General features: G+C 66.9%; 52 protein-coding genes and 2 pseudogenes (2 of these 54 cut by a window edge). 41 read left to right on the top strand and 13 right to left on the bottom strand.

Annotation, left to right across the window (positions count from 1 at the left end; all coding sequences use genetic code 11):
* The 18 genes from yidC to F466_RS0102060 form a co-directional block, all read left to right on the top strand.
* On the top strand, positions 1 to 1484 hold the 3' portion of the coding sequence (gene yidC, locus F466_RS0102145; RefSeq protein ID WP_038049808.1) for a membrane protein insertase YidC. The gene continues 223 nt to the left of window position 1, outside the view; 1484 of the gene's 1707 nt are visible here — the last part of the coding sequence; the start codon falls outside the window, past its left edge; it ends in the stop codon at positions 1482 to 1484.
* A 7-nt stretch (positions 1485 to 1491) separates the two neighbouring features.
* Positions 1492 to 2805, top strand: coding sequence for a tRNA uridine-5-carboxymethylaminomethyl(34) synthesis GTPase MnmE (gene mnmE, locus F466_RS0102140; RefSeq protein ID WP_018139743.1), 1314 nt, complete (start codon positions 1492 to 1494; stop codon positions 2803 to 2805).
* 111 nt (positions 2806 to 2916) lie between these two features.
* The gene (gene mnmG, locus F466_RS0102135) at positions 2917 to 4791 is read left to right on the top strand and encodes a tRNA uridine-5-carboxymethylaminomethyl(34) synthesis enzyme MnmG (protein ID WP_012983959.1); all 1875 of its coding nucleotides are present in this window, start codon (positions 2917 to 2919) and stop codon (positions 4789 to 4791) included.
* Positions 4781 to 5410, top strand: coding sequence for a 16S rRNA (guanine(527)-N(7))-methyltransferase RsmG (gene rsmG, locus F466_RS0102130; RefSeq protein ID WP_018993358.1), 630 nt, complete (start codon positions 4781 to 4783; stop codon positions 5408 to 5410). The genes mnmG and rsmG overlap by 11 nt, the downstream gene beginning before the upstream one ends.
* Positions 5407 to 6162: a ParA family protein gene (locus tag F466_RS0102125; RefSeq protein WP_018139740.1), complete on the top strand. Its 756-nt coding sequence runs from the start codon at positions 5407 to 5409 to the stop codon at positions 6160 to 6162. The genes rsmG and F466_RS0102125 overlap by 4 nt, the downstream gene beginning before the upstream one ends.
* 28 nt (positions 6163 to 6190) lie before the next feature.
* Positions 6191 to 7033, top strand: a complete 843-nt coding sequence (locus F466_RS0102120; protein ID WP_018139739.1) for a ParB/RepB/Spo0J family partition protein — start codon at positions 6191 to 6193, stop codon at positions 7031 to 7033.
* Between the two features lie 132 nt (positions 7034 to 7165).
* Positions 7166 to 7552 carry an ATP synthase subunit I gene (locus F466_RS0102115; RefSeq protein WP_018993357.1) on the top strand — a complete coding sequence of 129 codons (387 nt, stop codon included), beginning with the start codon at positions 7166 to 7168 and terminating at the stop codon, positions 7550 to 7552.
* A 31-nt stretch (positions 7553 to 7583) separates the two neighbouring features.
* Entirely contained in the window at positions 7584 to 8426 is an 843-nt protein-coding gene (gene atpB / locus F466_RS0102110) for a F0F1 ATP synthase subunit A (RefSeq protein WP_018139738.1), read from the top strand.
* Between the two features lie 51 nt (positions 8427 to 8477).
* Positions 8478 to 8714: a F0F1 ATP synthase subunit C gene (atpE, locus tag F466_RS0102105; RefSeq protein ID WP_012983953.1), complete on the top strand. Its 237-nt coding sequence runs from the start codon at positions 8478 to 8480 to the stop codon at positions 8712 to 8714.
* A gap of 53 nt (positions 8715 to 8767) precedes the next feature.
* Complete coding sequence (locus F466_RS0102100; protein WP_012983952.1) at positions 8768 to 9238, top strand: F0F1 ATP synthase subunit B; 471 nt, start codon at positions 8768 to 8770, stop codon at positions 9236 to 9238.
* 9 nt (positions 9239 to 9247) lie between these two features.
* Complete coding sequence (locus F466_RS0102095; RefSeq protein ID WP_012983951.1) at positions 9248 to 9784, top strand: F0F1 ATP synthase subunit delta; 537 nt, start codon at positions 9248 to 9250, stop codon at positions 9782 to 9784.
* Between the two features lie 13 nt (positions 9785 to 9797).
* The gene (gene atpA, locus F466_RS0102090) at positions 9798 to 11339 is read left to right on the top strand and encodes a F0F1 ATP synthase subunit alpha (protein ID WP_018139737.1); all 1542 of its coding nucleotides are present in this window, start codon (positions 9798 to 9800) and stop codon (positions 11337 to 11339) included.
* 12 nt (positions 11340 to 11351) lie between these two features.
* Positions 11352 to 12212, top strand: a complete 861-nt coding sequence (gene atpG / locus F466_RS0102085) for a F0F1 ATP synthase subunit gamma (protein WP_018139736.1) — start codon at positions 11352 to 11354, stop codon at positions 12210 to 12212.
* Positions 12213 to 12270: 58 nt separating this feature from the next.
* On the top strand, positions 12271 to 13647 hold the full coding sequence (gene atpD, locus F466_RS0102080; protein ID WP_012983948.1) for a F0F1 ATP synthase subunit beta: 1377 nt from the start codon (positions 12271 to 12273) through the stop codon (positions 13645 to 13647).
* 12 nt (positions 13648 to 13659) lie between these two features.
* Entirely contained in the window at positions 13660 to 14079 is a 420-nt protein-coding gene (locus tag F466_RS0102075) for a F0F1 ATP synthase subunit epsilon (protein WP_018139735.1), read from the top strand.
* Between the two features lie 70 nt (positions 14080 to 14149).
* The gene (glmU, locus tag F466_RS0102070) at positions 14150 to 15529 is read left to right on the top strand and encodes a bifunctional UDP-N-acetylglucosamine diphosphorylase/glucosamine-1-phosphate N-acetyltransferase GlmU (protein WP_083918076.1); all 1380 of its coding nucleotides are present in this window, start codon (positions 14150 to 14152) and stop codon (positions 15527 to 15529) included.
* 33 nt (positions 15530 to 15562) lie between these two features.
* Entirely contained in the window at positions 15563 to 17413 is a 1851-nt protein-coding gene (glmS, locus tag F466_RS0102065) for a glutamine--fructose-6-phosphate transaminase (isomerizing) (protein ID WP_018993355.1), read from the top strand.
* A 109-nt stretch (positions 17414 to 17522) separates the two neighbouring features.
* A complete protein-coding gene (locus F466_RS0102060) occupies positions 17523 to 17819 on the top strand; it encodes a hypothetical protein (RefSeq protein ID WP_018139732.1) in 297 nt (98 codons plus the stop codon).
* Positions 17820 to 17896: 77 nt separating this feature from the next.
* Here F466_RS0102060 and dtd read toward each other — a convergent pair whose 3' ends face one another.
* From dtd to F466_RS0102045, 3 genes are all read right to left on the bottom strand, one after another.
* Positions 17897 to 18340: a D-aminoacyl-tRNA deacylase gene (gene dtd / locus F466_RS0102055; protein WP_018993354.1), complete on the bottom strand. Its 444-nt coding sequence runs from the start codon at positions 18338 to 18340 to the stop codon at positions 17897 to 17899.
* Positions 18337 to 19323 carry a prolyl aminopeptidase gene (gene pip / locus F466_RS0102050; protein ID WP_018139730.1) on the bottom strand — a complete coding sequence of 329 codons (987 nt, stop codon included), beginning with the start codon at positions 19321 to 19323 and terminating at the stop codon, positions 18337 to 18339. Before pip ends, dtd begins: the two co-directional genes overlap by 4 nt.
* A gap of 72 nt (positions 19324 to 19395) precedes the next feature.
* Positions 19396 to 19686: a hypothetical protein gene (locus F466_RS0102045; RefSeq protein WP_018139729.1), complete on the bottom strand. Its 291-nt coding sequence runs from the start codon at positions 19684 to 19686 to the stop codon at positions 19396 to 19398.
* Between the two features lie 210 nt (positions 19687 to 19896).
* Here F466_RS0102045 and F466_RS0102040 point away from each other — a divergent pair, with 210 nt between their 5' ends.
* Together F466_RS0102040 and F466_RS0102035 are read left to right on the top strand one after the other, a co-directional pair.
* The gene (locus F466_RS0102040) at positions 19897 to 20691 is read left to right on the top strand and encodes a tRNA 2-thiocytidine(32) synthetase TtcA (protein WP_020146083.1); all 795 of its coding nucleotides are present in this window, start codon (positions 19897 to 19899) and stop codon (positions 20689 to 20691) included.
* The gene (locus F466_RS0102035) at positions 20666 to 21562 is read left to right on the top strand and encodes a lysophospholipid acyltransferase family protein (RefSeq protein WP_018139727.1); all 897 of its coding nucleotides are present in this window, start codon (positions 20666 to 20668) and stop codon (positions 21560 to 21562) included. The genes F466_RS0102040 and F466_RS0102035 overlap by 26 nt, the downstream gene beginning before the upstream one ends.
* Before the next feature lie 98 nt (positions 21563 to 21660).
* On the opposite strand, the gene glnA is transcribed toward F466_RS0102035, so the two are convergent.
* Positions 21661 to 23070 carry a glutamate--ammonia ligase gene (glnA, locus tag F466_RS0102030; RefSeq protein WP_018139726.1) on the bottom strand — a complete coding sequence of 470 codons (1410 nt, stop codon included), beginning with the start codon at positions 23068 to 23070 and terminating at the stop codon, positions 21661 to 21663.
* 196 nt (positions 23071 to 23266) lie between these two features.
* Positions 23267 to 24541: a cation diffusion facilitator family transporter gene (locus F466_RS0102025; RefSeq protein ID WP_018993353.1), complete on the bottom strand. Its 1275-nt coding sequence runs from the start codon at positions 24539 to 24541 to the stop codon at positions 23267 to 23269.
* An 86-nt stretch (positions 24542 to 24627) separates the two neighbouring features.
* On the opposite strand from F466_RS0102025, the gene glyQ reads away from it, so the two are divergent.
* Genes glyQ through F466_RS0102005 form a run of 4 tightly spaced genes read left to right on the top strand, consistent with a single transcriptional unit; the run spans position 24628 to position 29110 of the window.
* Positions 24628 to 25572 (top strand): glycine--tRNA ligase subunit alpha, encoded by a 945-nt coding sequence (gene glyQ / locus F466_RS0102020; RefSeq protein ID WP_018139724.1) that lies wholly within the window; start codon positions 24628 to 24630, stop codon positions 25570 to 25572.
* A gap of 60 nt (positions 25573 to 25632) precedes the next feature.
* The gene (gene glyS / locus F466_RS0102015; protein ID WP_018993352.1) at positions 25633 to 27714 is read left to right on the top strand and encodes a glycine--tRNA ligase subunit beta; all 2082 of its coding nucleotides are present in this window, start codon (positions 25633 to 25635) and stop codon (positions 27712 to 27714) included.
* 9 nt (positions 27715 to 27723) lie between these two features.
* Positions 27724 to 28479, top strand: a complete 756-nt coding sequence (locus F466_RS0102010) for a 1-acyl-sn-glycerol-3-phosphate acyltransferase (protein ID WP_018993351.1) — start codon at positions 27724 to 27726, stop codon at positions 28477 to 28479.
* Positions 28469 to 29110 (top strand): hypothetical protein, encoded by a 642-nt coding sequence (locus tag F466_RS0102005; RefSeq protein ID WP_018993350.1) that lies wholly within the window; start codon positions 28469 to 28471, stop codon positions 29108 to 29110. The genes F466_RS0102010 and F466_RS0102005 overlap by 11 nt, the downstream gene beginning before the upstream one ends.
* Before the next feature lie 71 nt (positions 29111 to 29181).
* On the opposite strand, the gene F466_RS0102000 is transcribed toward F466_RS0102005, so the two are convergent.
* The 7 genes from F466_RS0102000 to F466_RS0101970 form a co-directional block, all read right to left on the bottom strand.
* Complete coding sequence (locus tag F466_RS0102000) at positions 29182 to 29913, bottom strand: ThiF family adenylyltransferase (protein ID WP_018139720.1); 732 nt, start codon at positions 29911 to 29913, stop codon at positions 29182 to 29184.
* Entirely contained in the window at positions 29910 to 30692 is a 783-nt protein-coding gene (locus F466_RS0101995; RefSeq protein WP_018993349.1) for a TatD family hydrolase, read from the bottom strand. Before F466_RS0101995 ends, F466_RS0102000 begins: the two co-directional genes overlap by 4 nt.
* An 11-nt stretch (positions 30693 to 30703) precedes the next feature.
* Complete coding sequence (locus F466_RS0101990; RefSeq protein WP_018139718.1) at positions 30704 to 31738, bottom strand: NADP(H)-dependent aldo-keto reductase; 1035 nt, start codon at positions 31736 to 31738, stop codon at positions 30704 to 30706.
* 14 nt (positions 31739 to 31752) lie between these two features.
* Positions 31753 to 32880: an FIST C-terminal domain-containing protein gene (locus F466_RS0101985; protein ID WP_018993348.1), complete on the bottom strand. Its 1128-nt coding sequence runs from the start codon at positions 32878 to 32880 to the stop codon at positions 31753 to 31755.
* Positions 32881 to 33164: 284 nt separating this feature from the next.
* Positions 33165 to 33626 (bottom strand): hypothetical protein, encoded by a 462-nt coding sequence (locus F466_RS0101980; RefSeq protein ID WP_018993347.1) that lies wholly within the window; start codon positions 33624 to 33626, stop codon positions 33165 to 33167.
* 109 nt (positions 33627 to 33735) lie between these two features.
* Positions 33736 to 34626, bottom strand: a complete 891-nt coding sequence (locus tag F466_RS0101975) for a phosphoribulokinase (protein WP_018137575.1) — start codon at positions 34624 to 34626, stop codon at positions 33736 to 33738.
* 49 nt (positions 34627 to 34675) lie between these two features.
* Complete coding sequence (locus F466_RS0101970; RefSeq protein WP_018137576.1) at positions 34676 to 36514, bottom strand: SLC13 family permease; 1839 nt, start codon at positions 36512 to 36514, stop codon at positions 34676 to 34678.
* 250 nt (positions 36515 to 36764) lie between these two features.
* Between F466_RS0101970 and F466_RS0101965 the strand changes: the two genes are divergently transcribed.
* The 3 genes from F466_RS0101965 (at position 36765) to F466_RS0101955 (ending at position 41814) form a co-directional block, all read left to right on the top strand.
* On the top strand, positions 36765 to 37613 hold the full coding sequence (locus tag F466_RS0101965; protein WP_018175057.1) for a universal stress protein: 849 nt from the start codon (positions 36765 to 36767) through the stop codon (positions 37611 to 37613).
* A gap of 104 nt (positions 37614 to 37717) precedes the next feature.
* The gene (locus tag F466_RS0101960; RefSeq protein WP_018993346.1) at positions 37718 to 39631 is read left to right on the top strand and encodes an ATP-binding cassette domain-containing protein; all 1914 of its coding nucleotides are present in this window, start codon (positions 37718 to 37720) and stop codon (positions 39629 to 39631) included.
* A 167-nt stretch (positions 39632 to 39798) separates the two neighbouring features.
* The gene (locus F466_RS0101955) at positions 39799 to 41814 is read left to right on the top strand and encodes a methyl-accepting chemotaxis protein (RefSeq protein ID WP_018993345.1); all 2016 of its coding nucleotides are present in this window, start codon (positions 39799 to 39801) and stop codon (positions 41812 to 41814) included.
* 11 nt (positions 41815 to 41825) lie between these two features.
* On the opposite strand, the gene F466_RS0101950 is transcribed toward F466_RS0101955, so the two are convergent.
* Entirely contained in the window at positions 41826 to 43793 is a 1968-nt protein-coding gene (locus tag F466_RS0101950) for a GNAT family N-acetyltransferase (RefSeq protein WP_026296397.1), read from the bottom strand.
* 224 nt (positions 43794 to 44017) lie between these two features.
* Between F466_RS0101950 and F466_RS0101945 the strand changes: the two genes are divergently transcribed.
* The 14 genes and pseudogenes from F466_RS0101945 to F466_RS0101885 all read left to right on the top strand — a co-directional run.
* Positions 44018 to 44317, top strand: a complete 300-nt coding sequence (locus tag F466_RS0101945; protein ID WP_018993343.1) for an STAS domain-containing protein — start codon at positions 44018 to 44020, stop codon at positions 44315 to 44317.
* A gap of 11 nt (positions 44318 to 44328) precedes the next feature.
* Positions 44329 to 44691 carry a response regulator gene (locus F466_RS0101940; protein WP_018139564.1) on the top strand — a complete coding sequence of 121 codons (363 nt, stop codon included), beginning with the start codon at positions 44329 to 44331 and terminating at the stop codon, positions 44689 to 44691.
* 2 nt (positions 44692 to 44693) lie between these two features.
* Positions 44694 to 45411: pseudogene (locus F466_RS13845) on the top strand (Hpt domain-containing protein); the annotation flags it as partial.
* A 92-nt stretch (positions 45412 to 45503) separates the two neighbouring features.
* Positions 45504 to 46715 (top strand): annotated as a pseudogene (locus F466_RS13840) (chemotaxis protein CheA); the annotation flags it as partial.
* A 20-nt stretch (positions 46716 to 46735) separates the two neighbouring features.
* Positions 46736 to 47257: a chemotaxis protein CheW gene (locus tag F466_RS0101930; RefSeq protein ID WP_018139562.1), complete on the top strand. Its 522-nt coding sequence runs from the start codon at positions 46736 to 46738 to the stop codon at positions 47255 to 47257.
* 19 nt (positions 47258 to 47276) lie between these two features.
* The gene (locus F466_RS0101925) at positions 47277 to 48056 is read left to right on the top strand and encodes a ParA family protein (RefSeq protein ID WP_018993341.1); all 780 of its coding nucleotides are present in this window, start codon (positions 47277 to 47279) and stop codon (positions 48054 to 48056) included.
* 26 nt (positions 48057 to 48082) lie between these two features.
* Positions 48083 to 50329, top strand: a complete 2247-nt coding sequence (locus F466_RS0101920) for a methyl-accepting chemotaxis protein (RefSeq protein WP_018993340.1) — start codon at positions 48083 to 48085, stop codon at positions 50327 to 50329.
* Between the two features lie 20 nt (positions 50330 to 50349).
* Positions 50350 to 51171: a protein-glutamate O-methyltransferase CheR gene (locus F466_RS0101915; RefSeq protein WP_018993339.1), complete on the top strand. Its 822-nt coding sequence runs from the start codon at positions 50350 to 50352 to the stop codon at positions 51169 to 51171.
* Positions 51171 to 51794: a chemoreceptor glutamine deamidase CheD gene (gene cheD / locus F466_RS0101910; RefSeq protein ID WP_018993338.1), complete on the top strand. Its 624-nt coding sequence runs from the start codon at positions 51171 to 51173 to the stop codon at positions 51792 to 51794. Before F466_RS0101915 ends, cheD begins: the two co-directional genes overlap by 1 nt.
* A complete protein-coding gene (locus F466_RS0101905; RefSeq protein WP_018139557.1) occupies positions 51795 to 52868 on the top strand; it encodes a chemotaxis response regulator protein-glutamate methylesterase in 1074 nt (357 codons plus the stop codon).
* Positions 52869 to 52881: 13 nt separating this feature from the next.
* Positions 52882 to 54081: a methyl-accepting chemotaxis protein gene (locus F466_RS0101900; RefSeq protein ID WP_018993337.1), complete on the top strand. Its 1200-nt coding sequence runs from the start codon at positions 52882 to 52884 to the stop codon at positions 54079 to 54081.
* 43 nt (positions 54082 to 54124) lie between these two features.
* Positions 54125 to 54430 (top strand): STAS domain-containing protein, encoded by a 306-nt coding sequence (locus F466_RS0101895; RefSeq protein WP_018139555.1) that lies wholly within the window; start codon positions 54125 to 54127, stop codon positions 54428 to 54430.
* A complete protein-coding gene (locus F466_RS0101890) occupies positions 54427 to 56154 on the top strand; it encodes a SpoIIE family protein phosphatase (RefSeq protein WP_018993336.1) in 1728 nt (575 codons plus the stop codon). The genes F466_RS0101895 and F466_RS0101890 overlap by 4 nt, the downstream gene beginning before the upstream one ends.
* A gap of 72 nt (positions 56155 to 56226) precedes the next feature.
* A protein-coding gene (locus F466_RS0101885; RefSeq protein ID WP_018993335.1) for an SDR family NAD(P)-dependent oxidoreductase crosses the window boundary here: on the top strand, positions 56227 to 56762 show its 5' portion. It continues 190 nt past the right edge of the window; only the first 536 of its 726 coding nucleotides appear in the window; it begins with the start codon at positions 56227 to 56229; the stop codon falls past the right edge of the window.

The raw sequence follows: 56762 nt of genomic DNA, 5'->3' as shown, positions 1-56762 counted from the left end.
TCCAGGAGCCGGATCGTCGCCAGTTCACCGTCCGCACCGACAAGCACGAGCTGCTGATCGACACCCGTGGCGGCACCATCCTGCGCGCAGACCTGCTGCAGTATCCGCGCGATCTGCAGGATGACCCGCTGGTTCCGGTTCGCCTGTTTGACCACCGCGTGCGCGGCTACGTGGCTCAGAGTGGCCTGACGCACGACCGCGTCAACGACCGCGCGATGGAGGGGCGGGCCCCCTCGCACCACGCCAATTTCGAGGTTGACGGCGACCACTTCGAGATGGCCGAGGGCGACGATACCCTTCAGGTCCCGATGCGCTGGGTCTCGGACGATGGCGAGATCGAGGTCATCAAGACCTACACCTTTACCCGCGGGACTCATCTGATCGAGGTGGGTTACGAGGTCCGCAACCAGGGCGATTCCACCTGGAGTGGGCGCCAGTATCGACAGTTGCGCCACGGGCCGACCCCGGACCGCGAGTCCTGGTGGTTGTATACGTTCACGGGGGCCGCGTATTTCGACGGCAGTTACCAGCGGGAGCGTTTCGAGTCGCTCGCCGACGACCCCATCCAGCAACGCCTGCATGGCGGCTGGGTCGCGATGATCCAGCACTATTTCGTCTCTGCCTGGGTCCCGGGCGATGACGAGGTGAACGCGCTGTATGCCCGCGCCGTGCCTGGCGAGGTTGGCGAGGAATACCTGATCGGCCTGCACTCGGCCGAGCCCCTGACCGTGCGCCCGGGCGAGAGCGGGCAGCTCCAGACCCGACTGTGGGTTGGGCCGAAGCTCCAGGACGAGCTTTCCCAGATCGCCCAGGGCCTGGAACTGACCGTCGACTACGGGATGTTCACCTTCCTGGCCAAGCCGCTGTTCTGGCTGCTGGATCTGATCCACAGCGTCGTCGGCAACTGGGGCTGGTCGATCGTGCTGCTCACCATCCTGATCAAGCTCGCGTTCTTCAAGCTGTCCGCCACCAGCTATCGCTCGATGGCGCGCATGCGCAAGGTTGCGCCCAAGCTGCAGGCCCTGAAGGAACGCTACAAGGACGACAAGCAGCGCATGAACCAGGCGCTGATGGAGTTGTACAAGAAGGAGAAGATCAACCCGCTGGGTGGCTGTCTCCCGATCCTGGTGCAGATCCCGGTGTTCATCGCCCTGTACTGGGTGCTGCTGGAGAGCGTGGAACTGCGTCAGGCCCCGTGGTGGCTGTGGATCCAGGATCTGTCCTCGCGTGATCCGTACTTCATCCTGCCGATCCTGATGGGCGTGTCCATGTTCGTGCAGTACAAGCTGAACCCGCCGCCGATGGACCCGGTGCAGCAGAAGATCTTCATGGCGCTGCCATTCGTGTTCACGATCTTCTTCGCCTTCTTCCCGGCGGGCCTGGTGCTGTACTGGTTCACCAACAACCTGTTCTCCATCGCCCAGCAGTGGTACATCACGCGCAAGATCGAGGGCGGCGAGGACCCGGACAAGCAGAAGAGCTGACCGGGCCGTGACCGTGGCGGATACCATCGTCGCGGTCGCCACCCCGCCGGGGGTCGGCGGCATTGGCGTGGTCCGTCTGTCGGGCCCCCAGTCGCTGGTGATCGCACGGCGCCTGACCGGGCGCGACCGCCTGCGACCACGCCAAGCTCATTACGGCCGCCTCACTGATCCGGCCAGCGGCGAGACCATCGACGATGGCCTGATCCTCTATTTCCCCGCGCCCCATTCGTATACCGGTGAAGACGTGGTCGAACTGCAAGGCCACGGCAGCCCGGTGCTCCTGGAGGCGCTCGTCGCGGCGGCGGTCGGCCTCGGTGCGCGCCGCGCGCGGCCGGGCGAATTCACCGAACAGGCCTTTCTGAACGGCCGCCTCGACCTCGCGCAGGCCGAGGCCGTCGCCGATCTGATCCATGCCCAGACGGCCCAGGCCGCGCGCCTGGCCCGCTCCAGCCTCGACGGGGCGCTGGCCGCGGAGCTGGAGCCGGTCTCCCGGGCCATCCGCGACATGCGCGTGGTCATCGAGGCCGAGATCGACTTCGGCGAGACTGACCTCGAATCCGAGGCCGCCCCGGACATCGCCCGGCGGGCGGAGGTCCTGCACACGACCATCCTCGCGCTCCTCGAGCGCCTGCGCCCGGCCCGCTATTTCGCCCAGGGCCTGCGTCTGGCCCTGGTCGGTGCCCCCAATGTCGGCAAGTCCAGCCTGATGAATCGACTGGCCGAGAGCGAGGTGGCGATCGTCACCGACCGCCCCGGGACCACCCGGGACGTACTGCGCTCGCCGATCGCCATCCACGGGATCCCGGTGGAACTGATCGACACCGCCGGGCTGCACGCCAGCGACGACCCTGTGGAAAAGATCGGGATGCAGCGCGCCCGCGAGGCTGCGACCGGGGCCGACCTGATCCTGGACCTTCGGGATCTGACCCGGCCGGAGGCCGTCCCCGAGCTGGAGGCCCCGCCCGAGATCCCGCGGCTCACGGTCTGGAACAAGCAGGATTGCGTCGCGGATTCCCGATCTACAGAGGGGATCGTCATCTCGGCGCGCACCGGTGCGGGCATTGATGAACTCAAGCAGGCCATCGTCGAGCGGCTGGGTGCCAGCGAGGGCGGGCAGCAGCGCTTCAGCGTGCGTGCGCGCCACCTCGATGGCCTGCGCCTGGCGGCGCTGCATCTGGGCCGCATCGAGGCCAGCGCCGCGCCCGACCTGATCGCCGAGGAGCTGCGCCTGGCCGAGGCGGCGCTGGACGCCCTGCTGGGTCGCCAGGACCACGAGGCCCTGCTCGGCGAGATCTTCGCCGGTTTCTGCATCGGCAAGTGATGGCGTAGGGAAACATGGATCCCCATGCGGCCGCTTCGACGCCACCGCCACTCCTGCTAAACTGCTGATTTTACTTTTTCGGGCCGCCCAGCGGCCGGGTTTCAAGAGGTCATGGCAGAAGAATTTGATGTCATCGTGATTGGCGGCGGACACGCCGGCACCGAGGCCGCTCTGGCCGCGGCACGCGCGGGTGCGCGCACGCTGCTGCTGACCCATAACATCGAGACCATTGGCCAGATGAGCTGCAATCCGGCGATCGGCGGCATTGGCAAGGGCCACCTGGTCAAGGAGATCGATGCCCTGGGGGGCGTGATGGCGCGCGCGGCGGATGCCGCCGGCATCCATTTCCGCATCCTCAATAGGCGCAAGGGTCCGGCGGTGCGCGCGACCCGCGCCCAGTCCGACCGGCAGCTCTACCGCCAGGCCATCCGCCAGTTCGTGGAGGCCGAACCGAATCTGCAGATCTTCCAGCAGCCGGTGGCCGACATCACCATGGAGGGCGATCGCGTGACCGGTGTGGTCACCGAGGCGGGCCTTGCGTTTACGGCTCGCGCCGTCGTGCTGACGGTGGGGACCTTCCTCAACGGCCAGATGCATACCGGGCTGACCCAGCAGCCGGGCGGGCGGGCGGGCGATCCGCCGAGCGTGCGCCTGGCCGCGCGCCTGCGCGATATGGCCTTTGCGGTCGGGCGCCTGAAGACCGGCACCCCGCCGCGCATCGACGGGCGCAGTGTCGACTTCTCGCGCCTCGAGGTGCAGCCGGGCGATGACCCGCGCCCGGTGTTCTCGTTCACCGGCTCGCCCGGCGACCACCCGGAACAGCGCCCCTGTCATATCGCGCGTACGAGCGAGCGGACCCATGACCTGATCCGCGCCAACCTCGATCAGGCGCCGATGTACTCCGGCCAGATCGACAGCACCGGACCGCGGTACTGCCCCTCGATCGAGGACAAGGTCGTGCGCTTTGCCGACAAGACCAGCCACCAGGTCTTCGTCGAGCCGGAGGGGCTGACCACCCACGAGCTCTACCCAAACGGCATCTCCACCTCCCTGCCCTATGCGATCCAGGTGCCGCTGGTGCAGAGCATCGAGGGCTTCGAGCACGCGCGCATTACCCGTCCGGGCTACGCGATCGAGTACGACTACTTCGACCCGCGCGGCCTGCGCCCATCGCTGGCCACGCGGGAGGTGGCCAATCTGTTCTTCGCCGGGCAGATCAACGGCACCACCGGATACGAAGAGGCCGCCGCCCAGGGCCTGGTCGCCGGACTGAATGCCGCCCGCCTGACCCGGGACGCCGAACCCTGGATCCCGCAGCGTTCCGAGGCCTATATCGGTGTGCTGATCGACGACCTGGTCACCCGCGGCACGCAGGAGCCCTACCGCATGTTCACGTCGCGCGCCGAGTACCGGCTGCTGTTGCGCGAAGACAACGCGGATCTGCGCCTGACCCCGGTCGGGCGCGAACATGGCCTGGTCGACGATGCCCGCTGGGCACGGTTCGAGCGCCGCGCCGCCGCGATCGAGTCGGAAATGAGCAGGCTTGCACAGACGCGACCGGACCGGGATCAGCGCAGCCGCCCGGCCCTGGTCGAGCTCCTCGGCAAGGCCCCGGAGCCGGATGCCACACTGCTCGACCTGCTGCGCCGACCGGAGGCCGACTATGACGCCCTGATGCAGGCACTCCCGGAACTGGATGCGGGCTGCACGCCGGACGTGCGCGAGCAGGCCGAGATTCAGGCCAGATACGCCGGGTACATCGAACGCCAGCAGGCCGAGGTCGCGCGCCAGGCGAAGGCCGATCAGACGGCGCTGCCGGACAACCTCGACTACGCGCGGGTGCATGGTCTGTCCAACGAGATCCGCCAGAAACTCGCCGAATTCCGTCCGCACACGCTGGGTCAGGCCCAGCGCATCCCGGGCGTGACCCCGGCCGCGCTTTCGGCTCTGGCTGTTCACCTGAAGCAGCGCGCCAGTGGCGAGTAACGACTGGCGGGCGGCCCTGGGCGCCGTCGCCGACGAGTGGGCGCTGGACGCAGCCGCCATCGAGGCCCTGGCGATCTATCTCGAGCAGCTCGGGCGCTGGAACCGGGTGCACAACCTGACCGCCGTGCGCGATCCCGCGCAGTGGATCCCCCGTCACATCCTCGACAGCCTGACCCTGCGCCCGTATCTTCACGGGGACCGCATCCTGGATGTCGGGACGGGCGCCGGCCTGCCGGGCTTCGTGCTGGCCGCCTGCGAGCGCGAGCGCGATTTCTGCCTGCTGGACAGCGCGGCCAAGCGCATCCGCTTCCTGCGCAACGTGATCGGGCTGGCCGGGCTGACCCGGGTCGAGGCCGTGCATATGCGGATCGAGGATTTCGGACCCGCCGCGCCCTACACCACGGTCCTGGCGCGGGCATTCAAGGCACCGGCGGACATGGTCGCGCGCGTCGCACCGCAGGTGGCCACGGGCGGGCGGGTGCTGGCCATGCTCGGGCAGCGCTCGGTGGCGGACGCGCCGCTGCCCGCCCCGTGGTCGTACCGGGCTGTGGACCCGGTTACCATTCCCGGCGAGGCCGCCCAGCGGCACATCGCCATTATCGAGAGAGCCGAGACGTGACCGATACGCTGGCCATCACCAATCAGAAGGGCGGGGTGGGCAAGACCACGACCTGCGTGAATCTCGCCGCCTCGCTCGCCCGGCTGGGCAAGCGCGTGCTGGTCGTGGACCTGGACCCACAGGGGAATGCCACCACCGGTTCCGGCGTGGACAAGCACGCCGACGACCCGACCTCCTGCGAGGTGCTGCTGGGCCAGGCCACGGTTCCGGAGGCCGCTCACCGTGTGGAGGGCGGTTTCGATCTGGTGCCGGCGAACGGGGACCTGACCGTGGCCGAGGTGCGCCTGATGGATCAGGAGCGACGCGAATATCGGCTGCGCGACGCCCTGGGCCCGGTGGCCGCCGACTACGACCACATCCTGATCGACTGCCCGCCGTCGCTGAACCTGTTGACGGTCAACGGGCTGGTGGCCGCCGACGGGGTCGTGATCCCGATGCAGTGCGAGTACTACGCGCTCGAGGGCCTGACCGCGCTGATGCGCACGATCGAGAGCATCCAGAAGGGGCCCAACCCGCAGCTGCGCATCGCCGGGTTGCTGCGCACAATGTTTGACCCGCGCAACCGGCTGTCCGGTGACGTCTCCGACCAGCTCACCGGGCACTTCGGCGAACGCGTGTTCCGGACTGTGATCCCGCGCAACATCCGCCTGGCCGAGGCCCCCAGCTTTGGTCAGCCGGCCTTGTTGTATGATGCCTCCTCGCGCGGGGCGGTGGCCTACCTCGCGCTGGCCGGCGAGATGCTGCGCCGCTGATCCCGCATACACGAGCAGGACTGAAACGATGGCAAAACGTGGACTGGGCCGCGGGCTCGATGCCCTCCTGTCGGGGGCACAAAGCGGCGGCAACGAGAGTGACTCCCTGGCGCAGCTGCCGATCGAACAGATCCGCCGCGGTCAGTATCAGCCGCGCGTGCACATGTCCGAGCCCGCGCTCGCGGAGCTGGCCGAGTCGATTCGTGCCCAGGGCATTGTTCAGCCGGTTGTCGTGCGCCGGGTCGAGGGCGGCTTCGAACTGATTGCTGGCGAACGCCGCTGGCGAGCCGCCCAAATTGCGGGGCTGGAGAGCGTGCCGGCGGTGGTGCGCGACATCCCCGATCAGGCCGCGGCCGCGATGTCGCTGATCGAGAACATCCAGCGCGAGGACCTGAACCCGCTGGAAGAGGCGCAGGCCATCCGGCGCCTGATCGACGAATTCGAGATGACCCATCAGGCGGCGGCGGATGCGGTCGGCCGTTCGCGCACCTCCGTCACCAACCTGCTGCGTCTGCTGGAGTTGCACGACGTGGTCAAGGAACATGTGAACGAGGGCCGGCTGGAGATGGGCCATGCCCGCTCTCTGCTGGCCCTGCCGCTGGACGACCAGCCGGGGGTGGCCGCGACGGTCGTCAAGCGTGACATGACCGTCCGCGCCACCGAGCAACTGGTCAAGAAGGTCCTCTCGGCGCAGCCGGAGCCGCGCAAGGAGGCCGGCCCCTCGCCAGAGGTCCGGCAACTCGAAAGCCGCCTGTCTGATCGCCTCGGGGCCCCCGTCCAGGTCCGCTACAACCGCCAGGGCAAGGGCCGACTGGTCATCGAATACAACAGCCTCGACGAGCTCGACGGCATCCTCGAACACATCCAGTAAAAAGCCCGTCTGCCTCGCCCAAAGCCTCTCCCCACGCCCCTTTGGCCACCCCATAACGGTTTGACCTAATAGAAGGGTGCTCTTATAATGCGCGCACTTTTTGGGAGAGGGGTGGGTGTGCCCATCCGCTGAATGACACCGCGACGCTTCAGACACGCCTTACAATCGATCGGTCTGCAGCTCGCCCTAACGCTGATACTGTCGGGCCTACTACTGGCCCTGTTCCCCCCGATCGTGGCGATCTCGGCCATGATCGGCGGCTTGACCGCGACCCTCGGCAATGCCGTGGCCGCGGTCGTTGTGTTTCGAGCCTACCGCTCTGATCAGGTGGGCTCGCTCACGGCGCGAATGATGGGCGCCGAGCTGGGACGACTCGTAATCATCGCGGTGGCATTCGGGGTGGCGTTCGCTTACCTGGACGAGCCGAACTTGCTGGCTTTGTTCGGCATCTTCCTCCTGGTGCATCTGGCCCCGCTCTGGTGGCTGCACCGGGTTTCTGATCAAGCAATGACGAGATAACTGCATGGCTTCAGAAAGCGAACTGCCCACGATGGAAGAGCACATTGCTCACCATCTCACGAACCTCACCTTTGGGCTCCACCCCGAGAACGGGTTGAGCTTCGCCACGACCAGCACCCAGGCCGCCGAAATGGGCTTCTGGGCGATCCATGTCGACTCCATGCTGTGGTCGATTGGTCTTGGCCTCCTGTTTATCCTCACGTTTCGCGCTGCCGCCAAGAAGGTCACCGCTGGCGTCCCGGGTGGCTGGCAGAACTTTGTCGAAATGACGATGGACTTTGTTAACGACAACGTCCGTGGCTCGTTCAAGCACAAGAACGACATGGTCGCGCCACTCGCGCTGACCATCTTTGTCTGGATCTTCCTGCTCAACCTGATGGACCTGGTGCCGGTGGATCTGCTGCCGCACATCGCCTATCTGCTGGGTATCCCCTACTTCAAGATCGTGCCGACCACGGACATCAACGTGACCGCGGGTCTGGCGCTGGGCGTGTTCGTCCTGATCATCTACTACTCGCTGAAGATCAAGGGCCCGGTGGGCTTTATCAAGGAACTGACGGGCATCCCGTTCCAGACCAACATCGTGTTCCTGAAGCCGATCTTCTGGGTGATCAACTTCGCGCTGGAGTTCATCAACCTGCTGGCCAAGCCCGCATCGCTCGCCCTGCGACTGTTCGGCAACCTGTACGCGGCGGAGATGATCTTCATCCTGATCGGCGTTATGTACTCCGCGGGCCTGATCCTGGGTCTGGCCGGTGGTGTGCTGCATGTCGGCTGGGCGATCTTCCACATTCTCGTGGTGCCGCTGCAGGCCTTCATCTTCATGGTGCTGACCGTCGTCTATCTGGACATGGCGTACAGCGAAGACCACTGATTCGATTCACCTTCAAACTGACCGTTTCAACACTCGACTGGAGATACAAAAATGGAAATGGCTAACGCTCTGATCGTCCTGGCTGGCTCTCTGCTTCTGGGTCTGGCCGCTGTCGGCGCCGCCATCGGCGTGGGTACCCTGGGTGGTCGCTTCCTGGAAGGCGCCGCGCGTCAGCCGGAACTGATCCCGATGCTGCGTACTCAGTTCTTTATCGTGATGGGTCTGACCGACGCCGTGCCGATGATCGGCGTGGGTATCGGCCTGTACGTTCTGTTCGCCCTGGGTTAACAAGGCTGAGCGAGTCCCGAGGTCCCCTCCACTCGTCAACCTGAGGTAGCAGGATGAATATCAATCTGACCATCATCGGCCAGCTCCTGGCGTTTGCCGTATTCGTGTGGTTCACGATGCGCTACGTTTGGCCGCCCATGTCCGCCGCCCTGGAAGAGCGCCGCAAGAAGATTGCGGACGGCCTGGCCGCCGCCGAGCGTGGCGAAAAGGAACAGGAGCTCGCCCAGGAGCGCGCGACCGCGGTGATCAAGGAGGCCAAGCAGCAGGCCAACGAGATCATGGCCTCTGCGCAGAAGCGTGCGACAGAGCTGGTCGAGGAAAGCAAGACCACCGCGCGCGAGGAAGGCGAGCGTATCAAGGAACAGGCGCACTCCGAGATTGAGCAGGAGATCAACCGTGCGAAGGAAGAACTGCGCAAGCAGGTCTCCCAGCTGGCGGTTGCCGGTGCCGAGCAGATCCTGGCCAAGGAGATCGATGCCAAGGCCCACGGCGATCTGCTGAAGAAGCTCGCGGCCAAGCTCTAAGGAGACGTTATGTCAGACCTGATTTCGGTCGCCCGACCCTACGCCCGCGCCGCTTTCGAGCGGGCCCAGGAGAAAAACGATCTCGCTGGCTGGGCCGAGCAGCTCGAGTTGCTGGCGGCCATCGCCGCCGACTCGCAGATGCACAGTCTCCTCTCCAACCCGCGGCTCCCGCGTGCCGATCGCGCGCAGCTCGTGCTGGACGTGGCCGGCGACAAGGTCGGCCCCGAGGCCGGCAACCTGGTTCGGCTGCTGGCCGAAAATGGTCGCCTGCCCGCGCTGCCCGCCGTCTACGACGCGTTCTCCGCGATGAAGGCCGAGGCCGAAAAGCGCGTCCACGCCGACGTAATCGCCTTCCGCAAGCTCACGCAGGCGCAGGAGAAAGAGATCCACGATGCCCTGGCCAAAGGCCTGGGCTGCGAAGTCGATCTCGAGTGTTCAGTCGACAGCTCCCTGCTCGGCGGGGCCATCATCCGCGCCGGCGACCTGGTAATCGACGGCTCCGTGCGAGGCCAGCTGAACCGCCTGGCTGCCAATTTGAGTCGCTAAGAGGATATTTAACATGCAACTGAATCCCTCCGAGATCAGTGATCTGATCAAACAGCGCATCGAGAAATTCGATGCCTCCTCCGAGGCCGCCAACGAGGGCTCCGTGGTCAGCCTGACCGACGGTATCGCTCGCGTGCACGGCCTTGGCGATGTCATGCAGGGCGAAATGATCGAGTTCCCCGGCGACACCTTCGGCATGGCGCTCAACCTCGAGCGTGACTCTGTCGGCGTCGTGATCCTGGGTGACTACAAGCACATTAAAGAAGGCGATACCGCCAAGTGCACCGGTCGCATCCTTGAGGTGCCGGTGGGCGAGGGCCTGCTGGGCCGCGTGGTCGACTCCCTCGGCCGCCCGATCGACGGCAAGGGTCCGGTGGAAACCGGAGTCTCCAGCCCGATCGAGAAGATTGCCCCCGGTGTTATCGACCGGCAGTCGGTTGACCAGCCGCTGCAGTCCGGCATCAAGGCGATCGACGCGATGGTCCCCGTGGGCCGTGGCCAGCGCGAGCTGATCATCGGTGACCGCCAGACCGGTAAGACCGCGGTGGCGATCGACGCGATCATCAACCAGAAGGACTCCGGCGTTAAGTGTATCTACGTCGCCGTGGGTCAGAAGGCCTCGTCGGTTGCCTCTGTGGTGGCCAAGCTGGAAGAGGCCGGTGCGATGGATAACACCATCATTGTGGCCGCCAACGCCTCCGAGTCGGCCGCGATGCAGTTCATCGCCCCGTACGCCGGCTGCGCGATGGGCGAGTACTTCCGCGATCGTGGTGAAGACGCCCTGATCGTCTACGACGATCTGACCAAGCAGGCCTGGGCCTACCGTCAGGTGTCGCTGCTACTGCGTCGTCCGCCGGGCCGCGAAGCCTATCCGGGTGACGTCTTCTATCTGCACTCGCGCCTGCTGGAGCGCGCCTCCCGCGTGAACGCCGACTACGTCGAGCAGATGACCAACGGCGAAGTGAAGGGCCAGACCGGCTCGCTGACCGCGCTGCCGATCATCGAGACCCAGGCGGGCGACGTGTCCGCGTTCGTGCCGACCAACGTGATCTCGATCACCGACGGCCAGATCTTCCTCGAGACCGACCTGTTCAACTCGGGCATCCGCCCGGCGATCAACGCTGGTCTGTCGGTCTCCCGAGTCGGTGGGGCCGCGCAGACCAAGATCATCAAGAAGCTTGGTGGTGGTGTGCGTCTGGCGCTGGCGCAGTACCGTGAACTGGCGGCGTTCTCGCAGTTCGCCTCCGATCTCGACGAGCTGACCCGCAAGCAGCTTGACCGCGGCAAGCGCGTCACCGAACTGATGAAGCAAGGCCAGTACCAGCCGATGTCCATCGGCGAGATGGCGTTCTCGCTGTACGCCGCCAACGAGGGCTACCTCGATGACGTCGAGGCGGACAAGGTCGTGAGCTTCGAAAAGGAACTGATGGCCTACGCGCGTTCCTCGCAGAAGGAGCTCCTGGACGAAATCAACAGCTCTGGCGACTACAACGACTCCATCCAGGAAAAGCTGAAGAAGGCCCTGGAAGAGTTCAAGGCCAAGCACAGCTGGTAACGGGAGCACGCAATGGCGGGCACTAAGGAGATCCGGACGCAGATCAAGAGTATCCAGAATACTCAGAAGATCACCAAGGCCATGGAGATGGTCGCAGCGTCCAAGATGCGCAAGGCCCAGGACCGCATGGAAGAGTCCCGGCCTTACGCCCAGAAGATCCACGACGTGATCGGTCACGTCGCGATGGCCAACGCGGAGTACAAGCATCCGTTCATGGTCGAGCGCGAAGTGAAGCGTGTGGCGCTGATCATCGTCTCGACCGATCGTGGCCTATGCGGCGGGTTGAACACCAACCTGTTCAAGAAGGCCGTCGGCGAGATGCGGCGTTACCGCGAAGAGGGCGTTGAGGTGGACCTGTGCGTCGTCGGCAACAAGGCGCTGCAGTTCTTCAAGCGCCTGGGTGGCAACATCGTGGCCGAGGCGCGCGATCTGGGTGATCGCCCGCACATCACGGACCTGATTGGCTCCATCAAGGTGGTGCTGGACAACTTCCGCGATGGCAAGGTCGACCGCGTCGTGCTGCTGGAGAACAAGTTCGTCAACACGATGACCCAGCAGCCGGAGGCGACCCAGCTTCTGCCGACCGCGCCGAGCAAGGACGAGTCTCTGAAGCATCACTGGGACTACATCTACGAGCCCGATACGGTTCCGGTGATGGATACCCTGCTCGAGCGCTATGTCGAGTCGCTGATCTACCAGGCGGTGGTCGAGAACGTGGCCTGCGAAATGGCCGCGCGCATGGTCGCGATGAAGTCGGCCTCCGACAACGCCGGCACGATGATCAAGGACCTGCAGCTCGTCTACAACAAGGCGCGCCAGGCCGCGATCACCCAGGAGATCTCCGAGATCGTCAGCGGCGCGGCTGCGGTCTAGCGCCCGCCGGCACGAATCGATCGGCTCGGCACGAATTACGACTTACGAGGATGAACAAATGAGTTCCGGAAAAATTGTCGAAATCATCGGCGCCGTCGTGGACGTGGAGTTCCCCCACGGCGAAGTGCCCAAGGTCTACGACGCCCTGACCCTGGAAAACGGCCTGACCCTGGAAGTCCAGCAGCAGCTGGGTGACGGCGTCGTGCGCACGATCGCCATGGGGACCACAGAGGGTGTGAAGCGTCAGACCCCGGTCACCGCGACCGGCAAGCCGATCTCCGTGCCGGTCGGCAAGGGGACCCTGGGCCGCGTGATGGACGTGCTCGGCCGCCCGGTGGACAACGCCGGCGACGTGGAGGCCCAGGAAACCTGGTCGATCCACCGTGCCGCCCCGACCTTCGACGAGCAGGCGGGCTCCACCGAGCTGCTGGAAACCGGAATCAAGGTGATCGATCTCCTGTGCCCGTTCGCGAAGGGTGGCAAGGTCGGCCTGTTCGGCGGTGCCGGCGTTGGCAAGACCGTGAACATGATGGAGCTGATCCGCAACATCGCGATCGAGCATTCCGGTTACTCCGTGTTCGCCGGTGTGGGCGAGCGTACCCGTGAAGGGAACGACTTCTACCACGAGATGAAGGACTCCAACGTCCTCGACAAGGTGGCCCTGGTCTACGGCCAGATGAACGAGCCGCCGGGTAACCGCCTGCGTGTCGCGCTGACCGGCCTGACGATGGCCGAGTTCTTCCGTGACGAAGGCCGCGATGTGCTGATGTTCATCGACAACATCTACCGTTACACCCTGGCCGGGACCGAGGTCTCCGCGCTGCTGGGGCGTATGCCGTCCGCGGTGGGCTACCAGCCGACCCTGGCGGAAGAGATGGGTGTGCTGCAGGAGCGCATCACCTCGACCAAGAAGGGCTCGATCACCTCCATCCAGGCGGTCTACGTGCCGGCGGATGACTTGACCGACCCGTCGCCGGCCACGACCTTTGCGCACCTGGATGCGACCGTCGTGCTCTCGCGCCAGATCGCCGAGCTGGGCATCTACCCGGCCGTGGATCCGCTGGACTCGACCTCGCGCCAGCTGGACCCGCAGATCATCGGGCAGGAACACTACGACACCGCCCGTGCGGTGCAGAACACTCTGCAGCGTTACAAGGAGCTGAAGGACATCATCGCGATCCTCGGCATGGACGAGCTGTCGGAAGACGACAAGCTGGTCGTGGCCCGTGCGCGAAAGATCCAGCGCTACCTGTCGCAGCCGTTCTTCGTGGCCGAGGTGTTCACCGGGGCGCCGGGCAAGTACGTGTCCCTGAAGGACACCATCCGCGCGTTCAAGGCCATCGTGGCTGGCGAGTATGACCATCTGCCCGAACAGGCCTTCTACATGGTCGGCACCATCGAGGAAGCCGTCGAGAAGGCCGAGAAGCTCGGCTAAGGAGTGAGCAACATGCCCATGACGATGCACGTGGATGTGGTCAGTGCCGAGGAGTCCATCTACTCCGGGACCGCGCTGATGATCGCGGCCCCGGCCGAGGGTGGCGAGGTCGGTGTCTATGCGGGCCACACCCAGATGCTGGCGCGCCTGAACCCGGGCGAGCTGCGCATCCTGGAAAAGGAAGGCGCCGATCCGCAGCCGGTGTTCGTCTCGGGCGGTATCCTCGAGGTCCAGCCGTATCATGTGACGGTCCTGGCGGATACGGCGGTGCGGGCCAAGGATCTCGACGAGGCCGAGGCGCTGGAGGCGAAGAAACGTGCGGAGGAGGCCCTGGAGAACTCCAAGGCCGATTTCGACTACGCCAAGGCGCAGGCGGAACTCGTGGAGGCCGCCGCCCGCCTGCAGATGATCCAGAAGTTGCGCCGGAAATAATCCGGCAAACTGCGACGAATGACCGACCCCAAGGGCCAACCGATTCGGTTGGCCCTTTATGATTGCACCCATGCCTGAGACGACACCCCTTCATATCGCGGTCCTCGCGGCCGGCAAGGGGACGCGCATGCGGTCGCGCCTCCCCAAGGTCCTGCAATCTCTAGCCGGACGCCCCCTGCTGGACCATGTCCTCCAACGCGTGGCGCCGCTGGAAGCCGACGCGCTCCACGTCGTGGTGAGCCACGAACAGGAACGTGTGCGAGCCGCATTTGCCGAGCATGTCCCCGCACTTGACTGGATCGACCAGGGCGAGCCGCGGGGGACCGGGCATGCGGTTTATCAGGCCCTGCAGCACATCCCAGACCATGCGCGTGTCCTGGTGACCTATGGGGACGTCCCGCGGATCCCGGTCGCGGACCTGGAGGCCTGTGCTCGCGGCACTGGCGTAACCGTCCTGGCCGCTCAGGTTCCCGACCCCACCGGATACGGTCGCCTGATCCTCGATCCCGCGGGCCAGCTGGAGCGGATCGTCGAGCACAAGGAGGCCACCAGCGGGGAACGTGCGGTCGACCTGATCAATACCGGCGTGCTCGCCGCACCGGCCGGGGACTTGCGTGGTTGGCTAGCTTCCTGCGAGCCCGATCCGGCAGGGCCGCGCGAGTGGTATCTGACCGACATTGTGGCCGTGGCACGAGGTCAAGGACGGGTGATCGATGTCGTGCGCAGTTCCGATCCCGTCGCCGTGCTCGGTGTGAACGACCGCGAGCAGCTGGCCGTCCAGGAGCGCCTGCACCAGGCGGAGCAGTGCTCCCGGATGATGCGGGATGGTCTCGCAGTGGCGGACCCCGCGCGCCTGGATGTGCGCGGCGTCCTGAAATTCGGACACGACTGTTCGATCGACGTGAACGTCGTGATCGAGGGCACGGTGACGCTGGCGGACGATGTCTATATTGGCCCCGGCTGCGTGTTGCGCGATTGCGAGATTGGATCCGGCACGCAGGTCGCGGCACACAGTGTCCTGGAAGGTGTAAGGATCGGCGAGGGGGCCAATGTTGGGCCGTTCGCCCGTCTGCGCCCGGGGACCGAGCTCGGCCCCGGTGCCCGCGTCGGCAACTTTGTCGAGATCAAGAACGCCACGCTGGGTCCGGGCGCGAAGGCGAACCACCTGACCTACGTCGGGGATGCCAGCGTCGGGGCCGGCGCCAATCTGGGCGCAGGGACGATTACCTGCAACTATGATGGTGCCAACAAGCATCGCACCGAGATCGGCGAGCGAGCGTTCATCGGCTCCAACACGGCCCTGGTGGCGCCCATCCGCATCGGCGATGACGCGACGGTGGGGGCGGGCTCGACCTTGTCCGACGATGTCGACCCGCGTGCGCTGGCGCTGACCCGTGCACGCCCGCGCGTTATCCAGGACTGGCCGCGCCCCAAGAAGAAGTCCGACTAGACACAAAAGTCCGACTCGACATAAGGAGTTTGCATGTGCGGTCTGCTGGCAGGTATTGGTGAGCGCAACCTGGTCCCGATCTTCGTCGAGGGTCTGCATCGACTGGAATACCGCGGGTACGACTCCGCCGGTGTAGCGGTCATCGAGAACCGCGCGTTACGCGACGTCCGTGCGGTCGGCAAGGTCGCCACCCTGGAGGAACAGATCGACACGATCGGCCTGCAAGGGCCGGTGGGGATTGCCCATACGCGCTGGGCGACCCACGGGCCGCCCACCGAGGTGAATGCCCACCCCCACCGTTCCCGTGACGGCCGGGTCGCGATTGTCCATAACGGCATTATCGAAAACCATGCCCGGCTGCGAGACGAGCTGGCCGCTGCCGGCTGGCACTGCGTGTCGGCAACCGACAGCGAGGTCATTGCCCACCGGATCGAGCAGGCCCTGGTCGACGGGGCCTCGCCCCTCGAGTCCATGCGCCGCGCCTGTGCCGACCTTGAAGGGGCCTATGCCATCGCGGCGGTCTTTGCCGACTATCCCGACGAGCTGATCGTCGCGCGTTTCGGAAGCCCCCTGATCCTCGGGCTCGGAATCGGCGAGTTCTTTGCCGCCTCGGACGTCCAGGCCCTGCTGCCGGTGACCCAGCGATTCGTCGACCTCGAGGACGGGGATATCGCCCGCCTGACGCGCAAGGGCGTGGAGGTCCAGGACCTGCACGGCCAGGCGGTCGAGCGCAGTGTCCGCGAGACCCGCTGCCAGGCAAGCGTTGCCGATCGTGGCGAGTATCGCCACTTCATGCTGAAGGAGATCTACGAGCAACCGCACGCACTGGCGGAGACCCTGTCCGGCCGTCTGGGCGAGGACGCCGTCCTGGAAAACATCCTCGGGCCCGGTACCAGCGAGCGCCTGGCCGAGGTCAGCGCCGTGCAAATCGTGGCCTGCGGCACCAGCTATCACGCCGGAATGGTGGCCGCCCACTGGATCGAGGAGCACCTGGGCCTGCCCGCCCGCGTCGATGTGGCAAGCGAATACCGGTATCGCCGTCACGTGCTGGCCCCGGCCACGCTGCTGGTGGTGATCTCCCAGTCGGGGGAGACCGCCGATACCCTCGCGGTGCTGCGCCAGTCCCAGGACGAGCCGTTCCTGGCCCGTCTGGCCATTTGCAATGTCCCCGAGAGCACCATGGCGCGGGCTGCCGATCTGGTCCTGATGACCCATGCCGGACCCGAGATCGGCGTCGCCTCGACCAAGGCGTTCACGACCCAGCTGGCCGCCCTCGCCACCCTCGTACTCCTGCTGGGCCAGACCGCTACGGCCGCCCGTATGACCGCCGAGGAACGCGTCGCTGCGGTGACGGCCCTGCGCAGCCTCCCCGATCAGGTGGCGCGCATCCTGGCCCTGGACAACCCGATTGCGCGCGTCGCCGAGGATCTGATGGAGCGGCACCACGCCCTGTTCCTCGGGCGCGGGGCGCACTTCCCGATCGCCCTGGAGGGCGCGCTCAAGCTGAAGGAGATCTCCTACATCCATGCCGAGGCGTATCCCTCGGGCGAGCTGAAGCACGGACCGCTCGCGCTCGTGGACACCGAGATGCCGGTAGTCGCCGTGGCCCCCGACGACGCGCAGCTGGAAAAACTCTCCAGCAACCTCCAGGAGGTGCGCGCCCGGGGCGGGCAGCTGATCGTGATTGGCGAGTCCAGTGCGGCGCGTACCCTGGCCCCGGAGGACATCTGGATCGGCCTGCCGCAGAGCGAGCCGCTGAGCCCCTGGCTGGCGCCGATCCTGCTGACCGTGCCGTTGCAGTTGCTGGCCTACCATACGGCGGTGCTCAAGGGCACGGACGTTGATCAGCCGCGCAATCTGGCGAAATCGGTGACCGTGGAATAGCCCCTTGCACGCGGTACTCCCGGAGTTTCTATCAGGAAACGCTTGTATTCGCCGGGCGGGTCGGCTAGATTCGGCCGCGCTCGAATAACCGTACGATCAGGAGTATCCCATGGATCAGCAAGAGCTCAACAACCGCTGCGTCACCCTGTTTCAGTCCCCGCGTATCCAGACCAAGCTCTGGAACCCGCGCATGTTCTGGAACGTCGGCCGCAAGCTGAACGTGACCCCCGAAGAGCTGACCGAGCCCAAGGTCGACCTCTGCGAGCTCGAGGTGATGCTGTCCGCGGCTGCCTACGAGCCGTCCCAGTGCGCCGACAACCTGAATGGTCGCGATGCCGGCCGCGCCGACTTCATCCGTCGTGCCGTGCAGTCCGGCCAGCGTCCGTTCCTGCGTCGCGCCGCCTGATCCGGTCTCCAGACTGGTGATGTCGAGGACCCGGCCTTTGCGCCGGGTCTTTTGTTTGGGCCCTCGGTCAGGCCTCCTCAGCCGCGCGTCTCCAGCCAGAAGGTCACTGGGCCGTCGTTCACCAGGCTGACCTGCATGTCTGCGCCAAAGCACCCGCTAGCGACTTGCGGATGCGATGCCTGCGCCTGCTTCGCCAGATAGTCGAACAGCGCCTGGCCGTGCTCCGGGCTCGCGGCGCTGGTAAAGCTTGGGCGCATCCCCTTGCGCGTATCCGCGGCCAGCGTGAACTGCGGCACTAGCAAGAGCCCCCCGCCGGTATCCTGAAGGCTCAAGTTCATGCGGCCTTCGGCATCCGCGAATACGCGGTAGCCGAGCAGCCGCTCCAGCAGCCGCCTGGCCGCCGCTTCGCTGTCATCGGGCTGCACCGCGACCAGCGCCAGCAGCCCTGGCCCGATCGTACCGGCGCGCTCGCCGCCGATGTTCACCGCGGCCTCGGTCACCCGCTGGATCAGCGCGATCACGTCGAGGCAGCCCCGGTCCCGCCCGAGACCTGCCCCTCGAGATCATCGGCCAGGGTGTCGGTCGCCGCGATCAGCTTGCGCACGATGCCTGGCTCGGCCGCCGAGTGCCCGGCGTCCGCGATGATCGCCATGCGCGCCTGCGGCCAGACCCGATGCAGTTCCACCGCTTGCTCCACCGGACACACCACGTCGTAGCGTCCGTGCACGATCCAGCCCGGTATGTCGCGCAGGCGTGGTGCGTCCCGCAGCAGCTGGTCCGGTTCCAGGAAGGTGTCGTGCATGAAGTAGTGGCACTCCAGCCGCGCCAGGCTTACGGCCACCTCCGGATCGTCGAAATGCGCGATCACGTCATCGTTCGGGATCAGGCAGGAGGTGTGTCCTTCCCAGCCTGACCAGGCGCGAGCCGCGGTGTGCCGGATCTCCGGATCCGGGTCGGTCAGCCGACGGTAGTAGGCCCCGACCAGGTCGTCGCGCTCCTCCGCTGGAATCGGCCGTAGGTAGTGCGCCCAGGCCTCGGGAAACAGGCGGTCGGCCCCCGACTGGTAGAACCACTGGATGTCCCGCGGCCGGCACAGGAATACCCCGCGCAGGATCAGTCCCAGCACGCGATCGGGATGGGTCTGTGCGTAGGCCAGCCCCAGCGTCGAGCCCCAGGAACCACCGAACACCGCCCAGCGCTCGATGCCCAGGTGCTCGCGCAGGCGCTCGATATCGGCCACTGCATGCCAGGTGGTGTTGGCCTCCAGACTCGCGTGAGGCGTCGAGCGCCCGCAGCCGCGCTGGTCGAACAGCACGATGCGGTAGCGCTGCGGGTCGTAGAAGCGCCGATGCCACGGCTCGCAGCCCGAGCCCGGCCCGCCATGCAGAAACACGACCGGAATCCCGTCGGGTGTGCCGCATTCTTCAAAGTAGAGCTCGTGGCCGTCACCGACCGCGAGCCTTCCTGTGCTGTGCGGTTCGATCTCCGGGTAAAGGGTGTCCATTGATCAGTGTTTCCTAGATTGCGGGCCCCGAGTGTCGCCAAAACGTTCGCGCAGGGAAAGTCCGCAGTCCGTCTATTCGTCGATGATCTGCCCCCGATAGACCCGGCGCCGTTGCGGCTCCACGTGGCGTTCCGACGAGTCCGGCCCAGCTTCCGGCGGTGCCAGGTGCCCCGAACGCTGCAATTCGCTGCGCAGCGAGAGCGCGGCGGCCTGGGCGGCGCTCGACTGCGAGCGTGAGGCGTAGTCCAGGATGGCCTCCATGAAGTCGGGGTTGGTGACCGACAGCCGCGCCACCGCCGGGAACTCTGCGCGCAGGTTCCGGCGCAGCTCGGCGGCCAGGCTCAAGCTCTTGCGATCGTGCATACCGGTCCCCCACCGTTGAAGCGCCTGTCCAACCCGTATGCAAGCGCGGTGCCATGCGTGTGGCCCGCGTCCGGCGCTGGGCGCCGGGGCTTCTTGCCTCCACCGGGTGCATAACGGCGCATGGCTGCACCGACAATGGGCGCCATCCGGCAACCGCTGCGGGTATGGCGGCGCTTGCGAAGCGGGCCTCGCCGCCCTATGTTGCGGGCCATGGAAACGCCCGCCGTCCCCACCTCCATCCGCCGCCTGGCCGGCCGCGCCATCGCGGACTTCGACATGATCCGCGAGGGCGACCGGATCCTGGTCGGGCTGTCCGGTGGCAAGGATTCGCTGACGTTGCTGTGGCTGCTGCATGGCCTGGCGCGGCGGGCGCCCGTGCGCTTCGAGGTCGGCGCGGTCACGATCAATCCGGAGATCGAGGGCTTCGAGCCACAGCGGCTGATGGACTATCTCGGTGGTTACGGCATCCCGTATCACTTCGTCTCCGAGCCAATCGCGGAGCTGGCCGGCGAGCACATGGACAACGACTCGTTCTGCTCCTTCTGCTCGCGAATGAAACGCGGCCTGATGTATCGCACCGCGCGCGAACACGGCTACAACGTGCTGGCGCTGGGCCAGCACCTGGATGACCTGGCCGAGAGCTTCATGATGAGTGCCTTCCACGGTGGCCAGCTGCGTACGATGAAGGCCCACTACGCGATCGACGCAGGCGACCTGCGGGTGATCCGCCCGCTGGTCTATGTGCGCGAACGCCAGACCCGCGATTTCGCCGAGGCCGCCGGGCTGCCGGTGATCCTGGACAACTGCCCGGCCTGCTTCGCGATGCCCACCCAGCGCGAACACATGAAGCAGCTGCTCGCGCAGGAGGAGGCCCAGCACCCGCGGTTGTTCCGCAACCTGCGCACAACCCTGAAGCCGCTGATGACCGAGGGCGGCATCCCGCCTCGGACCCCGGCCGATCCACCCGAATCCCGCGATCATGGCCGAACGCCGGCATCTGCGTGACCGGTTGATCGCCGGCGGTCTGCGCCTGCTCGCCCGCCTCCCTCTGCGCGTAAATCATGCGCTGGGCGGGTTGCTCGGCGCGCTGGCCTGGTACTGGCCGACGCGCTCCGCCCGCATCACCCGCCGCAACCTCGAACTCTGTTTCCCGGACAAGGACACCGCCTGGCGCCGCCGGGTCGGGCGTGGATCGCTGATGGCGATGGGCCGGGCACTGACCGAGTCCCCCTGGCTCTGGCAGGCTACGCCGCAAACCCTCGAGCGACTGGCGGTCGAGCCGCCCCGCTACGCCCGCCTGCGCGAACGCGAGGGCGGGCGGGCGCTGTTCCTGTGTGCCCCGCATCTGGGTTCCTGGGAGTTCGCCGGGCTGCAGGCCGCCTGCCACGGGCCGATGGCCACCCTGTACAGCCCGTTCAAGACCCCCGAGATCGACCGCTGGGTGCGCGACGCCCGCGCCTCCACCGGCGCGACCCTGGCCCCGGCCGACCGCTCCGGGCTGCGCGTGCTGCAGCAGTCACGTGATCGCGGCGAGATCATCGGCATCCTGCCGGATCAGAGCCCGAAGGGCGCCTCGGGTACGCATGCGCCGTTCTTCGGCCACCCGGCGCTGACCATGACCCTGCTGCCGCGCCTGCTGCGTGGGCGCGAGGACCATGTCGTGTTCTTGTTCGCCGAGCGCCTGCCGAAGGGGCGCGGGTTTCGCTATCACGAGATCGAGGCCGGGCCGGAGGTTGCCGACCGCGACTTCGCCCGCGCCGCTGCCGCGATCAACGCCCATGTGGAGGCCCTGGTCCGGCGCTGCCCCGAGCAGTACAACTGGGCCTACAAGCGTTTCCACCCGGCCCCCGAGGGCCAGCCCAACCCCTATCGCTGACACCCGGTCGAGCCAGGTTCCGAGCACAAAAAAAGCCGCCGGACCCGAAGGTCGCGGCGGCCGGTGCATCTGGCCCCGAGGGGCCGGATGCGGATGCCTTACAGGCTGTAGTACATGTCGAATTCGACCGGATGGGTGGTCATGCGCATGCGCGTGACTTCTTCCATCTTCAGGTCGATGTAGGCATCGATCATGTCGTCGGTGAACACGCCACCCTGGGTCAGGTATTCGCGGTCCTGGTTCAGGGCTTCCAGCGCCTGGTCCAGCGAATGGCAGACCTGCGGGATGCCCTTTTCCTCTTCCGGCGGCAGGTCGTAGAGGTTCTTGTCCATCGCGTCGCCCGGGTGGATCTTGTTCTGGATGCCGTCCAGGCCGGCCATCAGCATCGCGGCAAACGCCAGGTACGGGTTGGCGGTGGAGTCCGGGAAACGCAGCTCGATGCGGCGGGCCTTCGGGCTCATCACGAACGGGATGCGCAGCGACGCGGAGCGGTTGCGCGCGGAGTAGGCCAGCATCACCGGCGCCTCGAAGCCCGGCACCAGACGCTTGTAGCTGTTGGTGGACGGGTTGGTGAAGGCGTTCAGCGAGCGGGCGTGCTTGATGATGCCGCCGATGTAGTACAGCGCGGTCTCGGACAGGCCGCCGTACAGGTCACCGGAGAACAGGTTCTTGCCGTCCTTGGACAGCGACTGGTGCACGTGCATGCCGGAACCGTTGTCGCCGACGATCGGCTTGGGCATGAAGGTCGCGGTCTTGCCGTGCATGTGGGCCACGTTCTGCACCACGTACTTCAGTACCTGCACCTCGTCGGCCTTCTGCGTCAGCGTTGCGGGGCCGACACCGATCTCGCACTGGCCGGCGGTGGCCACCTCGTGGTGGTGCACCTCGGTAACGAGGCCCATCTCGGTCATCACTTCGCACATGGTCGAGCGGATGTCGTGCAGGCTGTCGACCGGCGGCACCGGGAAGTAGCCACCCTTCACGCCCGGGCGGTGCCCGATGTTGCCGTCTTCGTAGACGCGCTCGGAATTCCAGGAGGCCTCGGAGGAGTCCACGCGGCAGTAGGAGCCGGAGAGGTCCGAGCCCCATTTCACGTCGTCGAACACGAAGAATTCGTTTTCCGGCCCGAACAGCGCGGTGTCGGCGATGCCGGTGCTCTGCAGATAGGCCTCGGCACGACGCGCCAGGGAGCGCGGGCAGCGGTCGTAGCCCTGCATGGTGGCCGGCTCGACCACGTCGCAGCGGATGTTCATCGTCATGTCCTCGAAGAACGGATCGATGACCGCGGACTCCGCATCCGGCATCAGGATCATGTCGGACTCGTTGATGCCCTTCCAGCCGGAGATCGACGACCCGTCGAACATCTTGCCTTCCTCGAACGACTCTTCGTCGAGGTCATGGGCTGGAACGGTTACATGCTGTTCCTTGCCCTTGGAGTCGGTGAAACGGAAGTCGACAAAGCGGACTTCCTTTTCCTGGATCTGCTTCAGCACGTCGGCTGCGGACATGGGAGTCTCCTTAGGTTTGCTCTTGGTCTTTGGGTTCGCCGCGCCGATTCGAGCCCGGCCGGCGTTGAATCGGTTCTATGCAGGCATCATGCCAGTTCGTTCGATTGGCCCTGTGACGGTCGTTCAGGACTCATCAGGCCCGTACCACGCGGCGGGCTGCACAATATCCGTGCGCCATCGGCACCACAGTAGTGCATCAAGTCTTTTGTTGCACGCCAGTGGTGCATGGGCGATAGAGGATCTTCACCTCACCCAGCCGGTCCTTCAGGCGCGGATGGCCCTGCAGCGACTGTGACAGGCCCTCGCCCCGCGCGTTCAGGTCCACGGGCGTGCATGCCCCGTCAAGGCGCAGCGTCAGGGTCAGGTGGATGCGCCCGTTCAGATAGTGCATGGAAAGCTGCTCCAGGCGATCCAGTTCCGGGGTGTCGGCCCAGGCCTCGCGCACCGCTTCGGCGATCTCCGGACGCAGGGGCAGGTTCGAGCTTCGAGCCTGATCTTCGTCGTTTTCCGGATCTACATGGACCGTAAAATCGCGCAGCCGCTCGTGGCGCTGGGTGACGGCCCCGTACACCGCATCGGCAATCCGGTGTCCCTCGGAAACCGAAATCATCGGGGCGACCTGGATATGCACATCGGCGACCACGTCGCTCCCATGCCGCCGCGTGCGCAGCATGTGCGCATCCTTCACCCCGGGCACTTCCATGATCGTGCGGTGGATGCGCGCGACCTCCTCCGGATCCAGTGCCGTGTCAATCAGTTCGGCCGCGCTGCGCACGATCAGGCGCCCGGCGATATGCAGGATGAACAGGGCAACGATCAGCGCCGCCAGGGCATCCGCCCACGGGAAGCCCGCCACCGCGGCCCCGACCCCGACCAGCACGAACAGCGAGGAGATCGCATCCGTGCGGTGATGCCAGGCGTTCGCATCCAGCATCCGCGAGCCGATCCGTTTCGCCACACGGTGGGTGTACTGATAGAGCCCCTCCTTGGCCACCAGCGTCAGCACCGCAAAGGCGAGCGCGGCCGGTGCCGGCCCCGCGGTCGCGGCGTTGGTATCCATCAGCCGCTGTCCGGCGGCCCAGGCGATCCCGAGGCCGGCCAGTGCGAGGAACACACCGACGACCACGGTGGCCAGGGTCTCGATACGCCCGTGTCCGTAGGGGTGGTCATGATCGGGCGAGGCCGCGGCCTTGCCAGCGGCGAACAGCACCACACCATCGGTGATCAGGTCCGACAGGGTGTGCACGCCGTCGGCGATCAGCGCCTGCGAGTTCAGCAGCCATCCGCTCAGCAGCTGTGCCAGGGCAAGAAAGGCATTCACCACCGCGCCCACGACCGTTACCCGGCGCGTGGCACGGTAGCGCCGGCCGTTTTCGGGCGAGATCGTGGCCTCGGAGTTGGCGCGGGGGTCGCTCAGGACATCCCTCCCGAACAGGGGCAGGCCCTCAGTATGGGCGTGCCTCCGCCACATGCAAGACGCTTGCACTGCCTTCAGCGGTGGCCGCAGCCGGAGCCCGGCCGATATACTGTCCGCTTTGCCCTGACCCGGGATCCCGCATGGCGCACGAACGCACCCCGTCCAGCAGCAGCCCCACCTTCCAGGACCTGATCCGCCGGTTGCAGGACTACTGGAACGACCACGGTTGCGTGGTCCTGCAGCCCTACGACATGGAGATGGGGGCCGGTACCTTCCATCCGGCGACCTTCCTGCGTTCGATCGGGCCGGAGCCGTGGCGCGCGGCCTATGTGCAGCCCAGCCGCCGACCCACCGACGGGCGCTATGGCGACAATCCCAACCGCCTGCAGCACTACTACCAGTTCCAGGTGTTGCTGAAGCCGTCGCCGCCGGACATCCAGGACCTCTACCTGGGCTCCCTGGAGGCCCTGGGCTTCGACACGCTCACCCATGATGTGCGCTTCGTCGAGGACAACTGGGAGTCCCCGACCCTCGGCGCCTGGGGCCTGGGCTGGGAGGTCTGGCTGAACGGCATGGAGGTCACCCAGTTCACCTACTTCCAGCAGGTGGGCGGGCTGGACTGCCACCCGGTGTCCGGCGAGATCACCTACGGGCTGGAGCGCCTGGCGATGTACCTGCAGGGGGTGGAGAGCGTGTTCGACCTGGTCTGGACCGTCGGCCCGGACGGCCGCCCGGTGACCTATGGCGACGTCTATCACCAGAACGAGGTGGAGCAGTCCACCTACAACTTCGAGCATGCCGATCGCGATGCCCTGTTCGCCGCCTTCGACCAGCACGCAAACGAGAGCGATCGCATGATCGAGCTGGGCCTGCCGCTGCCGGCCTACGAACAGATGCTGCGCGCGTCACACAGCTTCAACCTGCTGGATGCTCGCGGCGCAATCTCGGTCACCGAGCGCCAGCGCTACATCCTGCGCGTGCGCGAGCTGTCGCGAAACGTCGCCCAGAAGTACTACGAGTCGCGCGAGGCCCTGGGCTTCCCGCTATGCGCCGACGACGACGCGAACAAGCCCGACGCCGCCTGAACCCTTTTCCGGACCGTGCGCCCGACCGCGCGGCCCTGATGGACCCGAACTGGACCCGACATGGCTGAAGCCCGCGAACTCCTGATCGAACTGGGCACCGAGGAGCTGCCCCCCACCGCCCTGCCCCGCCTGCGTGACGCCCTGGCCCAGGGCCTGGCCACCCGCCTGCGCGAGGCCGGGCTGGAACCGGGCGCGCCCGAGGCCTTCGCCACCCCGCGGCGGCTGGCCGTGCTGTTCCCCGATGTGCCCGCGCGCCAGCCCGACCAGCTCCAGGAGCGCCGCGGCCCGGCCGTGGCCGCCGCCTTCGACGCCGCCGGCGAGCCGACCAAGGCGGTGCTGGGCTTTGCCCGCTCCTGCGGAGTGGAGGTCGAGCGCCTGGAACGCGAGACCACCGACAAGGGCGAATACCTGGTCTTCCGCCAGATGCAGCCGGGCCGCGCCCTCGGCGAGCTGCTGCCGGAGATGTTGGAGGCCGCGCTGGAGGCCCTGCCCACGCCCAAGCGCATGCGCTGGGGCAGCAGCCGCACCGAGTTCGTGCGCCCCGCGCACTGGCTGGTCGTCCTGCACGGGACCGAGGTGCTGGAGATGACGGTGCTGGAGCAGACCGCCGGGCGGGCCACGCATGGTCACCGCTTCCACCAGCCCGGTGCGCTGGAGCTGAAGCGCGGCAACGACTACGCCGAGCGGCTGCGCAGCCCTGGCTTTGTCGAGCCGTCGTTCGAGGCGCGGCGCGAGAACATCCTGGCGCAGGTGCACGAGCAGGCCAAGGCCCTGGGCGGGCGCGCACTGGTCGATGCCGACCTGCTGGACGAGGTGACCGCGCTGGTGGAGTGGCCGGTGGCCCTGACCGGCGGTTTCGATCCGCGTTTCCTGGATGTCCCGCAGGAGGCGCTGATCTCTACCATGCAGGACAACCAGAAATACTTCCCGGTGGTCGACGAGGCCGGGCGCATGCAGCCGCACTTCATCGTGATCAGCAACATCGAGTCGCGCGACCCGCACGCGGTGCGCGACGGCAACGAGCGCGTCCTGCGCCCGCGCTTCGCCGATGCCGAGTTCTTCTGGCAGCAGGACCGCAAGAAGCGCCTGGAGGAGCGGCTGGAGGCGCTGGATTCGGTCGTATTCGAGAAGCGCCTGGGCACGCTGCGCGACAAGTCCGCGCGCCTGGAGGCCCTGATGCAGCGCCTGGCCGACCTGATGGGGCTGGATGCCGGGCTGGCCGCGCGCGCCGCGCGCCTGGCCAAGTGCGATCTGGTCACCCAGATGGTGTTCGAGTTCACCGAGCTGCAGGGCACGATGGGCCGCTACTACGCCCTGCACGACCGCGAGGACGAAGCGGTTGCGGCCGCGATCGAACAGCACTACTGGCCACGTCAGTCCGGCTCGGAACTACCGGATGTCCCGCTGGCCCAGGCGCTGGCGCTGGCGGACCGGCTGGATACGCTGGTCGGGATCTTCGCGATCGGCAAGCAGCCCACGGGTACCAAGGACCCGTTCGCCCTGCGCCGTGCCGCGCTGGGACTGGTGCGCATCCTGGTCGAGCGCGAACTGCCGCTGGCCCTGACCCCACTGCTGCAGGCCGCGGCCGAGCCGATCCGCGAACGCGTGCCGGAGGCCGACCAAGCCGTGGAGCCGGTGCGCGAGTACATCCTGGAGCGTCTGCGCGGCTACCTGCTGGAGCAGGGCCAGGCACACGAGACCATCGAGGCGGTGGCCGCGGTCGCGCCCGATACCCCGCTGGACTTCGTCCGCCGCGTGCGCGCGGTCAGCCTGTTCCGCGAGCGTCCGGAGGCCGAGGCCCTGGCCGCGGCGAACAAGCGCATCCACAACCTGCTGCGCAAGGCCGGCGCGGAGGCCGAGGCCGACCTCGATCCCGAGGCCCTGGCGCTGGACGAGGAGCGGAGCCTCTATCAGGGCCTGCAGGCGGTGCGTCCCGGCGTCGAGCAGGCGGTGGCCGACGGCGACTACCTGCACGCCCTGGGCGAGCTGGCGGGCCTGCGTGATCGTGTCGATACCTTCTTCGACCAGGTGATGGTGATGGCCGAGGATGCCGCCGAGCGGCGCAACCGCCTGGCGCTGCTGCGCGAGCTGCGCCGCGCCTTCGAGACCGTGGCCGACATCGGCCGCCTGGCCACGGGATAGCACCGCCGCATGCTCCCCCTGATCCGCGGCCTCCTGTTCCAGCTCGGGTTCATCGGCTCCACGCTGGTGTTTGGCCTGCTGGTGCCGCCGCTGATCTGGCCGCTTTCGCGCCCGGCGCGCTACCGGGCCCTTACCCAGTGGGGGCGTTTCAACGTCTGGTGGCTGCGTATCACCTGCGGCGTGGACTACCGCGTGCACGGCGCCGAGCACATCGACCCCTCGCGGCCGCATGTGGTGCTGTCCAAGCACCAGTCCGCGTGGGAGACGGTCGCCTTTGTGGCGATCTTTCCGATGCAGACCTGGGTGCTCAAGCGCGAGCTGATGCGTATCCCTCTGTTCGGCTGGACGCTGTCGATGCTGGACCCGGTCCCGATCGACCGCGAGGCCGGGCGCCAGGCGCTGGACAACCTGGTCGCGGAGGGCCAGCAGCGCCTGGACCAGGGCCGCTGGGTGATCGTCTTCCCGGAGGGCACGCGCGTGGCCCCGGGCGAGCACGGGCGCTACCGCCAGGGCGGCGCGATACTGGCGGCACGCACCGGCTATCCGGTGCTGCCGGTGGCGCTGAACAGCGGGAGCTTCTGGCCGAAAAAGGGCCTCCGGCGCTACCCCGGCACCATCGAGGTGGTGGTCGGCCCGCCAGTCGAGACCGCCGGGCGCAAGCCCGTCGAGGTACTAAGCGAAGCCGAAGAATGGATCGAGACCACCATGGCCGAGATCGAGCCGCGTCCCGCGAAATCGCCGTCGGAGGAGCCGCATGGGCAGTGAACCGCTGATCAGTGCCCCGTTGGTCGAATTGCGTGACCGCAGCATCTACCGCGTGGGCGCCTCGGACCCGGCCGTCTGGCTGATCGACGACCGCGAGCTGGGGGGCGTGCTGGTCAACGCCCCGGCGTATTCCGAATCCCTGCTGGAGGCGATTCGGGCGATCACAAAGCCCGCCTACCTGTTTTTGCCCAGTCGCCATGGCGCGCAGGACCTGGATGCCTGGCGGGCGGCTGGGCTGGAGACCCTGGCGTTCGAGGCCGAGGCACCGGCAATCCGTGCGGCCGGCGGCGAGATCGACATCGCCTTCAACCGCAAGCAGCGCCTGTCGCGCACCATCGATTTCCTGCCGATGGCCGGGGTGACCGAGGGCACCTGTGCCCTGCGGCTGAAGAACCTGCCGGGCGTCGTGTTCTTCGGGCCCGCGCTGGCGCCGGGGGCGGATGGCTGGCCCACGCTGATCCAGACGCCGGACGATCATTCCTTCGAGGCGCGCCTGTTCGGCGCCCTGGGCGTGAAGGACCTGAAGTTCGCCTACGCCTTCTGCGACCGCTTCGACCCGGCCGGCACGCAGTACGGCCCCGACGCCGACCAGCACATCCAGGCCCGCATCGAGGCCGTGTTCGACGAATAGCAGGACCGCTGGGGGAGCTCCTCGGCGATTGCCGCGGCGCTTTGCGCCTCGCAATGACGGGGCTGGGCGAGTCAGGCGCGGGCGATCAGGGTCTGGATCACGTGGCCGGCGGCGGTCAGTCCGAAGATCGCGGGCAGGTAGGAGATCGTGCCGTTGACCGAGCGTGGCCGGCCGCCCTCGACCGGCCGGTGTTCGGTGCCCTTGCGCGGCTGCTCGATCGAGAACACCACGGGGTAGTCGAGCCGCGCGTCCATGCGGCGCAGGTTCTTGCGCATCTGCCGCGCCAGCGGGCAGACGCGGGTGGACTCCAGCGGGCCGACCCGTACGGCCGTGGGGTCGATGCGCCCGCCGGCCCCCATGCTCGAGATCACCGCCTGGCCGCGGCGCTGGGCCCCGGCGACCAGCGCCGCCTTGCAAGCAATGGAGTCGATTGCGTCGAGCACGAAGTCGGCGTCTTCCGGCACCAGGTCGGCAATGCTGTCCGGACGCAGGAACTCGCGCTGGATGTTCAGTTCGATCTCCGGGTCGATATCGCGGATGCGTGCCTCCATCACCGCGGTCTTGGGCTGGTCCACGGTGGAGCGCAGTGCGACCAGCTGGCGGTTCAGGTTGGAGGCGGCGACCACATCGTGATCCACCAGCGTCATGCGTCCGACCCCGGCGCGTGCGATCGCCTCGGCGGCAAAACTCCCGACCCCGCCCAGCCCGGCGATGAATACATGCCGGTCGCGCAGGCCGGCGGTGACGTCGGGACCCAGCAGGAGGTCGGTGCGTTCGCTGTAGGGATTGTGGGGCGTGCTCATGGATCCGGGTCGTTCGGGAGCCGGAGGACCCGGCGTGCATTTTGTGACGTGATTATAGCCATCTCGGCCGGGTCGATGTCCCGCAGGCGGGCCAGATGGCGGTTCACCTCGGCGGTCATCATCGGTTCGTTGCGCTCGCCCTGGTGCCCGGCCAGTGGCTGGTCCGGGGCATCGGTCTCCACGACCAGCGCCTCCAGCGGGGCCTCGCGCACCACGCGGTGCAGTCGTTTCGCCCGTTCGTAGGTCACCGGCCCGCCGATGCCCAGACAGCAGCCGAGATCCGCCGCTTGTCGGGCCTGCTGCGGCGAGCCGATAAAGGCATGCAGGATCCCGGTCACGCCGGGCTGCTGGCGCAGGCCTTTCAGCACTGCGTCCAGCGCGCGCCGGCTGTGGATGATCACCGGCAGGTCGCGCTCCCGCGCGATGGCCAGCTGCCGCGTGTAGAAGCGCCACTGGCGGTCCCAGTCGAGCCCCTCTTGATAGCCATCGAGCCCGATCTCGCCGACCGCGATGGTCTCCGGGTGCGTATCCAGCCAGGCCTCCAGGGCGTCAAGGTCCGCGTCCGCATGCGCCTGCAGAAAGGTCGGGTGCAGGCCGTAGGCGACATGCAGACCCGCGTGCTGGCGGTACAAGGCGTCGAGGTCCGGCCAGCGTGCGCGGGTGACGCCGGGCAGGACGAGTTCCTGAACCCCGGCGGCGCGGGCGCGGTCCAGCACCGCCGGGCGATCCGGATCGAACGCGTCCAGGTCCAGGTGGACATGCGTATCGATCAGGTGCACCGGCGGTGGTCCTACGGACAGGGGTAGGTATAGCGGGCGTGGATGGCCTCGATGGCCTCCAGCACGGCATCGGACAGGGTGATGTTGACGGTGGCGATGTTCTCGCGCAGCTGCTCCATCGTGGTTGCCCCGATCAGGTTGCTGGTCACGAAGGGCTGCTGGTTGATGAAGGCCAGCGCCAGCTGTGACGGGGTCAGGCCGTGTTCGCGGGCCAGGCGCGCGTACTCCGCGGTCGCGGCCAGGCCGGATTCGTTGCTGTAGCGCTGGAAGCGCTCGAACAGCGTCAGGCGCGCCCCCGCGGGCTTTGCCCCGTCCAGGTACTTGCCGGAGAGCATGCCGAAGGCCAGCGGCGAATAGGCCAGCAGGCCGGCGTCCTCGCGGATGGCCATCTCCGCCAGCCCCGCCTCGAAGCTGCGGTTGAGCAGGTTGTAGGGGTTCTGGATGGAGACGATGCGCTCGGACAGGCCGCGGTCATGGGCGCGTATCCACTCCATGAACCCCCACGGGGTCTCGTTGGAGATGCCGATGGCGCGCACGCGGCCGCTCTCGACCACGGCCTTCAGCGCCGCCGCGGTCTCTTCGATCGAGGTCGCGCTCTCGTCCGGCTTGTGAACGTAGCCGAGCTGGCCAAAGAAGTTGGTGGCGCGCGCCGGCCAGTGGACCTGGTAGAGGTCCAGGTAGTCGGTCTGCAGGCGCCGGAGGCTGTCGTTCAGGGCCTGCTCGATGTGTTCGCGGTTCAGCTGCGGGCCACCGCGGAGGTAGTCGATCATCCCGGGGCCGGCGACCTTGCTGGCCAGCACCACGCGGTCGCGGTTGCCGCGCTTCGCCAGCCAGTTGCCGATGTAGGTCTCGGTCAGCCCCTGAGTCTCCTCGCGCGGCGGGACCGGGTACATCTCGGCCGCATCGATCAGGTTCACGCCCTGGTCGAGCGCGTAGTCCAGCTGCTCGTGTGCCTCGGCCTCGGTGTTCTGCTCGCCCCAGGTCATGGTGCCCAGGCCGATCAGGCTGACCTCGATATCGGTGCGTCCCAGTTTGCGGTATTGCATGCCAGTCCCTTGGTTCAGGTGAATAGGGTAAGGACCCCGGTGTAGCCGTACAGGCGGTTGGCGAAGATCTCGCCATTGGCGAAAAAGCCGATCAGGGGTACATCCCCCAGACCCTGCTGCACGATTGCCAGTTCCGCGCCCTCCTGGCCGAACTGGTGGCGCCCGCGTCCGATGCAGGAGACATAGATCGCCCCGCGGATCCCGTTCGGGGCCTGGGCGCGAATCTGCTCCAGCATGCGCTCGAGGTCGTCGCGAGCGGCCTGGCCGTCGCGGCGTACGAACAGGATCTTCTGCCCGGGCTCCAGCAGTTCGCCGACCGCGAGCACCTGCTGATCGAGGTCCACGCCGATGATATTGCGGACCCGGTAGTCGCCGGTGTCCGAGCCGGCGATCGGGAAGCCGACCAGGATGTAGCCCAGTGCCCGCTCCAGGTCGCGCGACAGGACGTCGCCGATGATGCCCTTGAATGCCGGCAGTGCTCGCTGACCATCCAGCTGCACGATGATGTTGCGCCAGGTCTCGGTCAGCTCGTGCTGGCCGGGCAGCGGGGTGCAGCCCTGGCTGTGGCGTGCGGCGATCGCGACATCGTCGCGCAGCGCGAGCCCGGTGATGCCCGAGGCGACCACACCATCGGCGATCTGCCCGGCCCCATTCTCGCCGGAGTGTATGCCGCCGGTGGCGAACCAGGCGGTCTGGTCGCCAATTTCGGTCAGCACGGCCTCGACACCCTCCGTGCGTGGATCGGCGTTCAGCAGCAGGCGCCCCGGGGTGGCGGGGTCGAGGAAGCCGTCCAGGGCCTGCTTCAGCTCGTCCAGGCTGTGGACCGGACGCTGAATCACGCGCGCGGAACCGGCCGGCAGGTCGCCGATCATCAGGGTAATCGCCGGGTCTTCGTAGAATTCGCGGTCTGGCCCGATCACGGCCATGCCCATGCCGCCGACGAAATGGTCCACCCCTAGTGCCTTGCGCAGCGTGTCCATGACCAGGCGGGCATTGCGGCTCAGCGCGTCGGAGACGTAGATAAAGCCCACGCGCACGGTCTCCGGATCCCGGGGCGGCAGCGTGCCCAGCCCCTGGATCAGTTCGGCGGCGAGGGTGCGCGGATCATTGCCGCTGGCGGCGGTACTGACAAAGCGTTCCATCAACGTTCAGGACTCCATTACAGCCCTAGGGAAACACTGATCAATGTACACGCTCGCGCTCGAGTCGCTTTTGCGTGCGAACAAGGCGCGGTGACTGCCGTGCAGTCATTCTGCACAAGGGAGCCGCAACGCCGTGCGCATGCAAAAGCGGCCGAGCCCCTTCGGGGTTGGCACCCCAGGTTCCCCGATCCTGCGTTGCGCCGCTTGCGGGTAGAACCACTACCCGCTGCACGGCGCGCCTTGTCTCGGAAAACCTGGGGTACCAACGCGAGTGTGTACATTGATCAGTGCTTCCCTAGCTGTTCCAGCATGCTGAGGGCCTCGTTGTCGGTTTCGGGGATGCCGCGCCGGATGGTCATCTGGTCGTTTTCTGTGAACTCCAGGCGGGCATGGTGGCGGGTGTCCAGCTCCTCCAGGAACCAGGCGATCTCGGAGGGGTGGACCGCCCGTTCGCCCCGTATCAGGTGCCGCGCGAGGATCGCATCCTCGCGGATGTCCAGGTAAAGCGGCTGGGGCAGCGCCAGGGGCAGCACATGGGTCTGTACCAGCCACTCGATCGGCGTGGGGCGCCGCGTCGGCAGACGGCGGCTGTCGATACGGAAGTGCCCGCCGCCGCCGGGCTGCTTCAGCAGTTCCTCCAGCCAGTCGCCCTCGAAGCCCTGGTGCACGATCAGCGAGCGGCCGGTATAGCGGCTGCGAAAGCGTTCCATCTGTTGCGCGGGGCGTGGCCCGAACAGTCCGAACACGGCAACTCCATGGGTCAAGGTGGGATCGCCGGAATGCTAGCCCAAACGCCTGTCACCACAAAAAAGCCCCGCCGGAGCGGGGCTAGGGGAACTTCCGGAGCGCTTGCGCTCAGCCGCGACGCGACAGCATGTCGTGGATGATCGGCGCGAGGATGACCTCCATCGCGAAGCTCATCTTGCCGCCGGGCACCACGATGGTGTTCGGCCGGGACATGAAGGAGTCGGGCAGCATGTTCAGCAGGTAGGGGAAGTCCACACCGAACTTCTTCGGCTCCCTGAAGCGGATGACCACCATGCTCTCGTCGGGGGTGGGGATGTCCCGGGCGATGAACGGGTTGGAGGTGTCCACCGTCGGCACGCGCTGGAAGTTGATGTCGGTGTGGCCAAACTGCGGGGTGATGTAGTTCACGTAATCCGGCATGCGGCGCAGGATCGTGTCCACAATCGCCTCGGCGGAATAACCACGCTCGGCATTGTCGCGGAAGATCTTCTGGATCCACTCGAGGTTTACGATCGGCACCACGCCGATGCCCAGGTCCACGTGCTGCGCGGCATTTACTTCACCGTTCACGACCAGGCCGTGCAGGCCTTCGTAGAACATCAGATCGGTGCCCGGCTGGATCTCTTCCCAGGGGGTGAACTCGCCCGGGCCGAGGTTGGTGCCGAGACGCTCGTTGTGAGCGGCGGCTTCCTCGTCGGAGTGCAGGTAGTAGCGCTTCTGGCCCTGGCCGGTCTCGCCGTAGGTCTTGAACAGATCCTCGATGCGATCGAACAGGTTGGCCTCGGGGCCGAAATGGGAGAAGTGCTGATTGCCTTCGTCGGCGGCCTTCTGCATGGCCTCCTTCATCGCCTTGCGGTCATAGCGATGGAAGCTGTCGCCCTCGATGACGACCGGGTTGATCTGCTCGCGGCGGAAGATCGACTCGAACGAGCGCTTCACGGTGGAGGTGCCGGCTCCCGAGGAGCCGGTGACCGCGATCACGGGATGTTTTTGCGACATGGGGTTTCTCCTTGCATAGCTTCTTGCGACGAATAGTGTACGGACGAGTTTAGAAAATGAGATTGAGCATCAGCATGGCCACGATACCGAACAGCAGCGTCATGATGCCGCCGGCCTTCATGTAGTCCTTCACCCGGTAGCCGCCGGGGCCCATGATCAGGGCGTTCACCTGGTGGGTCGGGATCAGGAAGGAATTCGAGGTGGCGATCGCCACGGTCAGCGCGAACACGCGCGGGTCGGCGTCCATCCCCGCGGCCTGGGCGGCGATCGCGAAGTTGATCGCCAGCGGCACCAGCAGCACGGTCGCACCGACATTGGACATGACCAGCGTAAAGAACGTGGCCAGCGCGAAGATCGTCGCCTGCAGCACCCAGGGCGGGACGGTCCCCAGCAGTTCCAGCGTGTTCTGCGCAATCCACGCGGCGGTGCCCGTGTTCTCCACCGCCATCCCCAGCGGTATTAGTGAGGCCAGCAGGAACACCGTCTTCCAGCTCACCGAGCGATAGGCGTCGTCGAGGCTGATCACGCCGGTCAGGATCATGCCCAGCGCGCCGGTCAGCAGCGCGACCGACAGCATCAGGTCGGTGAACAGGATCAAGCCCACCGTCAGCGCCAGGAAGAACAGCGCATGCGGGACCTTGGAGGGGCGCAGCTCCTCGCGCGGGTAGTCGGAGGTAATCACGACAAAGTCGCGATCCTTGTCCAGGCGCGCCAGCGACTCCCAGGTGCAGTGCACAACCAGGATGTCGCCGATCTCCAGCGGGATGTCACGCAGGCCCTCGCCGAAGGTCTCGCTGCCGCGCTGGATGCGCATCACCGACAGGCCGTAGGTCTGGCGCATGGCCAGTTCGGTCACGGTCTTGCCGGCGAGGTTGGAGCCAGGCGCGATGGCGACCTCGGCGACCCCCGAGCGGCTGGTGTCCAGCGCGTTCGCAAACACGTCCAGGCGCGTGGTGGGGCGCTTGCGCGTGCCCTCGCACAGCTTTTCCATGCGCGCGGGGCTGGCGAGCACCGCCAGGTGCGAGTTGGCCTGGATCTCGTAGCCGGTCCAGGGGGCCATGCGCAGCTCGTCGCGCACGTAGGTGCCGACGATGGCGATCCCGGTCTCGCGTTCGATCTCGGCCACGGTGCGGCCCACCAGCGGGTCCTTCTCGGGAACGAATACTTCGTGGATCTCGTAGGACAGGCCGTATACCCGCTGGAAATACTCCTGTGCACTCTCGCGCTGCGCGGACTTGGACTTGACCGAAGGCAGTACGAAACGGCCCAGCACCACGAAGTAGACGATGGTAGTGGCCAGCAGCGCGAGGCCGATCGGGGTGACGTCGAACAGCTGGAAGGGCTCCATGTTCGACGGCAGCAGGTCATTCAGCAGGATCAGCGGGCTGGAACCGACCAGGGTGATGGTGCCGCCGACGATCGCGGCGAAGCCCATCGGCATCAGCAGGCGCGACAGCGGGATCCCGAGGCGGCTGGAGATCCGGCTCATCACCGGCATGAACAGCGCGGCGGCGCCGATGTTCTGCATGAAGCTCGAGATGACGCCGACGGTGCCGGAGACCGTCGGGATGATGCTCTTCTCGGTGGTGCCGCCCACGCGCATGATGAAGGCGGCCACCTTGTGCATCACGCCGGTCTTGTCGAGACCGGCGCCGATGATCATCACCGCGATGATCGCGATCACCGCATTGGAGGCAAAACCGCTGAACAGTTCGTCCTGCGCGACCAGCAGCCCGAGCCCGGGCACCAGCGTCAGCAGGCCGAGCAGCACCATCACCGAGATGGCAGCCAGGTCCACACGGATGACCTCCGTCACAAACAGGAAGATGGTGAACGCCAGTAGCGCGAGCACCACGATCATCTCGGTGGTCAGCGTAAGGTTTTCCATGTATCGATTTCGTATCCTGAAGACCCGCACCGGACGGTGCAGAGCCGGGGCTGAGGGGGCTGGCGAGTGGCCCTGGCCGGTGGCCAGTGGCGTGGGAGGCGTCGCCGGTGCTTCCCCTTGAAAGCGCGCGATTATTTCATCCCGGGCGGTTGGACGCAAAAAGCGGGCCGTTCGGACCTTTCGCGAGACGCTGGCTGTCGTGCGCCGGCCGGTCGGTTATGCTGGTCGAAAACTGTCAGGGAGACGCCCCATGTCCGATGCCCCGCTTTGCCGTTTCGAGACGATCGTGCTCGCGACTGACGGCTCCGAGTTCAGCGAGTCGGCCGAGGCTGTCGGCCTGGATCTGGCCCAGCGTTGCGGGGCCCGGCTCATCCTCGCGCGTATCATTCCTACCGATACGCAGCACGACGCACTGTCGCCCCGGCGCAGCCACGATGCGAGCGTGACCGCGCAGGGCGACCTGGACGTGCTCGAGAAAAAGGCGCGCGAGCAGGGCCTCGATGCCCTGCCCATCCTGCGCCACGGAGTGGACCGGCATCAGGAGATCGTCAAGATCGCCGAGGAGTACAAGGCCGGCCTGATCGTGATCGGGCGCCGCGACCGCAACGATCTCGCGCGTCTGATGGTCGGCGACGCGACGCGCAAGGTGGTGGGCACGGCGCCGTGTAACGTCATGGTCGTTCCGCGTGGCGCGCAGGCGCCGCACCGGGGGCTGCTGGTCGGGACCGATGGCTCCGAACTGGGCGATCAGGCGGCGCGTGCGGCGATCGAACTGGCCGGCTATTGTCAGCTGCCGATCACCATCGCCTCGGTCGCCGTGCCCGGCCAGAGTGACGAACGCCGCCAGGAGGGCGTCGATGCGATCCAGCGCCTGCAGGGCGAGGCCCGGGAGCAGGGCCTTCAGGCGGACGCGACCTTCGAGGAAGGCCGCGCCGAGGTCACCCTGATTGACGTGGCGCGGCGCGACAATCGCGACCTGATCGTCGTGGGCAGCCACGGACGTACCGGCCTCAAGCGTCTGCTGATGGGTTCGGTGTCCGAGCGCGTGATTGGCGGTGCTGACTGCCCGGTGCTGGTGGTCAAGGGCCTGAACGTCTAGGGAAACATTTGTTTCCCTGGTCGCACTCCCTGGTTCACGATTCCCCCTGAACCCCTTCTGCCCGGCGTTTGCCGGGTTCCCCAACTGGATTCCTCTCGATCTCGATGGCTCTGCTGACCCTGCGCGATATCCACCTGGCCTATGGCATGGCGCCGTTGCTGGATGGCCTGAATCTGAGCCTGGAGCCCGGCGAACGCGTGGCGGTAGCCGGGCGTAACGGCGAGGGCAAGTCGACCTTGCTCAAGGTGATTGCGGGTGCAATCCAGCCGGACTCGGGCGAGGTGGTCCGCCAGGACGGCCTGGCGACCGCATACCTGACCCAGGAGCTGCCGCCCGGGGTCGAGGGCACGGTGTTCGATGTGGTCGCCGAGGGGCTGGGCGAGGCCGGGCAACTGCTGGAGCGTTTCCATCACCTGAGCCAGGCCGCCGCCAGTGGTGACGCCGAGGCCCTGGAGAAGATGGGCCCGGTCCAGGCCCGGCTGGAGGCGATCGACGGCTGGAGCCTGCAAAACCGGGTCGAAACGACGCTTTCGCGCCTGGAGCTCAACCCCGAGGCCGGATTCGCTGCGCTCTCCGGCGGGCTCAAGCGTCGCGTCTGGCTGGCGCGCGAGCTGGTGCGCGAGCCGCAGCTGTTGCTGCTGGACGAGCCGACCAACCACCTGGATGTGGCTGCGATCCGCTGGCTGGAGGAGTTCCTGCGCGGGAGCGGGCTCACGGTGGTGTTCATCAGCCATGACCGCCAGTTCATGGAACAGGTCGCCACTCGCATCCTGGAGCTGGATCGTGGCCAGGTGTACGAACACCCGCCCTCGATCGAGGCCTTCCGCACGCGCCAGGCCGAGCGCCTGGAGGTCGAGGCGCGTCAGCGCGCCGAGTTCGATCGCAAGCTGGCGCAGGAGGAGACCTGGATCCGCCAGGGCATCAAGGCCCGGCGTACCCGCAACGAGGGGCGGGTGCGCGCCCTGCAGGCCCTGCGCAAGAAGCGCGCCGAACGACGCGAGCTGGGGGGGCAGGTACGCATGCAGCTGTCCCCCGAGCAGCGTTCCGGCCGTTTGGTGATCGAGGCGGAGCATGCGGACTTCGGCTACGGCGACACGCCGGTGGTGCGCGACGTGAACCTGCTGCTCCAGCGTGGCGACGCCCTGGGCATCATCGGCCCCAATGGCGCCGGCAAGACCACGCTGCTGCGCGGGCTGCTGGGCCAGGTGGAGCCATTTTCCGGAACGGTCAAGCTGGGCACCCAGCTCGAGATCGCCTATTTCGACCAGGCACGGGCGCGTCTCGACGAGACGACCACCGTGCAGGATGCGGTCGGCGAGGGCCGTGACCGCGTCACCGTGAATGGCGAGACCCGACATGTGCTGAGCTATCTCGGGGATTTCCTGTTCCCGCCGGAACGCGCGCGCCAGCCCGTATCGGCCCTGTCCGGTGGCGAGCGCAACCGGTTGCTGCTGGCCAAGCTGTTTCTGCGCCCGGCCAATTTGCTGGTACTCGACGAGCCCACCAACGACCTGGATGTCGAGACCCTCGAGCTGCTGGAACAGCTTCTGATCGAGTACACCGGCACGGTGATCGTGGTCAGCCACGACCGCGCGTTCCTCGACAACGTTGCGACCAGCACGCTGGTGCTGCCCGGCGATGGCACGGTCGAGGAATTCGTCGGCGGTTGGTCGGACCTGCCCGCACGCGTCACGCAACGCCTGCTCACGCGCGAAGCGGATACCGGGGCCCAGGAGGCGCCCGCCGCACCCGAGGCCCGCTCCGAGCCGACGTCCGCGGTCGCGGAACCGCCGCCCCGCGCCCGCAAACTCTCCTACAAGGAGGCTCGCGAGCTGGAGGCCCTGCCAGGCCAGATCGAGGCGCTGGAAAACGAGCACCAGTCGCTGGCCGAGGCCCTGTCGGATCCAGAGGTATTGCGCGATGGGGAGCGCGTGCGCGAGTTGCAGGCCCGGCTCGAACAGGTCGAACGAGACCTGGCGGTGGCTTACGAGCGCTGGGAGGCGCTGGAATCACCCTGACTCTTTCCGCGTCATTCGGTGTGATGTGATTCTCAAAACGGCCAGGGCTCAACTTCAGGGGAAGGCGGCCGTAACAGGGGATGAATCGTCTCTACAGGCAGCGGAATGATCCGTTTGCACGTGATGGCATGCGCCCGGCAGAAGGCGCTGAGGAAGGAGTCAACACCATGCTGGACAAACTCTCCATTCGGGGGCTGCTGATCGCCGGCTTCGGGCTGGTCGTCGCGATCCTGATCATCAATTCGCTGCTGGCACTGCGTGCCCTGAATGTGGGTGGACAGGGCGTGGCTGAACTGACCCAGTCCGACTATCCGGCGGTGGCACGCGTCAACGACGTGGAGCAGCTGTTGCAGGAGAGCGCCGCCTTCCTAGGCTTCTACCTGATGAGCGAGGAGGACGAACACCGCGACGCCTGGCTGAATGCGATGGACGAGCTGGACGTCGCCATGGATGCCCTGGTCAACGATCCGGTCGTGCAGGGCTCGGATGAACTGAGTGCCTCCGCGGAACAGGTGCGCGCGAACATCGATGGCTTCGCCGCACACCGTGAGCGCCTGATTGAAGTGGCCGAGGACGTGGCCCAGAACATGCCGGCCCAGGGTGTCGCCAACTCGCGCGCCAACCCGGCGACCATGCAGATGACCCAGTTGACCAGCACCATGATCGACGAGGAGATGGCGCGGGCACGCTTCCAGCGCTCGTTCGAGCGTCTCGGCGATTTCTACAGCCTGCGTACCAACCTTCTGCAGATCACCTCGAACCTGCGCGGTTTCATCGCGTTTCGTGATGACTCCTTCGAGCAGAACCTGCGTCTGTACCTTGGCCAGACACACGACGTGCTGGCGCGGTTGCTGGAACAGTACGACGAGCTCGATTTCGAGCAGCAGATCGCGGTCGAGGACTTCGAAGGGCTCCTGAACGAGCTGGATAGCGCGATCCAGGACATCGTTCGCATCCACGGCAGCGAGGAGGCCCTGCAGGACGCCTTCCTGATCCGTACCGAGGTCGGCCCGGTGATCTTCGAGGCACGTAATGAACTGCAGCAGTTGTCCGAGCGCATCACCGGCCGTGCTGAAGTGTCCGCCGCCGAGCTGACCGCGACCATGCGCAATACCCAGGTGACGCAGGGCGTCCTGGCGCTGATTGGCGTGATCCTGGGAGTGGTCGGCGCGGTCTTCATCATCCTGGTGGTGCGCCGTGCGCTGGCTCACTCGACCGAGGCGCTGGAAGAGATCGCCGACGGCGATGGCGACCTCAGCCGCCGTTTGGACGAAAACGGTCTGATGGAGACGGCCCAGCTGGGGCGTGCGTTCAACCGCTTTACCGACAAGATTGCGCAGGCGATTGGCAACGCCCGTAGCGGTACCGAGACCCTGAACCGTGCGACTGAGAACCTGAATCAGGAGGCCTATCAGGCCCGCGAGGTGGTCTCGCGTCAGCGCGACGAGACCGAGCGCGTCGCCACGGCGATCAACGAGCTGCAAAGCAGCGCCGAGGAGATCGCGCGTAATACCGATGCCACCTCCCAGGCCGGACAGGAGGCCAGCGGTGCGGTGAACAACGGCGCCGACGTGATGGAGAAGAACATCGAGTCCATGTCCTCCCTGCTGGGCACGGTCGAGCAGGCCGCCGGCACTGTAGCCAAGCTGGGTGAAGACTCGAAACAGATCGGCACCATCCTTGAAGTCATCCGCGGCGTAGCCGAGCAGACCAATCTGCTGGCCCTCAACGCGGCGATCGAGGCCGCCCGTGCCGGGGAACATGGCCGCGGGTTTGCCGTGGTGGCCGACGAGGTACGCAAGCTGGCGACCCGCACGCAGGAGTCCACCGACGAGATCGAGAGCATGATCTCGCGTCTGCAGACCGCCACAGGCTCTGCGGTGAAGGCGATGCAGCACGGCCAGGAAGAGGCCGAGACCACCATGGAGCACACCGCCGAGGTGAACGGCGCCCTGCAGCAGATCCGCCAGTCGGTGACCACGATCGTGGAGATGACCGATCAGATCGCGGTTGCCGCGCGTCAGCAGAGCACCGTGGTCGAGGACATCAACCGCAACATCGTGCAGATCTCCGACGGGGCCGATCAGTCTGCCAACACCGCCGATCGGGTCAGCGCGGCCTCCGACGAGCTCAAGCAGGTCGAGCGCGAGATCCAGCAGGCGCTGGCCCAGTTCCGGCTCTGATGACGGCTGGATCAGCCCGGGGGCTGCCCCCCGGACTCGACCCGGGTGCGCCAGGCCTGCGCGGCCTGACGCAAACGCCGTACCACGCCGCGGCGTCCGGAGACCCCCAGACGGACAGCCAGGTCGTCCCAGTCGATCGGTGGCTCCAGGGCGGTGGCCAGCACCGTTCCTTCTGTATCGGTCGGCGGCTGCGCGCGTAGCTGGCGGACCAGGGCCGGGAGTACCCATTCCAGTGGCCGGGCGCGCTCGGCGAAGGCCTTGAGCTCCGCCAAGTCCCTTGCCATCGCCGGATCAGGTCCGGCCTCCGGAAAAAGGGCTTCCAGCGCCCGTGCCAGGGCCGTTTCGTGCCAGGGCCACAGACGATCCCGCCATGCGGGCCAGTCCCGGGCCTGTGCGGCTGCCAGGCATCGTATCGGCCCGGCGAGCGCGTCATCGACCGCCTTCAGGACTACACCCCCTGGGCGGCCGCTGTAGGGATCCGGGCGCAGGCCGGCACGTAGCAGGTCGAAGCCCCCGCGTTTCCACAGCCCGAGCAGGTCGGGATCCAGGCCAAAGCTGGCCCCGACCATGCCGATACCCTCGGCCCGAGCGCGTTCGGTGATCTGGTGCAGCAGCCGCTGTCCCAGCCCGCGACCCTGCCAGTGCGGATGCACCGCGATGCGCTGGATGCGCCAGACCGGGTGCCGGGCCAGGTCGAACGCCCCCTGGGCTGCCAGCACGCAGGGCAGAAAATGCCCCTGGGGTCGGCGCTCTCCTGCCCAGACCGCTTCGGCCATGCTGGCGTCCAGTCCCGGCTCCACGCCCACCAGCACCACGCCGAACAGGGCCCCGTCGCGGATGCCCTCGAGCGTCAGCAGGTGGATGGCGGCGTCGTCCAGCCAGCGCTGCAGATCCGAGGGCCGGGTGCGGTAGTGCGCATCGGCCAGCAGGCCGGCCACGGCCTCCAGTCGCCCGGGCCGCGCTGCCAGTTCGGATGCCTGACTCCAGTGCCATCGCACTGCCTGCGGCTCTGGCGCGGCACTGCGGGCCCCCAACAGGAACAGGTCATCGATCCAGCGCTCCAGCGGGTCGCCGGGTTCCCAGCGCACTGGCGTTTCCAGGCGCGCGTGCCGCACGCGAAGACCCGCCTGTTCCAGTGCGGGCAAGGCGCGCAGCCGAAAGCCCTGCCCGCTCCCCTCGAAGCCACCCGTCGTAGTCGCCAGCACCAGTCGTTGCCCCCGCCGTGCCAGCCGCAGGAGGTGGTCGACCGGGAGTGCGGCGGCCTCGTCCACCACCAGGGTTTCCGATTGGGCGGCCGCCGCCTCCAGCGCGGCAGGGGCGTGGTAGCGCAGCTCTTCGGGGACACGGCCCAGGTGCACTTGTATGGCCTTGTGTACCGCCTGGACAGCCGCCTCGGTCGGGGCTGTCAGGGCCATGCCCCTGGGCGTGGGGGTCGGAGAGGATCCGGCCATCCAGTCCCCCAGCAGGGTCGATTTGCCGCGGCCGCGGGCTGCGGTCAGGACGCCGCATTCGCCGGGTACCAGTGCATCCAGCAGTCTGCGGGCCGCCTGCTGGTCCGGCGTCCACTCAAAGGGTGTTCTCTCGCTACGCGGGAGTGGCCAGCGATCCGGTCCTTCCTGGACCCATTCCACCAGTGGCGCCCGCAGCGCTGTGCGCCAGCGCCTGGACCAGGCCCCGTGGCCGGGTTCGTCCACCAGCAACAGCAGAATCCCACCACCGCGCAGGAGCCCGGCGGCGATCGCAAGGGCATCACCGGGAAGGGGTGTGGTGGCCTCGAACACCACTGCATCACACTCGTGGCCCAGCCAGTGGCCGGCCTGGGCCGGCCGGGTACGGGGCACGCCTTCTGGTGGATGGCTGCCCACCCAGAGCGGTTGGCAGTTGTCCGGCATGCGCGCCAGCCAGCGCGTCGCCTGGTCCCGACCCTGGTTCGACCCGCGGAGCGCGAGCACGCGCCGAAAAAGGGTGTTCACCGCCATCCCCATTCGCCTTTCGGCGTGCCCGGCAAAATATCCGGGTAATCGTGCAGAGGCCCGCGCGGCCCCACGCTGCCAGCAGATTGTTGAGAACGGGTTCTCAAGTTTTCGACTCGGAGGCCGTACAAGTATTCTACAGGGACCCTGTATTTTCTTGTACAGATCCTGTACAAAAGAGTCCGGAGCATGGGGATCCGTCGCTTCGTCACTCACAAAGGGTACTGCACATGAACAAGGTTCCGCTGCCGGAAAGGCTGCGCATCGACACGGTGGGCGAATGCTGGGAGAGCCTGCGAGGGGCGATCGAGGCAGGCCAGCCGGTCGCGCTGGAGGCAGCGGGTGTGCGGGATGTCGACGCTGCGGGCGCCCAGATGCTGCTGATGGCAGAACAGGCCGCTCGCCACCAGGGTCAGGCCCTGGTCTACGAGTCCTGCAACAACACCCTTGAACAGGCGCTGGCCGCACTGGGTCTGGCTGAACTGCATGCCCGGATGCAGGCCGCGCCTGCCACTCACGACCCGATTTGAGGACATAACGTATGGCGAAGGTACTGGTGGTGGACGACTCGGCCTCGATGCGCCAGATGGTCGCATTCACGCTCAAGCAGGCGGGCCACGAGGTCACCGAGGGCCGCGACGGCAATGATGGGCTGAGCAAGGCCCAGGGCCAGAAGGCGGATCTCGTGATCACCGACGTGAACATGCCGGGTATGGACGGCCTGCAGATGACGCGCGAGCTGCGCAAGCTCGGCGACTACAAGTTCACCCCGATCCTGGTGCTGACTACCGAGGCCGGCCCGGAGAAGAAGCAGGAAGGCAAGGCGGCCGGCGCGACCGGCTGGCTGGTCAAGCCGTTCGACCCGGACCAGCTGATGAACACCGTGAACCGGGTGCTGCGCTAGTCATGTCCATCGACATGGCCCAGTTCGTCGACGCCTTTCTCGAGGAGAGCTTCGAGGGGCTGGAGCGCATGGAGACCGAGCTGCTGGCGCTCGAGGGCGGTGGCGATCCGGAGACGTTGAATACCATCTTTCGTTCCGCGCACTCCATCAAGGGCGGGGCCGGGACCTTCGGCTTTGCCGCGATCTCCGAATTCACCCATGGCGTGGAGACCCTGCTCGACCGCCTGCGTAATGGCGAACAGGCCGCCGACCGTGACACGGTCAACCTGCTTTTGCGCGCGGTGGACATCCTGCGCGCGCAGCTGGAGGCCGCGCGCGACGGCGGCGAGGCGGACCCGGCCGAGGTGGCCGAGGTGCGCACCCTGATCGAGGCCCATCTGGGCGAGCCGTCATCGGCCGAGCCGGCACCCGGGAGTGCCGGTGGGGAGTCGCGCGCCGGCTCGGGCTGGCGCATCCACTTCCGGCCGCACCGCGACCTGATGCGTACCGGCAATGACCCGCTGCGTATGTTCGAGGTGCTGGAGGAGCTCGGCGAGCTGCGGGTGACCTGCGAGACCGGTGATCTGCCGGATACCGCCGCCGGCTTCGACCCGGAGGACTGCTACCTTGCCTGGACCCTGGAATTGGAGGGTGACGCGACCGAGGATCAGCTGCGCGAGGTCTTCGAGTGGGTCGAGGATGAGTGCGACCTGAGCATTGAGCCGCTGCCATCCCCCTCCGCGCCCAGCGACCAGGACGTGCCGGTTGTGGAGGAAAGCTCAACCGGGGAGCGAGAGCCCGCCGAAGGTGGCGCCCGTCAGCCCGCCGCCAGTCGGGGGGCCGAGTCCAGCTCCATGCGCGTCAATACCGGCAAGATCGACGCCCTGATCGACATGGTCGGCGAACTGGTGATCACCCAGTCCATGCTGACCGATATCAGCGAGCAGCTGGAGGACGACCCGTCGCAGGTGGAGGCACAGATCGAACGCCTGCGCACCGGCCTGGCCGACCTGGAGCGCAACACCCGCGAGTTGCAGGAGAGCGTGATGGGCATCCGCATGGTGCCGATCGCGCAGATCTTCAATCGCTTTCCGCGGCTGGTGCACGACATCTCCGGCAAGCTCGGCAAGCAGATCGAGCTGACGCTCAAGGGTGAATACACCGAGATCGACAAGACCGTGATGGAGCACCTGGGCGACCCGCTGGTCCACCTGGTGCGCAATGCGGTGGACCACGGCATCGAGCTGCCCGAGGCCCGTCGCGCGGCCGGGAAGCCGGAGACCGGCCAGGTCACGCTGGAGGCCTACCATCGCGGCGGCAACGTGATCATCGAGATCCGCGACGATGGCAAGGGCATGGATGCCGAACGCATCCTCGCCAAGGCGCGCGATGCCGGCCTGGTCGGCCCGAATCAGCACCTGGAACGCCACGAGGTCCTGCAGTTGATCTTCGAGCCCGGGTTGTCCACTGCCGACCAGGTGAGCGACCTCTCCGGGCGCGGCGTTGGCATGGACGTGGTCCGCAAGAACATCCGCGGGCTCGGCGGCAACGTGGAGCTGGAGTCTCAACCCGGTAAGGGCTCGCGCCTGACCATCCGCCTGCCGCTGACGCTCTCAATCATGGACGGCCAGCTACTGAAGGTGGGCGAGGAGACCTTCGTGATCCCCCTGATCGCGATTGTCGAGTCGCTGCAGACGCAGGCCGGCAGCGTGCAGCAGGCCTTCGGCAAGCTGCCGCTCTACCGGCTGCGCGACGAGTACATCCCGATCGTGGACCTGGCCGCCCTGTTCGGGCGCGCCGAGCCCAGCCCGCTGCCGGACCCGGCCCTGCTGGTGGTAGCCGAGGCCGACGACCAGCGCGTGGCCTTGCGGGTGGATGACCTGCTCGGCCAGCAGCAGGTCGTGATCAAGACACTGGAAACCAACTTCCGCAAGGTCCCCGGTACCGCTGGCGCCACCATCCTCGGGGATGGTCAGGTCGCCCTGATTCTGGATGCGGCGGGCATCGCGCGAATGGCCGCCAGGCGCGACACCCGCGCGGCCTGACCTACAAGGAGCCAAGCATCATGGCGAACGACGCAACCCAGTCCATCCACGACCCGGCCACGGCCGGCGAAGACCAGTACCTGACCTTCATCCTCGCCGAGGAGGAATACGGCGTGGACATCCTGCGGGTGCAGGAGATCAAGGGCTGGGAACGCCCCACACCCCTGCCGAACACGCCCGACTACATCCGTGGCGTGATCAACGTGCGCGGAATGATCGTTCCGATCATCGACCTGCGCCTGCGTTTCGGCATGGAACCGCTGGACTACGGTCCCACCACCGTGGTGATCATGCTGCGCGCGATCAACGAGGACCGCGAGCGCGTGATGGGGGTGGTGGTCGACGCCGTCTCCGAGGTCTACAACGTCGGCGCCGAGGACCTGCAGCCGGCGCCGGACTTCAACACCCGTATCGGAGTCGACTTCGTGCGTGGCCTGGCGACGCTGGACGAAAAGATGATCCTGATGCTGGATATCGACACCCTGCTCGGCGCCGGCCTGATCGCCAGCGCCGATGCCATCGAAGCGGGGGCCACGGCCTGAGGCCGGCCCGACAAGGACGATGCGGACCATCGCGGTGATCAACCAGAAGGGGGGCGTCGGCAAGACGACCGTGACCCTGAACCTGGCGCATGCCCTGGCCCTGGCCGGGCATCGGGTGCTGGCGATCGACGCCGACCCGCAGGGGCATCTCTCCATGGCCTTCGGGCTGGAGGATCCGGCCGGCCTGGATCAGGTCCTGCAGGGTGGCGCGCGTCTGGAGGACGCCTTCAGCGAGGCCGGCAACGGGCTGCAGATCGTCCCCGCCGGAGAACAACTGCAGGAGGTCGAGAACCTGAACGAGGGTGGAGCCGCGCGTGGCTGGCGCCTGCAGAAGGCCCTGGACCGGCTGGAACAGCCCTTCGATTTTGTGCTGATCGACTGCCCGCCCTCGGCCGGACTGCTGGGCATGAACGCCATTATCGCCGCCGACGAGATGCTGATCCCGGTCGCCGGCGACTTCCTGGCCCTGAATGGGCTGTCGCGATTGATGCGCATCCTGCAGGGCATCGAGGCGCGCCTGGGTACGAGCCGGCGCAAGTGGATCGTGCTGTCGCGTTTTGTCGAACAGCGCCGCCACGCCCGCGAGGTGCGCGAGCGCATCCGCGAACACTTCGCCGATGCCCTGCTGCCCACCACCATCCGCGAGACGGTGGTGCTGGCCGAGAGCCCGAGCTTCGGGCAGACGATCTTCGAGTACCAGCCGCGCCACCGCGCGGCCGCGGACTTCCAGCAACTGGCCGCCGACCTGATCGCGGCCGGGGCACAAACCAGCACCCGCCTGACGGCGGCACACGCCTGAGCCGCGAGCCAGGGAGAACACGGGCCATGACCACACGCAAACGCAACAAGCTGGGCAACGACCCGCTGGGCTGGATGGACCCATCCGGCACGGCCCGCGAACCGGGCTCCGACAAGGCCTCGAGCGAGCGCCCGGCTTCGGACGAAGCCGCCCCCGAACCCCGGTCCGGCCCGAAAACCGAGACGCCGAAAACCAACAAACCCGCCCGCCGCCGCACCTCGGCCGCGCGCCATACGAACAAGCCAAGCGAGGACACCCCCATGGCCGCCAATCCGCAAACCGACGCCGCAGAAATCGACCCGAACGAGATGATGGACGGCCGCTTCATGCGTGCCGCCTGCGAGGGTTCGCAAATGGCCGTGATGATGTGCGACGACGACATGAACATCATCTACGCCAACGAGGCGGTCGTCAGCCTGCTGCGCAAACGCCGCCACATCCTGCAGCAGCACTTCCCGAGCTTCGATCCGGACAACCTCGTGGGACAGTCGATCGACCAGTTCCACAAGGATCCGTCGCATCAGCGCGCCATCCTGTCGAACCCGGCGCGCATGCCCTACACCGCCGAGATCGAGGTCGGTGGACTCGAATTCAAGCTGCAGGCATCCGGGATCACCGATGACGACGGCAGGATCATCGGCAGCATGGTCGAGTGGCAGGACGTGACGGAATGGAACGAGGCGGACCGCGAGCGCGCGCGCTTTGCGGCCGCGATCAACGGCGCCTCGTCCTCGCTCATGATGTGTGACGAGAACATGACCATCACATTCTCCAACGCCGCCCTGACCGCGATGTTCCAGAAACACCGCGAGGCCTTCACCAAGGCGTTTCCAGGCTTCGACCCATACAACATGGTGGGCCAGTCGATTGACCAGTTTCACTCGGTCCCGTCGCATCAGCATTCCATCCTGAAGGACCCGTCCAGGCTGCCGTACGAAACCGAAATCAGCCTGGGCGACCTGCGCTTCTGGATTAACGCGACCGCGATCATCGACGACGAAGGCAATTACGCCGGCAACATGCTGGAGTGGCGGGATGTCACCGAGATGCGAACCGCAGAGGCCGAGATCGACGCACTGATCCGCGACGCCGCAAGCGGCAAGCTGGGTGAACGTCTCGAGGCCGAGCGCTACAGTGGGTTCACCCAAAGCGTGGCGGAAAGCGTCAACGAACTGCTAGATGCTGTCGTGCCCCCCGTTCGGGAGGGATCCCGCGTCATGCAGGCCATGGCGGAAGGGGATCTGAGCGTCCGCATGGAAGGCGAATTCCGCGGCGAGTTCGGCGAGTTCCGCGACGCCATCCATACCTCGCTGGACAACCTCGACAACCTGGTCGGTCAGATCCTGGAGGGCGCCGGCAACGTGCGTTCGGCGTCCGCCGAGATTGCCCAGGGCAATACCGACCTGTCCCAACGCACCGAGGAACAGGCCTCCTCGCTGGAGGAAACCGCCTCCTCGATGGAAGAGATGACCTCCACGGTCAAGTCCAACGCGGACAACGCCCGCCAGGCCAATCAGCTCGCCAGCGCCGCGCGCGACAAGGCCCAGGAAGGGGGCGAGGTGGTCGACAAGGCCGTCACCGCGATGGGCGACATCAACCAGTCATCGAAGAAGATCGCCGACATCATCGGCGTGATCGACGAGATCGCGTTCCAGACCAACCTGCTGGCACTGAATGCCGCTGTGGAAGCGGCCCGCGCCGGCGAACAGGGTCGCGGCTTCGCGGTGGTCGCGACCGAGGTGCGCAACCTGGCGCAGCGCAGCGCCCAGGCCGCCAAGGAGATCAAGACCCTGATCAACGACTCGGTGGAGCGCATCGGCGAGGGCAGCAAGCTGGTCGACAACTCCGGCAAGGCCCTGGAGGACATCGTCGACTCGGTGAAGAAGGTTTCCGACATCATCGCCGAGATCGCCGCGGCCAGCGAGGAACAGTCCACCGGCCTCGACGAGATCAACAAGGCCGTGACCCAGCTCGACGAGGTCACCCAGCAGAACGCCGCCCTGGTCGAGGAGGCCGCGGCCGCCAGCGAATCGCTGGACGACCAGTCGCGCGAGCTGCTGGACCTGATGAGCTTCTTCAAGGGCGAGCAGGCCGCGGCCGCCGGGCAGGCAATGAGGCAACCGAGTGCCCGTTCGGCTCCGGCGGGCGCCCGCGCCCAGAGCGGCGCCTCTGCGCTGAAGCGGCCGGCCTCTGCCAGTGGCAACGCCGTCAGCAAGCGCCCGACCCCGGCCCCGTCGCGCCAGGAGGCCTCCGAAGAATGGGAGGAGTTCTGAGGATGGGGGCTCGATGCTAGATGGCCGCTTCCGATCGCCTGAGCGAACGCGACTTCCGGCGCGTGGTGCGCCTGACGCAGGAACGCACCGGGATCATGCTCAACGAGAGCAAGAAGGAGCTGGTCTTCAGCCGGCTCTCGCGGCGGCTGCGCGTGCTCGGCCTGGATGCCTTCGACACCTACCTGGACCGGGTCGAGGGCGGCGACGAGGGCGAGCTGGAGGAGTTCATCAATGCGCTGACCACCAACCTGACCGCGTTCTTCCGCGAACCGCACCACTTCGAGATGCTGGGCGGTCCGGTTCTGGCGGAGCTCCGGCGGGCCAACCCGACCGGCCCGCTGAAGGTCTGGTCGGCCGGCTGCTCCACCGGCGAGGAACCCTACTCCATCGCAATGACGCTGGCCGAGGCCCTGCCGTCGCCGGAGGATGTGCGCATCCTCGCCACCGATATCGACTCGCGCGTGGTCGCCCATGCCGATGCCGGGGTGTATGACGCCAAGCGTGTCACCGGGATCCCGCGAGCGCGCCAGAAGCGCTGGCTGTTGCGCGGGACCGGCGCCAACGTGGGCCGGGTCAAGATCCGCGACGAGCTGCGCGGCATGCTGAACTTCCGCCAGCTGAACCTGTTCGACCCGTGGCCCATGAAGGGCCCGCTGGACGTGATCTTCTGCCGCAACACGCTGATCTATTTCGACAAGCCGACGCAGAAGCAGCTGGTGGAACGCTTTGCGCGCCTGCTGCGCCCGGAGGGCTACCTGTTCATCGGGCATTCCGAGTCGCTGTTCCGCGTGACCGAGGACTTCCGGCTGCTGGAGCAGACGTTGTACCGGAGGGCGGCCTGATGTCCGCCCTGCCGCAGCTGCACGATGGCGCCTTCGCGCACATCAATCGCTACTGGGACCGAGTGCACGCCTGCCCGGCCGCGAAGCTGCTGCCGGGGGAGTGCTACGTATCGGTCTCGCCGACCGAACTGATCACCACGGTGCTGGGCTCCTGCGTATCCGCCTGCATGTGGTCGCCCAGCGCCGGCATCGGCGGCATGAACCACTTCATGCTGCCGGACGGCGCCCGTGACAGCGGTTGGGGACCGGCGGTCTCCAATGCCACGCGCTACGGCACCCATGCGATGGAGTTCCTGATCAACGAACTGCTGAAGCTGGGCGCGGAGCGAAGCGACCTGCGCGTAAAGATGTTCGGCGGCGGCCGCGTAATGGCCGGGATGACCGATGTCGGCGCCGGCAACATCACCTTCCTGCGCCGCTTCCTGCGCGAGGAGAACCTGGACCTGGTCGCCGAGGACGTCGGCGGACACTGGCCGCGCAAGGTCGTGTTCTTCCCCGCCACCGGGCGCGTGCGCATCAAGAAGCTCGTGTCCCTGCACAACAACACCCTGCTCGAGCGCGAGCAGGACTACCGCCGCCGGCTGCAGGACGATCCCCTGCGGGGCGACGTGGAGCTGTTCTAGATGCCCGCCACTGCCAAGCCCGTTCGCGTCCTGGTCGTCGATGACTCGGCCCTGATCCGCAAGCTGCTGACCGAGATCCTCGGCGCGCAGGACGGGATCGAGGTCGTGGGTGCCGCGACTGACCCCTATGATGCCCGCGAGAAGATCAAGCAGCTGGAACCGGACGTGCTGACCCTGGACGTAGAGATGCCGAAGATGGATGGCATCACCTTCCTGCGCAACCTGATGCGCTTGCGCCCGATGCCGGTGGTGATGGTCTCCTCGCTGACCGAGGCCGGGGCCGAGGTGACCCTGGAGGCGCTGGAGATTGGCGCGGTGGACTTTGTCACCAAGCCGAAGGTCGATGTGTCGCACGAGCTGCAGGCCTACAGCGACGTGCTGGCCGAGAAGGTGCGCGCGGCCGCGCGGATGCGCCTGCAGGCCCGCAGTGCCGCCACGCCAGCCCCGCAGCGGCTGGCCGCCGTGGGCGGTCGCCTGAAGACCACGGATCGGGTCATCGTGCTGGGGGCCTCTACCGGGGGCACCGAGGCCCTGCGCGAGGTCCTGACCGCGCTGCCGCCGGACGCCCCCGGCATCCTGATTACCCAGCATATCCCGGCGGGCTTCAGCAAGGCCTTCGCCGAGCGCATGGACCGCAACACCGCGCTCAGCGTGAAGGAGGCCGCCGATGGCGATGTCGTGATGTCCGGTCACGCCTATGTCGCCCCGGGCACCGACTACCATCTGCGCCTTGCTCGCGACGGTGCCCGCTATGTCTGCCGCCTCGACACCTCGGCGCCGGTCAACCGGCACCGGCCGAGTGTGGATGTGCTGTTCCGCTCGGCCGCCGAACAGGCGGGGGCCAACGTGGTCGCCGCCCTGCTGACCGGAATGGGGGATGATGGCGCCGAGGGTCTGCTGGCCCTGCGCGAGGCGGGCGCCCACACCGTTGCCCAGGACGAGGCCACCAGCCTCGTCTGGGGCATGCCCGGGGAGGCCGTGAAGCGGGATGCAGCCGTGCAGGTATTGCCACTGAACCGTATCGCCGCCGCCCTGATCCGCGACCACCGCGAATCCGCCCGAACGGGCATCTGAACAGGAGGTCGTCATGCAAACTCTCAAGGACTGGATTGTGCGTAGTGGCACGCTGCGGGGGCTGGCGTTGGCCCTGGTCGGCGTATTGTTCCTTCTGGCCCTCGCGATCGCGGCCAGCGGACATCCTGGCCAGGCCGCGCTGATGGTGCTGCCCCTGGTGCTGGCTGGGCTCCTCGTCGTTGGCTTTGGCCTGCGCGAGGCCGCGACTTCCGGTGAACCATCGGGGACTGACTCCCATGCTCCCCGCGTGACCGGGGGCGCCGAATTCTCGGAGGAGCTCGATCAGGCCATGCAGTTCGAGCTCGGGCAGCTGGAAGAAGAACTGACGCGACAAAAGGGACTGATCGCGGATGCGGTCGGGGACCTCAACGACAGTTTTGCCAGCATGCACCAGATCACCGAGCGCCAGATGCAGCTGATGAACAGCAACCTGCAGGCGGAAGGTGGCGACGAAGGCATGAGCCAGACCCAGATCATCGCGGAGCTTACGCGGCGCTCCGACGAGACCCTGCAGATGTTCATTGACACCCTGGTGGAGATCTCGCGCCAGAGTGTCGAGAGTGCGCACCACATGGAAGACATGGGCCAGCACATGGACGGGGTGTTCAAGCTGCTCGACTCGGCCGGGGCGATCGCCGGCCAGACCAATCTGCTCGCGCTGAATGCCAGCATCGAGGCGGCGCGGGCCGGCGAGGCCGGGCGCGGGTTTTCCGTCGTCGCCGACGAGGTGCGCGCCCTGTCGCAGCGTTCGGCGACCTTCCACGAGGACATTCGCGGCCAGATCGATGCCGCCCGTGAGGCGATCGCCAAGGTCACGGGCACCGTGCACGACATGGCCTCGCGCGACATGAACCAGAGCCTGGAGGAGAAGGAGCGCATCCAGGAGCTGTTCGGCTACGTGCAGCGCGCCACCGACGAACTGGACATGCGCATGCAGGAAGAGGCGGAACTCAGCGAGCGCATGCACCAGGCGGTGGCCACCGCCGTGCGCTCACTGCAGTTCGAGGATATCGCCCGGCAGTCCCTCGGCACGGCCGAGGATGCCCTCGCTCACCTGCACGAGCTGCAGGGCATCCTGCAGGAGGCGCGAGCCACCGACGATGCCCATGCGATGGCCGGGCGGGTGCGGGCGTGGCGCGAGGAGCGGCAGAATACGCATCACCGCGCGGTCAGCCAGGAGGGGCTGAGTGCCGGCGAGGTGGAACTGTTCTGAACCGTCGAAGACCCATTCCCCGACAACAAACAGCGAGGAACGCATGAGTATCGAATCCCACTCCAGCGCCGACGGCAAGGAAGTTCGCATTCGCGTCCGCGGCCGTTTCGATTTCGAGTCCCATCAGGAATTCCGCGCGGCCTATCGCAATACGCCCGGCACGGGTATTCGCTACGTAGTCGACCTTTCGCAGACGGAATATATGGACAGCTCCGCCCTTGGAATGCTGCTCCTGCTGCGCGAACACGCCGGGGGCGAGTTTGCCGAGGTAACGATTGCCGGCCCGTCCGAGGGCGTGCGCAAGGTGCTGGATATCGCAAACTTCGGCCGCCTGTTCACCATCCAGTGACGTACGCCTCCGACGCATTCTCGCGGCAGGAGGCGGCTGAAGATCCCCTCAGCGGCGAGGGCCGCGTGCTGGTTGTCGATGATGACAAGCACAATCGCCGTCTGCTGCACATGATGCTGGAAGGCTGCGGCTATACCACCGTAGAGGCGGAGAATGGCCTCGAGGCCATCGCGATCTGTCGGGACGATCCACCGGATCTGATCTTGATGGACGTGATGATGCCGGAGATGGATGGCCTGGAGGCGACTCGCCGCATCAAGGCCGACTGCGACGGGCGGTTTGTCCCGGTCATCTTCCTGACGGCCCTGGACGACGAGCACACGCTGCTGCGGGCCATCGCCGCCGGGGGCGACGACTTTCTTGCCAAGCCACTCAATCTTTCCGTACTCAAGGCCAAGATCCACGCCATGGAGCGCCTGCGCGATCTGCAGGCCGACCTGCGAAGCCGCAACGACCAGCTGCTACGCGCTTCGGCGCGTCAGGCCTGGGAAGAGGAGACCGCCGAAAGCCTGTTCTCGCGGGCCATTACACGCCGCAATCGCGGGCACGAGCGCCTGGGGGTTGGCCACCTGTCCGCGGCCACCTTCAGCGGTGACGTCGTGCTGTCGGACTACACCCCGGAGGGCAGTCTGCGCGTCCTGCTCGGGGATTTCACCGGCCACGGGCTGTCGGCCGCGATCGGCGCCTATCCGGTCAGCGAGACCTTTCACACCCTGACCCGGGAGGGCGCCGCAGACGCCGAGCTGATCCATCAGCTGAACCACACCCTGCATACCTTTCTGCCGCCGACCATGTTCATGGGGGCGGTGCTGATCGGCTTCAGCCCGGATGGACGCCAGGCGCGCATCTGGAATGGAGGCATGCCGGATGTGCGTATTTGTTCCGCTCGGGAGGTGCGCCACGTGGCCTCTCAGGCCATGCCGCTCGGGATCCTGCCGCGTCTGGAGCGCGGGCTGCTGCCGGAGGAACATGCTGTCGGGCCGGACGACACCATCATCGCCAGCAGCGACGGGGTGATCGAGGCGGTGAATGCCGCGGGCGAGGCGCTGGGTGACGAGGCCCTCGACCGGGCCTGCTGCGGCCAGCGCGCCGATTCGATATACGACACCGTCTGGGGTGTCGTGCAGCGGCATGCCGAGGGCACCACGCCGGATGACGACATGACCCTCGTCTGCATCCCTTGTACCTCGGAGGTTCTGCTCGACAGCCCGGTCACAACGGGTGCCGAGAACACCGGAAACCTGCGCTGGTCGCTCGAGCTCGGCGGTCCACAGCTCGCTCGGGCCGACCTGACCCAGGAGGCCCGGAACCAGTTGCGGCACTGGTTCCCGGATCTGGGCGAACACGCCGAAGCCCTGCATACGGTGATCGCGGAGTTGTGCAACAACGCGTTCGAGCATGGTGTGCTGGGCCTGGATTCCTCGATGAAGACCACCGTGGAGGGCTTCGAGGCCTATTACCGTGCCCGCAGCGAGGGCCTGGCCTGCCCGCGTGGCCGGATCGGGATTTCGCTGCATTATCGTCGGCGGGGCGATGCCCACTGCATGCGTATCCGCGTCCGCGACAGCGGTGCGGGCTTCGACCACGAGGCCGTTCGCGCCGCGATCGAGGGCGCGGGGGCCGAGCGGCTGTGGGGCCGCGGCCTGAATCTCGTGCACCGGCTCTGCACCCGCGTGCGGCACGTTGGCCGCGGCAACCTCGTCGAGGCCGAATACTGCTGGTAATCTTCGGGCCGTTTTCGGTCCCGTCGGCATCCACACGGGACGGCCCTGCAGCGTATTCGAGGAGACGGGAGCATGAACGAGACCAACCCCATTCGATCCGCCCTGATCACCGGTAATTCCAGTGGTTTTGGTCTTGGCCTGACGCGTGTCCTGATGCAGCGCGGCGCGAGCGTGCGCGGGATGAGCCGCAGGGGATGTCCGGAATCGGGTGTGGCGGCTGACGAGCGAGCGGATCTGGCCGATTTCGATGCCACCGCCGCTGCGATGGAGCGTCTGCTCGAAGGGGTCGACGAGCTGGATCTGGTGATCCTGAACGCCGGGCTGCTTGGCCATATGCAGCGCATGCAGGACGCCTCGATGGACGAGCTGCGCCTGCTGATGGATGTGAACACGTTCGCCAACAAGATCATTCTGGACGCCCTGCTGCGTCGCAACGTGCGCGTGGGGCAGATCGTGGCAATCTCGTCCGGGGCCTCGGTGTCGGGCCACGCGGGCTGGAGCGGCTACTCGCTGTCCAAGGCCGCGCTGAACATGATGATGCAGTTGTACGTCCACGAGTTTCCCGAGGACACCGCGATCAACGCTCTGGCCCCCGGGCTGATCGACAC

The organism is Thioalkalivibrio sp. ALgr1, assembly GCF_000378285.1.
Classification (GTDB): Bacteria; Pseudomonadota; Gammaproteobacteria; order Ectothiorhodospirales; family Ectothiorhodospiraceae; genus Thioalkalivibrio.
Note: the sequence above shows the minus strand (reverse complement) of the source record. Positions and strands in the feature narration are given on the sequence as shown.

Bases quoted from the DNA above. Each gene is read 5' to 3' on its own strand.
- F466_RS0101895 (WP_018139555.1), top strand. From the start codon at position 54,125: ATGAGTATCGAATCCCACTCCAGCGCCGACGGCAAGGAAGTTCGCATT.
- atpB (WP_018139738.1), top strand. From the start codon at position 7,584: ATGGAAGAGCACATTGCTCACCATCTCACGAACCTCACCTTTGGGCTC.
- F466_RS0101920 (WP_018993340.1), top strand. From the start codon at position 48,083: ATGACCACACGCAAACGCAACAAGCTGGGCAACGACCCGCTGGGCTGG.
- F466_RS0102005 (WP_018993350.1), top strand. From the start codon at position 28,469: ATGGGCAGTGAACCGCTGATCAGTGCCCCGTTGGTCGAATTGCGTGAC.
- atpD (WP_012983948.1), top strand. From the start codon at position 12,271: ATGAGTTCCGGAAAAATTGTCGAAATCATCGGCGCCGTCGTGGACGTG.
- F466_RS0101930 (WP_018139562.1), top strand. From the start codon at position 46,736: ATGGCGAACGACGCAACCCAGTCCATCCACGACCCGGCCACGGCCGGC.
- F466_RS0102000 (WP_018139720.1), bottom strand. From the start codon at position 29,913: ATGAGCACGCCCCACAATCCCTACAGCGAACGCACCGACCTCCTGCTG.
- cheD (WP_018993338.1), top strand. From the start codon at position 51,171: ATGTCCGCCCTGCCGCAGCTGCACGATGGCGCCTTCGCGCACATCAAT.
- F466_RS0102075 (WP_018139735.1), top strand. From the start codon at position 13,660: ATGCCCATGACGATGCACGTGGATGTGGTCAGTGCCGAGGAGTCCATC.
- F466_RS0102045 (WP_018139729.1), bottom strand. From the start codon at position 19,686: ATGCACGATCGCAAGAGCTTGAGCCTGGCCGCCGAGCTGCGCCGGAAC.
- F466_RS0102010 (WP_018993351.1), top strand. From the start codon at position 27,724: ATGCTCCCCCTGATCCGCGGCCTCCTGTTCCAGCTCGGGTTCATCGGC.
- F466_RS0101900 (WP_018993337.1), top strand. From the start codon at position 52,882: ATGCAAACTCTCAAGGACTGGATTGTGCGTAGTGGCACGCTGCGGGGG.
- F466_RS0101960 (WP_018993346.1), top strand. From the start codon at position 37,718: ATGGCTCTGCTGACCCTGCGCGATATCCACCTGGCCTATGGCATGGCG.
- glmU (WP_083918076.1), top strand. From the start codon at position 14,150: ATGCCTGAGACGACACCCCTTCATATCGCGGTCCTCGCGGCCGGCAAG.
- F466_RS0101905 (WP_018139557.1), top strand. From the start codon at position 51,795: ATGCCCGCCACTGCCAAGCCCGTTCGCGTCCTGGTCGTCGATGACTCG.
- F466_RS0101950 (WP_026296397.1), bottom strand. From the start codon at position 43,793: ATGGCGGTGAACACCCTTTTTCGGCGCGTGCTCGCGCTCCGCGGGTCG.
- F466_RS0102115 (WP_018993357.1), top strand. From the start codon at position 7,166: ATGACACCGCGACGCTTCAGACACGCCTTACAATCGATCGGTCTGCAG.
- atpE (WP_012983953.1), top strand. From the start codon at position 8,478: ATGGAAATGGCTAACGCTCTGATCGTCCTGGCTGGCTCTCTGCTTCTG.
- glmS (WP_018993355.1), top strand. From the start codon at position 15,563: ATGTGCGGTCTGCTGGCAGGTATTGGTGAGCGCAACCTGGTCCCGATC.
- F466_RS0101965 (WP_018175057.1), top strand. From the start codon at position 36,765: ATGTCCGATGCCCCGCTTTGCCGTTTCGAGACGATCGTGCTCGCGACT.
- glyS (WP_018993352.1), top strand. From the start codon at position 25,633: ATGGCTGAAGCCCGCGAACTCCTGATCGAACTGGGCACCGAGGAGCTG.
- F466_RS0101990 (WP_018139718.1), bottom strand. From the start codon at position 31,738: ATGCAATACCGCAAACTGGGACGCACCGATATCGAGGTCAGCCTGATC.
- F466_RS0102060 (WP_018139732.1), top strand. From the start codon at position 17,523: ATGGATCAGCAAGAGCTCAACAACCGCTGCGTCACCCTGTTTCAGTCC.
- F466_RS0102095 (WP_012983951.1), top strand. From the start codon at position 9,248: ATGTCAGACCTGATTTCGGTCGCCCGACCCTACGCCCGCGCCGCTTTC.
- F466_RS0102120 (WP_018139739.1), top strand. From the start codon at position 6,191: ATGGCAAAACGTGGACTGGGCCGCGGGCTCGATGCCCTCCTGTCGGGG.
- F466_RS0102100 (WP_012983952.1), top strand. From the start codon at position 8,768: ATGAATATCAATCTGACCATCATCGGCCAGCTCCTGGCGTTTGCCGTA.
- pip (WP_018139730.1), bottom strand. From the start codon at position 19,323: ATGGACACCCTTTACCCGGAGATCGAACCGCACAGCACAGGAAGGCTC.
- atpA (WP_018139737.1), top strand. From the start codon at position 9,798: ATGCAACTGAATCCCTCCGAGATCAGTGATCTGATCAAACAGCGCATC.
- F466_RS0101945 (WP_018993343.1), top strand. From the start codon at position 44,018: ATGAACAAGGTTCCGCTGCCGGAAAGGCTGCGCATCGACACGGTGGGC.
- F466_RS0101955 (WP_018993345.1), top strand. From the start codon at position 39,799: ATGCTGGACAAACTCTCCATTCGGGGGCTGCTGATCGCCGGCTTCGGG.
- glyQ (WP_018139724.1), top strand. From the start codon at position 24,628: ATGGCGCACGAACGCACCCCGTCCAGCAGCAGCCCCACCTTCCAGGAC.
- F466_RS0101925 (WP_018993341.1), top strand. From the start codon at position 47,277: ATGCGGACCATCGCGGTGATCAACCAGAAGGGGGGCGTCGGCAAGACG.
- F466_RS0101985 (WP_018993348.1), bottom strand. From the start codon at position 32,880: ATGGAACGCTTTGTCAGTACCGCCGCCAGCGGCAATGATCCGCGCACC.
- atpG (WP_018139736.1), top strand. From the start codon at position 11,352: ATGGCGGGCACTAAGGAGATCCGGACGCAGATCAAGAGTATCCAGAAT.
- F466_RS0101970 (WP_018137576.1), bottom strand. From the start codon at position 36,514: ATGGAAAACCTTACGCTGACCACCGAGATGATCGTGGTGCTCGCGCTA.
- F466_RS0102025 (WP_018993353.1), bottom strand. From the start codon at position 24,541: ATGTGGCGGAGGCACGCCCATACTGAGGGCCTGCCCCTGTTCGGGAGG.
- F466_RS0101975 (WP_018137575.1), bottom strand. From the start codon at position 34,626: ATGTCGCAAAAACATCCCGTGATCGCGGTCACCGGCTCCTCGGGAGCC.
- F466_RS0101940 (WP_018139564.1), top strand. From the start codon at position 44,329: ATGGCGAAGGTACTGGTGGTGGACGACTCGGCCTCGATGCGCCAGATG.
- mnmG (WP_012983959.1), top strand. From the start codon at position 2,917: ATGGCAGAAGAATTTGATGTCATCGTGATTGGCGGCGGACACGCCGGC.
- F466_RS0101915 (WP_018993339.1), top strand. From the start codon at position 50,350: ATGGCCGCTTCCGATCGCCTGAGCGAACGCGACTTCCGGCGCGTGGTG.
- F466_RS0102040 (WP_020146083.1), top strand. From the start codon at position 19,897: ATGGAAACGCCCGCCGTCCCCACCTCCATCCGCCGCCTGGCCGGCCGC.
- glnA (WP_018139726.1), bottom strand. From the start codon at position 23,070: ATGTCCGCAGCCGACGTGCTGAAGCAGATCCAGGAAAAGGAAGTCCGC.
- F466_RS0102035 (WP_018139727.1), top strand. From the start codon at position 20,666: ATGGCCGAACGCCGGCATCTGCGTGACCGGTTGATCGCCGGCGGTCTG.